This window comes from Aquipuribacter hungaricus (assembly GCF_037860755.1).
In the GTDB taxonomy this organism is placed as follows: domain Bacteria; phylum Actinomycetota; class Actinomycetes; order Actinomycetales; family JBBAYJ01; genus Aquipuribacter; species Aquipuribacter hungaricus.
The window spans coordinates 1-49,666 of sequence record NZ_JBBEOI010000006.1; the positions used below are offsets into that span (position 1 = coordinate 1).

At 72.0% G+C, this 49,666-nt stretch carries 50 protein-coding genes; 21 read left to right on the forward strand and 29 right to left on the reverse strand.

Translation table 11 applies throughout. The features are described 5' to 3' along the window. Positions 1 to 1,062: 1,062 nt before the first annotated feature. The 9 genes from WCS02_RS02355 to WCS02_RS02395 all read right to left on the reverse strand — a co-directional run bounded on the left by WCS02_RS02355 (position 1,063) and on the right by WCS02_RS02395 (position 11,000). Entirely contained in the window at positions 1,063 to 2,376 is a 1,314-nt protein-coding gene (locus WCS02_RS02355; protein ID WP_340289194.1) for a phophatidylserine decarboxylase associated domain-containing protein, read from the reverse strand. A 203-nt stretch (positions 2,377 to 2,579) separates the two neighbouring features. Beyond that, a complete protein-coding gene (locus WCS02_RS02360; RefSeq protein ID WP_340289197.1) occupies positions 2,580 to 4,055 on the reverse strand; it encodes a phospholipase D-like domain-containing protein in 1,476 nt (491 codons plus the stop codon). A 219-nt stretch (positions 4,056 to 4,274) separates the two neighbouring features. Further along, positions 4,275 to 5,753: a metallophosphoesterase family protein gene (locus tag WCS02_RS02365; protein ID WP_340289200.1), complete on the reverse strand. Its 1,479-nt coding sequence runs from the start codon at positions 5,751 to 5,753 to the stop codon at positions 4,275 to 4,277. A 17-nt stretch (positions 5,754 to 5,770) separates the two neighbouring features. Then, positions 5,771 to 6,730 carry an urease accessory protein UreD gene (locus tag WCS02_RS02370; protein ID WP_340289203.1) on the reverse strand — a complete coding sequence of 320 codons (960 nt, stop codon included), beginning with the start codon at positions 6,728 to 6,730 and terminating at the stop codon, positions 5,771 to 5,773. Then, positions 6,727 to 7,362, reverse strand: a complete 636-nt coding sequence (ureG, locus tag WCS02_RS02375; RefSeq protein ID WP_340289322.1) for an urease accessory protein UreG — start codon at positions 7,360 to 7,362, stop codon at positions 6,727 to 6,729. The genes WCS02_RS02370 and ureG overlap by 4 nt, the downstream gene beginning before the upstream one ends. A gap of 194 nt (positions 7,363 to 7,556) precedes the next feature. Then, on the reverse strand, positions 7,557 to 8,375 hold the full coding sequence (locus WCS02_RS02380; RefSeq protein WP_340289205.1) for an urease accessory protein UreF: 819 nt from the start codon (positions 8,373 to 8,375) through the stop codon (positions 7,557 to 7,559). A gap of 25 nt (positions 8,376 to 8,400) precedes the next feature. Continuing rightward, positions 8,401 to 10,128 (reverse strand): urease subunit alpha, encoded by a 1,728-nt coding sequence (ureC, locus tag WCS02_RS02385; RefSeq protein WP_340289208.1) that lies wholly within the window; start codon positions 10,126 to 10,128, stop codon positions 8,401 to 8,403. Further along, positions 10,125 to 10,556, reverse strand: coding sequence for an urease subunit beta (gene ureB / locus WCS02_RS21225; protein ID WP_340289211.1), 432 nt, complete (start codon positions 10,554 to 10,556; stop codon positions 10,125 to 10,127). Before ureB ends, ureC begins: the two co-directional genes overlap by 4 nt. 141 nt (positions 10,557 to 10,697) lie before the next feature. Next, the gene (locus tag WCS02_RS02395) at positions 10,698 to 11,000 is read right to left on the reverse strand and encodes an urease subunit gamma (protein WP_340289325.1); all 303 of its coding nucleotides are present in this window, start codon (positions 10,998 to 11,000) and stop codon (positions 10,698 to 10,700) included. A 475-nt stretch (positions 11,001 to 11,475) separates the two neighbouring features. On the opposite strand from WCS02_RS02395, the gene WCS02_RS02400 reads away from it, so the two are divergent. Next, positions 11,476 to 12,558: an urea transporter gene (locus WCS02_RS02400; protein ID WP_340289214.1), complete on the forward strand. Its 1,083-nt coding sequence runs from the start codon at positions 11,476 to 11,478 to the stop codon at positions 12,556 to 12,558. Between the two features lie 218 nt (positions 12,559 to 12,776). Next, a complete protein-coding gene (locus WCS02_RS02405) occupies positions 12,777 to 13,109 on the forward strand; it encodes a cupin domain-containing protein (protein WP_340289328.1) in 333 nt (110 codons plus the stop codon). 403 nt (positions 13,110 to 13,512) lie between these two features. Here the strand turns inward: WCS02_RS02405 and WCS02_RS02410 are convergent, their stop codons facing one another. From WCS02_RS02410 to WCS02_RS02430, 5 genes are all read right to left on the reverse strand, one after another. Further along, complete coding sequence (locus WCS02_RS02410; protein WP_340289217.1) at positions 13,513 to 14,052, reverse strand: nucleoside deaminase; 540 nt, start codon at positions 14,050 to 14,052, stop codon at positions 13,513 to 13,515. Positions 14,053 to 14,110: 58 nt separating this feature from the next. After that, positions 14,111 to 14,494, reverse strand: coding sequence for a VOC family protein (locus tag WCS02_RS02415; RefSeq protein ID WP_340289330.1), 384 nt, complete (start codon positions 14,492 to 14,494; stop codon positions 14,111 to 14,113). A 142-nt stretch (positions 14,495 to 14,636) separates the two neighbouring features. Next, positions 14,637 to 15,407: a PepSY domain-containing protein gene (locus WCS02_RS02420; RefSeq protein WP_340289220.1), complete on the reverse strand. Its 771-nt coding sequence runs from the start codon at positions 15,405 to 15,407 to the stop codon at positions 14,637 to 14,639. Between the two features lie 475 nt (positions 15,408 to 15,882). Next, positions 15,883 to 16,224: a TraR/DksA family transcriptional regulator gene (locus WCS02_RS02425; protein ID WP_340289223.1), complete on the reverse strand. Its 342-nt coding sequence runs from the start codon at positions 16,222 to 16,224 to the stop codon at positions 15,883 to 15,885. 90 nt (positions 16,225 to 16,314) lie between these two features. Beyond that, positions 16,315 to 16,491 (reverse strand): hypothetical protein, encoded by a 177-nt coding sequence (locus WCS02_RS02430; protein WP_340289226.1) that lies wholly within the window; start codon positions 16,489 to 16,491, stop codon positions 16,315 to 16,317. Positions 16,492 to 16,652: 161 nt separating this feature from the next. Here WCS02_RS02430 and WCS02_RS02435 point away from each other — a divergent pair, with 161 nt between their 5' ends. Next, positions 16,653 to 17,078: a DUF1622 domain-containing protein gene (locus WCS02_RS02435; protein ID WP_340289229.1), complete on the forward strand. Its 426-nt coding sequence runs from the start codon at positions 16,653 to 16,655 to the stop codon at positions 17,076 to 17,078. Between the two features lie 546 nt (positions 17,079 to 17,624). On the opposite strand, the gene WCS02_RS02440 is transcribed toward WCS02_RS02435, so the two are convergent. From WCS02_RS02440 to WCS02_RS02455, 4 genes are all read right to left on the reverse strand, one after another. After that, positions 17,625 to 17,756 carry a hypothetical protein gene (locus WCS02_RS02440; RefSeq protein ID WP_340289232.1) on the reverse strand — a complete coding sequence of 44 codons (132 nt, stop codon included), beginning with the start codon at positions 17,754 to 17,756 and terminating at the stop codon, positions 17,625 to 17,627. Positions 17,757 to 17,869: 113 nt separating this feature from the next. Then, on the reverse strand, positions 17,870 to 19,189 hold the full coding sequence (locus tag WCS02_RS02445) for a diguanylate cyclase domain-containing protein (RefSeq protein WP_340289235.1): 1,320 nt from the start codon (positions 19,187 to 19,189) through the stop codon (positions 17,870 to 17,872). 566 nt (positions 19,190 to 19,755) lie between these two features. Then, the gene (locus WCS02_RS02450) at positions 19,756 to 20,418 is read right to left on the reverse strand and encodes a response regulator (RefSeq protein WP_340289238.1); all 663 of its coding nucleotides are present in this window, start codon (positions 20,416 to 20,418) and stop codon (positions 19,756 to 19,758) included. Beyond that, complete coding sequence (locus tag WCS02_RS02455) at positions 20,415 to 21,641, reverse strand: sensor histidine kinase (protein ID WP_340289241.1); 1,227 nt, start codon at positions 21,639 to 21,641, stop codon at positions 20,415 to 20,417. Before WCS02_RS02455 ends, WCS02_RS02450 begins: the two co-directional genes overlap by 4 nt. A gap of 317 nt (positions 21,642 to 21,958) precedes the next feature. Here WCS02_RS02455 and WCS02_RS02460 point away from each other — a divergent pair, with 317 nt between their 5' ends. Further along, positions 21,959 to 22,903, forward strand: coding sequence for an SMP-30/gluconolactonase/LRE family protein (locus WCS02_RS02460; protein ID WP_340289244.1), 945 nt, complete (start codon positions 21,959 to 21,961; stop codon positions 22,901 to 22,903). 222 nt (positions 22,904 to 23,125) lie between these two features. On the opposite strand, the gene WCS02_RS02465 is transcribed toward WCS02_RS02460, so the two are convergent. The 6 genes from WCS02_RS02465 to WCS02_RS02490 all read right to left on the reverse strand — a co-directional run bounded on the left by WCS02_RS02465 (position 23,126) and on the right by WCS02_RS02490 (position 28,667). Continuing rightward, a complete protein-coding gene (locus WCS02_RS02465; RefSeq protein WP_340289247.1) occupies positions 23,126 to 23,887 on the reverse strand; it encodes an alpha/beta fold hydrolase in 762 nt (253 codons plus the stop codon). A 167-nt stretch (positions 23,888 to 24,054) separates the two neighbouring features. Beyond that, positions 24,055 to 24,339, reverse strand: a complete 285-nt coding sequence (locus tag WCS02_RS02470) for a hypothetical protein (RefSeq protein WP_340289250.1) — start codon at positions 24,337 to 24,339, stop codon at positions 24,055 to 24,057. Positions 24,340 to 24,713: 374 nt separating this feature from the next. Then, entirely contained in the window at positions 24,714 to 25,172 is a 459-nt protein-coding gene (locus WCS02_RS02475) for a hypothetical protein (RefSeq protein WP_340289253.1), read from the reverse strand. Between the two features lie 182 nt (positions 25,173 to 25,354). Further along, a complete protein-coding gene (locus WCS02_RS02480; protein ID WP_340289256.1) occupies positions 25,355 to 26,449 on the reverse strand; it encodes a hypothetical protein in 1,095 nt (364 codons plus the stop codon). Positions 26,450 to 26,565: 116 nt separating this feature from the next. Then, positions 26,566 to 27,048, reverse strand: a complete 483-nt coding sequence (locus tag WCS02_RS02485; RefSeq protein WP_340289259.1) for a hypothetical protein — start codon at positions 27,046 to 27,048, stop codon at positions 26,566 to 26,568. A 236-nt stretch (positions 27,049 to 27,284) separates the two neighbouring features. After that, the gene (locus tag WCS02_RS02490; RefSeq protein WP_340289262.1) at positions 27,285 to 28,667 is read right to left on the reverse strand and encodes an MFS transporter; all 1,383 of its coding nucleotides are present in this window, start codon (positions 28,665 to 28,667) and stop codon (positions 27,285 to 27,287) included. 329 nt (positions 28,668 to 28,996) lie between these two features. Between WCS02_RS02490 and WCS02_RS02495 the strand changes: the two genes are divergently transcribed. Continuing rightward, positions 28,997 to 29,449: an Lrp/AsnC family transcriptional regulator gene (locus WCS02_RS02495; protein ID WP_340289265.1), complete on the forward strand. Its 453-nt coding sequence runs from the start codon at positions 28,997 to 28,999 to the stop codon at positions 29,447 to 29,449. Positions 29,450 to 29,678: 229 nt separating this feature from the next. Here WCS02_RS02495 and WCS02_RS02500 read toward each other — a convergent pair whose 3' ends face one another. Beyond that, positions 29,679 to 30,830, reverse strand: coding sequence for an ROK family protein (locus WCS02_RS02500; protein ID WP_340289268.1), 1,152 nt, complete (start codon positions 30,828 to 30,830; stop codon positions 29,679 to 29,681). A 185-nt stretch (positions 30,831 to 31,015) separates the two neighbouring features. Between WCS02_RS02500 and WCS02_RS02505 the strand changes: the two genes are divergently transcribed. The 8 genes from WCS02_RS02505 (at position 31,016) to WCS02_RS02540 (ending at position 39,503) form a co-directional block, all read left to right on the forward strand. Continuing rightward, positions 31,016 to 32,254, forward strand: a complete 1,239-nt coding sequence (locus WCS02_RS02505) for an ABC transporter substrate-binding protein (RefSeq protein ID WP_340289271.1) — start codon at positions 31,016 to 31,018, stop codon at positions 32,252 to 32,254. After that, entirely contained in the window at positions 32,254 to 33,195 is a 942-nt protein-coding gene (locus WCS02_RS02510; protein ID WP_340289274.1) for a carbohydrate ABC transporter permease, read from the forward strand. The genes WCS02_RS02505 and WCS02_RS02510 overlap by 1 nt, the downstream gene beginning before the upstream one ends. Beyond that, on the forward strand, positions 33,192 to 34,124 hold the full coding sequence (locus WCS02_RS02515) for a carbohydrate ABC transporter permease (RefSeq protein ID WP_340289277.1): 933 nt from the start codon (positions 33,192 to 33,194) through the stop codon (positions 34,122 to 34,124). The genes WCS02_RS02510 and WCS02_RS02515 overlap by 4 nt, the downstream gene beginning before the upstream one ends. Continuing rightward, a complete protein-coding gene (locus WCS02_RS02520) occupies positions 34,121 to 36,307 on the forward strand; it encodes an alpha-galactosidase (protein WP_340289280.1) in 2,187 nt (728 codons plus the stop codon). Before WCS02_RS02515 ends, WCS02_RS02520 begins: the two co-directional genes overlap by 4 nt. 203 nt (positions 36,308 to 36,510) lie before the next feature. Beyond that, positions 36,511 to 37,146 (forward strand): LysE family translocator, encoded by a 636-nt coding sequence (locus tag WCS02_RS02525; RefSeq protein WP_340289283.1) that lies wholly within the window; start codon positions 36,511 to 36,513, stop codon positions 37,144 to 37,146. Positions 37,147 to 37,516: 370 nt separating this feature from the next. After that, positions 37,517 to 38,158, forward strand: a complete 642-nt coding sequence (locus WCS02_RS02530) for a recombinase family protein (protein ID WP_340289286.1) — start codon at positions 37,517 to 37,519, stop codon at positions 38,156 to 38,158. A 113-nt stretch (positions 38,159 to 38,271) separates the two neighbouring features. Further along, positions 38,272 to 38,658, forward strand: coding sequence for a hypothetical protein (locus tag WCS02_RS02535; protein WP_340289289.1), 387 nt, complete (start codon positions 38,272 to 38,274; stop codon positions 38,656 to 38,658). 443 nt (positions 38,659 to 39,101) lie between these two features. Then, the gene (locus WCS02_RS02540) at positions 39,102 to 39,503 is read left to right on the forward strand and encodes an STAS domain-containing protein (RefSeq protein WP_340289292.1); all 402 of its coding nucleotides are present in this window, start codon (positions 39,102 to 39,104) and stop codon (positions 39,501 to 39,503) included. Positions 39,504 to 39,708: 205 nt separating this feature from the next. On the opposite strand, the gene WCS02_RS02545 is transcribed toward WCS02_RS02540, so the two are convergent. Then, positions 39,709 to 41,010 carry a GGDEF domain-containing protein gene (locus WCS02_RS02545; RefSeq protein ID WP_340289295.1) on the reverse strand — a complete coding sequence of 434 codons (1,302 nt, stop codon included), beginning with the start codon at positions 41,008 to 41,010 and terminating at the stop codon, positions 39,709 to 39,711. 454 nt (positions 41,011 to 41,464) lie between these two features. Here WCS02_RS02545 and WCS02_RS02550 point away from each other — a divergent pair, with 454 nt between their 5' ends. The 5 genes from WCS02_RS02550 (at position 41,465) to WCS02_RS02570 (ending at position 46,393) form a co-directional block, all read left to right on the forward strand. After that, on the forward strand, positions 41,465 to 42,571 hold the full coding sequence (locus WCS02_RS02550) for an EAL and HDOD domain-containing protein (protein WP_340289298.1): 1,107 nt from the start codon (positions 41,465 to 41,467) through the stop codon (positions 42,569 to 42,571). 229 nt (positions 42,572 to 42,800) lie between these two features. Further along, positions 42,801 to 42,974 (forward strand): DUF1059 domain-containing protein, encoded by a 174-nt coding sequence (locus tag WCS02_RS02555; protein WP_340289300.1) that lies wholly within the window; start codon positions 42,801 to 42,803, stop codon positions 42,972 to 42,974. Between the two features lie 155 nt (positions 42,975 to 43,129). Further along, positions 43,130 to 44,101, forward strand: a complete 972-nt coding sequence (locus WCS02_RS02560) for an EAL domain-containing protein (protein ID WP_340289302.1) — start codon at positions 43,130 to 43,132, stop codon at positions 44,099 to 44,101. 198 nt (positions 44,102 to 44,299) lie between these two features. Further along, positions 44,300 to 44,569, forward strand: a complete 270-nt coding sequence (locus WCS02_RS02565) for a hypothetical protein (protein WP_340289304.1) — start codon at positions 44,300 to 44,302, stop codon at positions 44,567 to 44,569. Between the two features lie 192 nt (positions 44,570 to 44,761). Next, positions 44,762 to 46,393, forward strand: coding sequence for a methyl-accepting chemotaxis protein (locus WCS02_RS02570; protein ID WP_340289306.1), 1,632 nt, complete (start codon positions 44,762 to 44,764; stop codon positions 46,391 to 46,393). A 272-nt stretch (positions 46,394 to 46,665) separates the two neighbouring features. Here the strand turns inward: WCS02_RS02570 and WCS02_RS02575 are convergent, their stop codons facing one another. Beyond that, the gene (locus WCS02_RS02575) at positions 46,666 to 47,316 is read right to left on the reverse strand and encodes a TetR/AcrR family transcriptional regulator (protein ID WP_340289308.1); all 651 of its coding nucleotides are present in this window, start codon (positions 47,314 to 47,316) and stop codon (positions 46,666 to 46,668) included. Here WCS02_RS02575 and WCS02_RS02580 point away from each other — a divergent pair. The 3 genes from WCS02_RS02580 to WCS02_RS02590 all read left to right on the forward strand — a co-directional run bounded on the left by WCS02_RS02580 (position 47,315) and on the right by WCS02_RS02590 (position 48,503). Further along, on the forward strand, positions 47,315 to 47,998 hold the full coding sequence (locus WCS02_RS02580; protein ID WP_340289311.1) for a DUF998 domain-containing protein: 684 nt from the start codon (positions 47,315 to 47,317) through the stop codon (positions 47,996 to 47,998). The genes WCS02_RS02575 and WCS02_RS02580 overlap by 2 nt on opposite strands. Next, positions 47,991 to 48,179 carry a DUF5708 family protein gene (locus WCS02_RS02585; RefSeq protein WP_340289314.1) on the forward strand — a complete coding sequence of 63 codons (189 nt, stop codon included), beginning with the start codon at positions 47,991 to 47,993 and terminating at the stop codon, positions 48,177 to 48,179. Before WCS02_RS02580 ends, WCS02_RS02585 begins: the two co-directional genes overlap by 8 nt. A 120-nt stretch (positions 48,180 to 48,299) precedes the next feature. Further along, positions 48,300 to 48,503, forward strand: a complete 204-nt coding sequence (locus tag WCS02_RS02590) for a glyoxalase superfamily protein (RefSeq protein ID WP_340289332.1) — start codon at positions 48,300 to 48,302, stop codon at positions 48,501 to 48,503. 142 nt (positions 48,504 to 48,645) lie between these two features. Here WCS02_RS02590 and WCS02_RS02595 read toward each other — a convergent pair whose 3' ends face one another. Continuing rightward, on the reverse strand, positions 48,646 to 49,170 hold the full coding sequence (locus WCS02_RS02595) for a nuclear transport factor 2 family protein (RefSeq protein WP_340289316.1): 525 nt from the start codon (positions 49,168 to 49,170) through the stop codon (positions 48,646 to 48,648). A gap of 103 nt (positions 49,171 to 49,273) precedes the next feature. Then, on the reverse strand, positions 49,274 to 49,603 hold the full coding sequence (locus WCS02_RS02600) for a hypothetical protein (protein ID WP_340289319.1): 330 nt from the start codon (positions 49,601 to 49,603) through the stop codon (positions 49,274 to 49,276). Positions 49,604 to 49,666: the final 63 nt, after the last annotated feature.

The following is a 49,666-nucleotide window of genomic DNA, read 5'->3' on the forward strand; positions in this document are numbered from 1 at the left end:
GTCCATGCGACTCTCCGTACGGTCCGGGCCTGACGCACGAGCAGGCAGGCAGCAGGTCGAATGAGCCAGGTGAGCCACGACGGTCCCATGTCTCACGCACCGCGGCCCCGGCGTCCCGAAACGGGGGCCCCGTTCGCGCGGTCGTAGGTCGCACCGGCCGAGCAGGGCTCAGGCCCTCAGCGCTGTTACGTCGTCAAGCTCGACGTCGTGGGCCAGCCCGTCGGTCTTGGCTCGCGTCCCTGCCGCCGAGCGGTGCTCGTAGGGGCGCCCTAGCACGACCGCGACGTCGCTGATCGATCGACGCTGGCACCGCCACCAGTCGCTCTGCAGCTCACGGCGGTGCCCACCGCCCCGTAGCGGCCAGCAGGTCGGTGAGCGCAGTGCGGAACGCCCGTTCCCCGTGCGCGCCGCGTAGGCGCGGAAGGCGGACCTGCCAGCGCAAGCCCTCACTGCGGCTGAAGTCGGCCGTCTGCCTGACCCTGATATGTCGAGACTCCCGCTGGCCTCCATCCGCATGAGCGCGAGAAGCGGGGACGAACAGCTCGAGCAGCGGGACGCTGGGCGCGGGCGTCGATGGCCGAGTTTAACGCTCCTATCCACGCATCACACTGGGTGGCCGGCAACCCATAGTCGAGGCCGCACAGTCAACGACTGTGGTCGGCCGGGTCCGTCTCGTCGGCAGACAGCGCCTCGAGGCGCTGGAGGTCGAAGGGATGCAGTTCGGACTGCCCGCGCAGGGCGTCGAGCAGAAGTGAGTTCCGTAGAGTGGATATTACTTTCTGCCTCGTGAAAAACAAGAGAGCACTTCGGGTTCTCGTGTGACCCGTCTCACACGACGGGGCAACAGGTTGGTGTTCCGCGGTCAAGCAGCCGCGCTGCAGGTACCGATCCCGTACAGGGTGGTCGGGCGCGCCCGTCGCTGCTCACCACCGGCTGCGCGTCGTCCTGCGCGACCGGGGCCACCAGGCCGTCGGCGGCGTGCCCTCGAGTCAGGTCGAGGGGGGACCGTCCTCGACCGGTCCAGCGGGGCCGAAGACCCTGACCCGGGGTATCAGCTCCGCCTCAGGACGTCGCCGTGCTGATGCCGTCCGGGGTCCCTTGTGCTGAGCTCCTAGCGCGGGGGGCGCTGGCGGCGGTCGCGATGCGGGAGCAGACGCGCACCAGCGGGGTGCTGGCGGACTCGTCGCGGGGGATGGCCTGGTGGGCGATGTCGGCGATGGCGCCGGGACGGAAGACCAGGCACATGGTCGAGCCGCCAAACTGGAAGTAGCCGATCTCGTCGCCCTTGGTGACGTGGGCGCCGGGGGTGACGGCTTGGTCGATGACGCAGGAGGAGACGTCGGCCATCCCGACGAAGACGACGGCCAGGAGCCCAAGCGCCGGGTGGTCGGCGCGGATGAGGACGACGGCGCGGGCGGCGACGTGGGCCATGTAGCCCTGGCTGGCCTGGGGGACGGCGGCATCCGCTCCTTCGGTGTCGGCGTCGGAGTAGTAGGTCCCGCCGATCGTGTATGCCCGTTCGATGGTGCCGGAGACGGGGGCGTGCCAGCGGTGGTAGTCGGTGGCGCTGAGGTAGGCCTGGTAGACGGTGCCCCCGACGAGCTCGTCGACCGCGGGATCGCCGGCGAGCATGTCCTGCAGGGAGTACGGCTGGCTCTTGAGCCAGAACTGGTCCTGCCGCTGGACGTCGCGGGCGAGGGCGTAGGGCGTGGACTCGCAGGGGCTGACGACGACGCCGTCGTCCTCGGGCGCGGCGACGGGCCGCTGACCCTCGCGGAAGCGTCGGGTGAAGAAGTCGTTCCAGGACGTGAAGCCCCAGTGCTCGTCCTGGGGGTCGTGCTGGTACTGCTCGATGCCGATCGTGCTCGCCGCGGAGTCCGACATCCAGCCGGCGTCGGAGGTGTTGAGGACGGACAGGGAGGCGGGGCTGTCCAGGTGCTCGCACCAGGCGGTGAGGACCTTGGCGAGCATCGCGTTCACGGTCGGGTTGCGGTACGCCTGCAGCCCGGAGGGGGTGGCGGTGGTCTGGTCCAGCAGGGCCTGCACGGGCGTCATCACCATCGAGTCCCGGCTGTACTCCGGGGCCAAGGACAGGACGGCGTTGAGCAGCCGGAGCAGCTCGGGCAGGTCCCGCAGGTGCCGGGGGCGGTGCTGCTCGTCGTCGGGGACCTCGAGGATCATCCGCTCCAGCTGCATCCGCACCAGGGCGTCGTGGTCGAGCAGCTCCCGGAACTCGCCGATCACCGGGTGCCAAGGCACCTCCCCAGCCTCGGCGACCTCCCGGCGGAGGTCCTCGACCCACGCCTGCACGCTCTGGGCGTCGGGCAGCCAACCCCCGTGGCGCCGGGCGTCGGTGCCCGAACCCAGGTTCGTCATACCGACAACGTAGGAGCACGGTGGCCACGCCGCCCGACTGCGCCGCTAGGACCGGGATCCCCCCTGGCACCGGGACCAGACCCCGGCGTCTGGGCTCGACCTGCCCGGGGGCGCCTAGATGACCGGTCAACACGCCTTCCGTCCGGCCGGCGTAATGATTGGGTGCGACCGCGGGGGAGCGGCTGGGGGGCCGGCTGTCCGGGTCATTGCACCGCCGAGGTGAGCCGGGCCAGGCCGTCGACGACGCGGTGGCCAAAGCCGGTGCGCGACCACTCGGTGAGGGTCAGCTCCCGGCTGGCCGCCCGGTACTCGTCCTCCACCGCCCGCATCTGCTCGGTGAGGTCGCGCCCGCACGAGACCAGCGACAGCTCGAGGTCGAGTGCGAAGGAGCGGATGTCCATGTTGGAGGAGCCGACCACGGTGACCAGCTCGTCCACGCTCATGTGCTTGGCGTGCAGGATCGCCGGACCCGGGTACAGCCAGATGCGCACCCCGGCCTCCAGCAGGGCCCGGTAGTAGGAGTGCTGGGCGTGGAAGACGAAGAACTGGTCGCCGATCGCCCCGACGAACAGCTCCACGGCGACCCCGCGTCGGGCTGCGGTGGTGATCGCGACCAGCAGCGACTCGTCGGGCACGAAGTAGGGGCTGGTGATGCTGAGCCGGCGCTGGGCGTAGTAGATGAGGGTGTTGAACAGCACCAGGTTGTTCTCCACCTCGAAGCCCGGGCCGCTGGGCGCTACCTGGCACAACAGGTCCCCGGCGTCGCGGGCGGTGTCACGCTCCCGGGAGGTGCCCAGCAGCTCGTCGGTCTCGGAGTACCAGTCGGTGACGAACAGGGCGTCGACCTCGTGGACCACCGGGCCCTGCACGCGGGCGAGCAGGTCGCGCCACCGCAGCCCCCGACGGCGGTTGCCGCGCTTCTGGTAGCCGGGGTCGATGAGGTTGAGCGACCCCACCAGGGCGACCTCGCCGTCGGCGACGAGCAGCTTGCGGTGGTTGCGCAGGTCCGGGCGCTGGTAGCGGCCCCGCAGGGGCTGCACGGGCAGCATGAGGTGCCACTGCACCCCGATCCGGTCCAGCTCCTTCTTCGTGGCCCTGTACCCGGGGTAGCCGCGGCAGCCGAGGTGGTCCAGCAGCACCCGGACGGTCACCCCGCGGGCGACCGCGTCGGCTAAGGCGGCGAAGAACGGGGCGGTGGTCTCGTCCAGGGACAGGATGTAGAACTCCACGTGCACGTACCGGCGCGCCCCCTGCACGGCCTCGACCAGGGCGGTGAGCTGCTGCTCGAAGTGCGGCAGCAGGTGGGCGTCGTTGTCCTCCAGCAGGGGCATCGCGCCCACGGCCTGGTTCAGGCGCACCACCGAGGGCCACCACGGCGGGGCATGGTGGTCCTCGCTGAGCGGCCCGACGTCGCGGGTGGCCTCCACGATGCGCTGGTCGATGCTGGCCTGCTTCTCCCGGCGCGCCCGGGGCAGCTTGGGGCTGCCGATCACCGCGAAGAGCACCGCCCCTGCCACCGGCAGGACCACGATCAGCAGGATCCACGCCAGCGCCGAGGACGGACGCCGATCACGCGGCACCACCACCAGAGCCAGCAGGAACAGGGCGACCTCCAGGTACAGGAGGACCCCGGAGGCGGACAGCCCCAGCACCCCCAGGCGTGACCAGTCGACGCCCACGACCACCCCTCCCTCTCCGCCGCTCTCGCCCCGCGGCCCGTCCCGCTGTTCGTCCCGCCGCCCGGTCGCGGTGGGCCAGCCTCGGCGCCGTCGGTGGTGCGGGCACGACGCTATCGACATGACGCTGTGATTCCCTGACCCCGCCCGTGCCCGTGCCGGTGCCATCCCGTGGTCACTGTCGCCGGGGGATGGGCGGGTCAGTCCTGCGCCCGCTCCGGCTCAGTCCCCGGCCGCAGCAGCCTCGTCCTCGGCGTAGGAGGAGGCGTCGTGCCGCTCGAGGGTGACCGAGCGCTGGCCGGGGCCGCTGAGCGTGACGTCGTCGACGGCCAGCAGCTCGCCCTCGCCGGCGTCGAAGTGCAGCACCGACATGGTCAGCGGCAGTGCCTGCCCGGAGTCGAAGGCGCGCAGCCCCGCACCCCCGGACGAGCCTTGGGTCAGCTCCAGGGTCCCCTCGACCACCTGAGAGCGGCGCTGGTGCACGTGCCCGTCCAGGACCAGGGGCACCACCCCGTGCAGGGGCCCGGCCATCCTGGGCTCGTGCACCACCGCCAGGTGCACCGGGCGCCCGGCAGCGGCCGAGGCCTGCACCGCCTCGGCCAGTGCCGCTCCGGCACCGGCCAGCTCCTGCTCGGAGCCGGTGTCGACCTGCAGCTGCTTGACCGGGGTGAACTCGGGGTCACCGGTGCCGGCGATCCGCAGCCCCGCGACCTCGGTGATCGCACCGTCGTCCAGGACGGTCACCCCGGGCAGGGTGACCATGTACTCCTGGGTGCGGTTCGAGTCGTGGTTGCCGCGCACCCACACGTAGGGCACCCCGAAGCCGCTCTTCGCCGTGTGCAGGGGGTTCTCGGCCGGGGTGCCCAGGTCGGTGGAGTCCCCGCTGTCGATGATCGCAGCGACGTCGAAGCGCTCGACCAGGGTGCTCATCACCTCGTAGGCGGCGGGGTTGTTGTGGATGTCGGAGACGAACAGCACCCGCACCGCGTCGCTGGGCGGGTCATCCTCCGGCTCCGAGAGCACGGTGTACAGCTGGGCGATGTCCCCGGTCAGCTCGCCGAGCCGGCGCGCGTGGGCCTCGGCGGCGTCACCGGTGTCCGCGACAGCGCTGATGACCGCCGGGGCCCTGGTGAGCAGCCCGGTGAAGGTCGGCTCGGTGACGGCCCCGGTGCGGAACGTCGCGGTGGCCACGACGGCGCAGATCCCCAGCGCGACCGCCGCCGCGCCCGCTCCCACGGCCACGGGCCGCCACCGGCGGAAGACCAGCGCGCACGCCCCGACCGCTGCGAGGAGCCCGACCAGAGCGCACCGCACCGCCAGATCTTCTACCGCGGTGCGCAGGTCCGCGGTGACCTGTTCCCGCGCCTGCCCGCTGGTCAGCCCCTGCTCGACGAAAGCGCCCACCTCGCCGGCTCGGACGTCCTCCACCCGCGCCCGCAGCCCCAGCGGCCCCGCGTGGGTGGGCAGGTCGATCCGCCCCAGCGGGGCCAGGTCCACCTCGGTGCCGCCGCCGGGCGAGAGGACGACGTGCAGCTGCGCGGTCAGCGGCCCCACGTCGGCGTCGACGCCGCCGAACCCGACGACCGCGGTACCCGCAGCAGCGACCCCGAGCAGCGCGGCGCAGACGACCCGCCCGGCGCGGGTGGTCCATGGCCGCGTCCGGGTCCGGTCCGGGGTTCGGGTAGGTGCGGTGGGCGGCATGCTGTTCTCCTCCGGGTTCATCCCTTGCGCAGGTCCGGGGCCGGGACCCCGATCAGGCGGCGGCGGGCGGCGTCCCAGGTGGTGCGCACCGCGGCGGCCACGGCGGCCGAGGTCATGCCGAGGACGCGCACCGAGGCCCCGCAGCCAGCGGGCAGCTCGCTGGCGCCGGCGAGGACGTCGTGAGCGCCCGCCAGGGCGGCGGCGAGCAGGTTGCAGAGCTCGTCGGCGGGCGCCTGCTGGGTGATGACGTGGACGGTGGCGTGCACCTGGTAGGGGCCGAGGCGGGCGGGGGAGCCGGGGTGGGCGATCGGTGGGGTCAGGTGCAGGGTGTCGGCGAAGAGCAGCCGCCCGTCGGGGTCGCGGGCGTGGACCTCGCTCCAGTACAGGTCGTAGGCGTGGGCCTCCCCGGAGGCGACCCGCCCGGGCAGCAGGGTCTCGGCGAGGATGACGGTGGCCCCGGGGTCGACGGTGACGGTGGTGCGCCCGTAGAAGCGCGAGCCGGCAAAGGGGATGACCGGGTCGGGCAGGTACTCCAGCACCGCCCCGGGCCCGGCGTGCAGGTGCACCACCTGGGTGGCGATGTCCTGCGGCATCCGGAAGACCTTGGTGGCGGACTGGCTGGTGACGTGGACCGCCGCGCCGGGCGCGGCGCGCACGTCGATGCGGTACCGGTCGCCGTGGACCATGCCCTCCCCGGACTGCAGCAGGTACAAGAACGCCATGTCCGGGCGGGCGGGGTCGACGTGGATGGGACGGAACAAGAACAGCGGGGTGCGCTGGTAGTGGCGGACCGCCCGGGTCACCCCGCCCACCGGGGAGAGGTCGACCTCCAGCAGGCCGACCTTGCCCGCCCGCCTGCCCGCGCGCTCGGGCAGGGCCAGGGCGGCGACCTCGGCGGGCAGGTCGGGCGGGGTGTACCAGGTCACGTCGTCCCGGTGCCCGGTCCGGGGGCGCCACGCCGGTGCGGGCAGGCTCACCTCGCCCCGGTCGCGGCCGGCTGGGGCATCGCGGCGTAGATGTGGTCCAGGACCTCGCTTAGCCCGGTGCCGGAGAAGCAGTCGGTGAGCACGAAGGGGCGGCCCTCTCGTACCGCGGCCGCGTCGCGCTGCATGACGACGAGGTCGGCGTGCACGTACGGGGCGATGTCGATCTTGTTGATGACGAGCAGGTCGGAGGTGGTCACCCCGGGGCCCCGCTTGCGGGGGATCTTGTCGCCCTCGCCGACGTCGATGACGAAGATGAAGTAGTCGGCCAGGGCGGGGCTGTAGGTCAGGGTCAGGTTGTCCCCGCCGGACTCCAGCAGCACCAGGTCCGCGTCGGGGAAGCGGGTGGTCAGCTCCTCGACCGCGTCGAGGTTCATCGTGGGGTCGTCGCGCACCGCGCTGTGCGGGCAGGACCCGGTCTCGACCCCGACGACGCGCTCGGGGTCGAGCACCCCGGCCAGGGTGGCGCGCACGTGCTGGGCGTCCTCGGTCGTGAAGATGTCGTTGGTGACCACGACCGGGCGGTGCCCGTCGGCGACCAGCATCGGGACCAGGGCCTCGATCAGGGCGGTCTTGCCCGAGCCGACCGGGCCGCCCACCCCGATGCGGGGCACCGGTCCGCCCAGGCGGGCGAGCTCGGTGGCGGGGGCCCAGTCCACGGCCAGCTGCCCGTGAGAGTGCCCGTGAGAGTGCCCTTGGTCGTTTCCGTGGGTGTGGGCGGTCATCGTGGTGCCTCCGTCGGTTCGGGTGGGCGGGGTCGCTGAGTCGATGGGCGGGTTGGTGGGCGCGGTCAGGGTGGCGGGGTGCTCGGCCGTCGGGGTCAGCTGGAGAACAGGCGCAGCTCGGCGCGCTCGTGCCGCATCGCCATCACGTCGACCAGCGGGGTGCAGCTGCGGATGTCGTCGACGCTGGCGGTCGTGGCGGTGACGGTGGCGGACTCCAGCAGGGGTCCCAGCCGGTGCAGGACCAGCTGAGCGACGCGGTGGTCGGTGACCGACAGACGCACCGCGGCCGCCAGCCACCCGGACGCGAAGGTGTACAGCTCCCCGGCGACCGCGTGGGCCAGTGGGACGCCCAGGACGGCGCTGACCAGCCCGAGCGCGACCGCGGCGTTGCCCGGGTGGGTGCCCGCGCGCACCTCCGCGCAGTAGCCGGTCACCGCAGGGGAGTCGAACGCCGCCGCGGCGGTGGTCAGCAGCTGGCGCCCGGTGCGGGCCGAGGACTGCCGGGCTTCGCGGGCCAGCTTCACCGCGCTCAGGCGGGCATCCACGGCGCCCACCGCTGCCAGGCCCGCCGCCAGCTCGACCGGGACGGTACCGGTGACGGAGCCAGGAGAGGCGGTACCGGTGGTAACGGTGCCGGTGGGGGCGGCGCGGTGGGCGCAGGCCAGCGCCGCCGCGTCGGCCGGGGCGGTGCCGTGGCGGATCTGGTCGCCCAGCAGCGCCAGGAGCTCCTTAGGAGGGCTGGACCTGGTGATGATCCCGGCCTGGACGAAAGCCTCGAGCCCGTAGGAGAGGGTGTAGCGCCCGCTGGGGAACGCCGAGTCGTTGAGCTGCAGGCTCGCCAGGAACCCCACCAGGCCGTCCGCCCCACCCGGCGCGCACGGGGACCCGAACGCCCGGGCGTCGGTCGGCGTCACCAGGTCACCACGGTCGTCTCCGCGCTCAGACGATGTTGTACAGCTGCGACATCGGTACCGAGTCGGCCGGCTCGACGTCGACCAGCTCCCCGTCGACGTAGACCTGGTAGGTCTCGGGGTCCACGCGGATGTCGGGGGTGGCGTCGTTGCGGACCATCGCCGCCTTGCCCAGGGTGCGGCACCCGCGCACCGGCTCCACCCACCGCTCCAGGCCCAGGCGCTCCGGGACACCGGCGTCGATGGAGGCCTGGGACACGAACGTCATCGAGGTGCGCCCCACCGCCTTGCCGATGGTGCCGAAGCTGGGGCGCAGGAGCACCGGCTCGGGGGTGGGGATGGAGGCGTTGGGGTCGCCCATGACCGACCAGGCCACGAACCCGCCCTTGAGGACGTACTTGGGCTTGACCCCGAAGGTGTTCGTCGGCCACAGCACGATGTCGGCAACCTTGCCCGTCTCCAGGGACCCGACCAGGTGGGCGATGCCGTGGGTCAGCGCCGGGTTGATTGTGTACTTGGCCAGGTAGCGCAAGATCCGTTCGTTGTCGTGCTCGCCGGACCCGCCCGGGTCCCCGGGCAGCTTCCCGCGCTGGCGCTTCATCTTGTCCGCGGTGCGCCAGGTGGTGGTCACGGTGTCGCCGATGCGTCCCATCGCCTGGGAGTCCGAGGACATCATCGAGATCACCCCCATGTCCTGCAGCACGTCCTCGGCGGCCTCGGTCTCCCCGCGGATACGGGACTGGGCGAAGGCGACGTCCTCGGGGTTCTGCGGGTTCAGGTGGTGGGTGACCATGGTCATGTAGAAGAGGTTGTCGGTGGTGTCGGTGGTGTACGGCCGGGTCGGGTTCGTCGAGGACGGCAGCACGTTGGGCAGGGCGGCGATGGCCATCACGTCCGGGGCGTGCCCACCGCCGGCGCCCTCGGTGTGGTAGCTGTGGATCACCCGCCCGTCGATGGCGTCGACGGTGTCGGCCAGGTACCCGGACTCGTTAAGGGAGTCGGTGTGGATGGCGACCTGCACGTCGTGGGCGTCGGCCACCGACAGGGCGCAGTCGATGACCGCCGGGGTCGCCCCGTAGTCCTCGTGGACCTTCAACCCGCACGCACCGGCCGTGAGCTGCTCGACCAGGGTCGCCGGTGCTGAGGAGTTGCCCTTGGCGAGCAGGCCCACGTTGACCGGCAGCGTGGCGGTCGCCTCCAGCATCCGGGCGATGTTCCACGGGCCCGGGGTGGCGGTCACGCCCTTGGAGCCGTCCGCAGGGCCGGTGCCGCCGCCTATCAAGGTGGTCACACCGGCGGAGAGGGCGTGAGGGACCTGCGCGGGGGTCACGAAGTGCACGTGGGGGTCGATGGCGCCGGCGGTGGCGACCAGGCCCTCACCGCTGATCGCCTCGGTGCCGGCACCGACGACCAGGTTCGGGTGGACCCCGTCCTGGACGTAGGGGTTACCGGCCTTACCGATACCGGCGATCCGTCCGTCCTTGATGCCGATGTCGGCCTTGACGATCCCCAGCACCGGGTCCATCACCACCACCGCGGTGATCACCGTGTCCAGCACACCGTCGGCGTTGCGCAGCCCCGGCACCTGGCCCATCCCGTCGCGCAGGGTCTTCCCCCCGCCGTAGATGGTCTCCTCCCCGGGCACCAGCAGGCTGGCCTGCACCTGGGCGATCAGGTTGGTGTCGGCCAGCCGGAAACGGTCCCCGGTGGTCGGCCCGTACAGCGCGGCGTAGGTGCGCCGCGGGATCGAGGTCACCGCTCGCCCCCGGGCACCCGGCGGGCCACGACGTCGGCGCGTTCCTCGCGCCAGGACTCCATCCCGGCGAACCCGTGGTGGGCGGCCCGCTCCAGGGCCAGCTCGATGGTCCACCGGGCGGTAACCGCCCCGTCGACCAGGCCCGCGAAGCCGAGAACCCGGCGCATCCCGGCGAACTCCACCAGCTCCACGTCCTTCTCGTCACCAGGTTCGAAGCGGATCGCCTGACCGGCCGGGACGTTCAGCCGCATCCCGAGCGAGGCGGGCCGGTCGAAGTCCAGGACCCGGTTGACCTCGAAGAAGTGGTAGTGCGAGCCCACCTGCACCGGTCGGTCACCGGTGTTGCGCACCCGCATCGGCGCGGTGCGCCGCCCGACGTTGATCTCCACGTCTTCCTGCGACAACAGCCACTCACCAGGAACGGGCACGAGAACCTCCACACCAGGACCCCGCAGGGGCACCTGACAACGACGACGGACAGGACCGAGCAGGAACGGGCAGCGCCACCACCGGCCGCGCGGACGCGCGAAGAGACGCCCGCCCTGCCGCGGGCCGGAGCGGGGGAACGGTCACGAGATCGGGTCCGGCACCGAGACCAGCTGGGTGCCGGTAGCGAAGGTGGCCTCGACCTGGACCAGGGTGACCATGTCGGGCACCTCGGGCATCACCTGCTCGCGGGACAGCACCTGCTTGCCGATCTCGATGGTGTCGGCCACCGAGTGCCCGTCACGGGCCGACTCCAGCAGTGCCTCGCAGATCAGCGCGATAGCCTCAGGGAAGTTGAGCTTCACCCCCCGGTCGAGACGCCGGCGCGCCAGGTCCGCGACCTGGTAGATCACCAGCTTCTCGGTCTCCCGCGGCGTCAGCATCATCGAGGAGATCCACGTCTCCGTGCCCGGCGCCGACGCCGAGTGCATCGCGCCACCGGAGCCCGGGCGTACCGGCGCGGCTGCACCGTCACCGTGGTCGCTGCCCTGGTCCTCTCGGCGCGGCTCGTCGCCTGCTGGGTCGCTGTCCTCCGGCTCGGGCATCCCCGCCTCCTCCTACCATCTGCTCACGACGGGGACGATCGTCAGCTGCGCAGCTGGCGGGGTCACCGGCACCCGATATGTCTCGGTACGTCAGCAACTACCCCACCAAGGCGGGTCAAACCTCGTCGGGCGGGTATTTCCGCCAGGGCGCCCGGCTCAGCCGGGACCGCCAGGGCGGGCTCAAGGACCCCCGAGCCCGTCTGGGCGGGGATGGCGCGGACCATGGCGGTGACACCCCACCAGCCGGGTCCGCGAAGACCGGCGCGGCGACCACCATCACGGTGCGTTCTTCCGTCGTGAGCGGAAGGCTCTGGTGATGAGCCAGGCCACGATCCTCGGACGCGCGGCGCGCGGTTGGACGCGGGCGGCCTCGGCCACCCCGATGGTCGGCGTGGTGGACGTCCTGCTGCGAGGCCTCGGACAGGTCATGCTGCAGAACAACCCCGCCACCGGGCTGGTCCTCGCCGCCGGGGTCCTCGTCGGTGACCCGCTCCTGGCGGTTGCCGGCCTGGTAGGGCTGGGCAGCAGCACCTTGGCCGCCCACCTGCTCGGCGCCGAGCACGGCCTGATCCGGGACGGCCAGTTCGGGTTCAACGGTGTCCTCGTGGGGATCGCCCTGGCGGCGAACCTGCGCCCTGACAGCTTGCTGGTCCTCTACGTCATCGCTGCGGGTGCCTCGTCCACGCTCGTGCTGCTGGCTCTGGGCCACCTCCTCGGCCGGTACCAGGTGCCGGTGCTGACCGCCCCCTTCGTGCTCGTCACCTGGGCCGGCCTGCTCGCCGCCGACCGGCTCGACCACCTGGACCCCGACGGTCCCGGCGTGCCGGCCCCCTCGCGGGCGGGCACCTTCGAGGGCTCGTTCGCGGGCTCGTTCGAGGCGTTGCTGCGGGGCATCAGCCAGGTGGTGCTGCAGGACAGCTGGGCGACGGGGCTGCTTCTCCTCTTCGGGGTCCTCCTCAGCTCCCGCATCTCGGCGCTGTTCGCTGTCGTGGGCTCCACGGTCGGCGCGGCTACCGCGCTGGCCCTGGGCGGTCAGGACCCCTCGGTCGTCCACGGGGTGTTCGGCTTCAACGCCGTGCTGAGCGCCATCGCCGTGGGCGGGCTGTTCTTCGTGCTCACCTGGTGCTCGGCGCTCCTCGCCGTGCTGGCGGCCGCAGGGGCAGCGGCGCTGACGGCGGGGATGGCGGCGGTGCTGGCCCCGTCCGGGGAACCGGCGCTGACAGCGCCCTTCGTCCTGGTGACCTGGCTGTGCGTGCTGGCCGGACGCGCCGTCCCCGCGCTGCGCCCGGTCGCGCTGGCGGACGTCATTACCGCGGAGCAGGTCCGCCGCGACCACCGGACCGGCGGCGGCACCCCGCCGACGCCACCCGGGTCCGACCCTCCGCCTGTGACCCGGTGACCTGCCCCGGGGCCACCCGGGTCCGCTGCCTGCAGCGCCCCACTGCGGCTAGTCCAGCGAGGCCGTCAGCAGCAGGTGCTGCCAACCATCCGGCGCCCTCTGACCACCTCCGCGCGACGTGCGAGACGTCACGTATCAGGCGACGCCGGGGACCGCCAGATCGATGGACGCGGTCAAAAGCCACCAGGGACGGTGGAAATCCCGGTGGGAGGGTTCGAATAAACAAGTCGTCTCTCACCGCCTTGGCCCGCCAGCAGCTCGACATCGCGCGGAGGGCTTCCAGCGGGCGCAGCGCAGACACCGTCTACGGCGGCCACGAGCACGTCCTGCGCCAGACCCTGATCGCCCTCGCCGCCGGCCGCAGCCTCGACGAGCACGAGAACCCCGGCGAGGCGACCGTCCACATCCTGCACGGACGCGTCCGCCTCAATGCCGGGGAGCACTTCTGGGAAGGCTCCCCAGGAGACCTCCTCATCGTGCCCGCTGCACGCCACAGCCTCGAGGCACTCGAAGACTCCGCTGTCCTGCTCACCGTCGCCAAGACAGCCTGACCCGGGCCAGCGCCAGCTCTGCCCCGGCCGCCCCGCAGTCCGAGAGCGACCCTCCTCGCCCTCCTCGAGGTCCGCGCCCCGCGACACCGGGCTAGGAGGCTGGTGGCGTGCGGGCCAGGGGTGGCCCAGCGGTACGGTCTTGGGGGCGTCCGGTGTCTCGGTGGGCTCTCGGGGAACGGCCCGAAGACGTCGCCCCCGGGTGCCAGTCAGGCGAGGGGTGGCCGTGGTGGTCTGGCGCGGTACGTTTCGGCGGAGGCATGGCCGATGGGCCCAGCCGCGGTGGTCCTGTCGCGGGTGCTACGCACGGTAAGCAGGCTTTCGGCTGCGCCCGGACAGCGCCACAGGCGTCACTCGGAGGCGGCGAAGGGCTGCACGGGCGATGGGCTGCACGGGCGATGGGCTGTCAGCCTGGGCTCGCCCCTGGCCCCGGTGCGCTGGCTCCCTGTGCTGGGGGCTGCTGGTGGAACTGCAGGTGCAGCCGGTGCATCTGCTCGGCCAGTTCTGGGACCGGTCCGTCGACGGGTACGCCGGGCGCCACGTCGCCGGCCGGGATCGGCCGGACGGGTCCGGTGGGGAGTCCGAGGTCGGCGAGCCAGCCGGCGTGCTGCTGGGCCGAGTGCACGTACACGATGCGCCCGAGCCCGACCCAGCCGTGCGCGGCCGCGCACATCGGGCAGTGCTCCCCGGAGGTGTAGACCGTGGCCTGCGTCCGGTCCTCCTCGCTCAGGTGCTCAGCGGCCCAGCGGGCCAGCGCGAACTCCGGGTGCCGGGTCGGGTCCGCGGTGGACAGCACCTGGTTGCGTTCCTCGACCAGGCGGGACCCGTCCGCGTCGACCAGCACCGAGCCGAACGGTTCGTCGCCGGCTGCCAGGGCCTGCCCGGCCAGCTCGACGCAGCGCCGCAGATGGCCCCGCTCCGCGTCCGTCAGGTCTAGACCGTCCATGCCCTGCTTCCTTCGACCCTGACCGTGGGTTGCTGAGGGCCGCTGCGGGGCGGTGTGGCTAGGTGCTGGTGAAGAACTCCAGGGCGTTGCCGTCGGGGTCGGTGAAGCTCAGCGCCGTGCCGTAGGCGGCGTCCTGGACCCCGCTGTGCGCGACCCCGACCCGGTCCAGGTGCTCGGCCCACGCGGTGACGTCGTCGCGGGTGGCGCAGGCCAGCCCGACGTGGTCCAGGCCGGGGACGGTGGCGTCGAAGCGCCCCCCGCCGGCCTGGTCGTGCTGGGTCAGCCCGAGGCCCTGGCCGCCGGGCAGGGTGAACACCCGTCGGGTGAACGGGCCGTCGGTCATGGTTACGGCCGGTGCCATCTGCAGCACCTTCTCGTAGAAGGCGACGCTCACCGCCAGGTCGGTGACGGTGAGAGCGACGTGATGGATGCCGGAGAACATCGGCACAGCACCTCCAGAGGGGTTAGTCGGGACAGGCGGGTCATCATCCGAGCAGCACCAGACGTCGACGGTGGGTCAGCACCCGGTGCCCGGTGCCGAGGCTCCGGCCGGAGCGTAGATCAGTGGCTGCCGGTCGGCGGGGTCAGCCGACGTCGGGGCCGGTGGCCACCACGGCGCCGGTCGCGGCGTCGACGAGCACGGTGGTCCCGTCGTCGTCGCCGAAGTCGACCTGCCACACGACGGTGTCCCGGTCGATGGTGTCGATCTCCACGGCGGTCAGGTCACCGGCGCCCTGGGCCTGCCCGGCCGCGGTGGCGACCGCGTCCTCTAGGCCCACCTGGGCGCCCTGGAGCTTGGCCACGTCGTCGTCGGGTGTGGGGTCCTCGTCGTTGGACAGCACCGAGCTGCCGTCCTGGGCGATGTCGAGGGTGAACTGGCGACCGTCGGGGCTGGCGACCCTGGCCTTCCACAGCCGCTGGCCGCCCTCCACCTCGTCCTCCAGGTCGAACACCCGCCCGTCCTGCACCGCGCCCTGCGCCGCGGTGACCGCCGCCAGCGCGGCCTGCGTCTCCACCGGGCCACCGCCACGAACCCCGGCGCCACCGCTGCCGGTGGCGGTCGGGGCGGTGCCCGACGCGCTCGGGGTCCCCGACGGGGTCTGAGACGAGGTCCCCGACGAGGTGGGGGACGGGAAGGACCCGGCGGGGTCGGACGGCCCGCTGGTGTCCTGCGCCACGGCAGCGCCGGTGTCCACGTCGTCGAAACCGCTGCCGTCGTCGCTGTCGGTGCTACCGCAGCCGCCCGCCGCCACGGCGAGCATCCCGCTGAGGAGCACCGCAGCCGACCGGCGACCAGCCCCGTCCGGGCGCACGGTGCCCGCCCACCGCGGGCTGGTCCTACGAGTGATCGACATGACGGCTCCTTCTACGTGAGCAGGTGCTGGCACCGCCGTCCGTGCGGTCCCGATGGGCTACGGGTGCAGCGGTGGCGCGACGGGTGGGTAAGGGACAATGCGCACGTACCCGGGCCTGGTGGTCTGACACCCGGGGACGCAAGCCGGGACTGCCTCCCACGTCGGCATCGCCTCGAGCAGGGTCCTCCGACGACCCGGGCCACCCGCGCCCGACCGCATCGCCCGCTACGGGTGCCCAGACGTCAGGTCGGGTTCGCCGTTGACCTCTGGCCCGCGCCGGGTAGTCCCCACCTGCGTGCGAGCCCCCGGGGCACCGCTGCCGGGCAGCTCGCAGGACGACCCGAGGCTGGTGACGTGGACGCCGTACTCCAGCGAGAACCAGGCAGGGGCACCCCGAGGATGCCCGCTGCGACGACGGCAGGTCGCTCAGGCCTGGTGCCCGCCTCCGTGGCGGGGAGCCGGCACGCCGGACGCCTCAGCGCGCGGCCCGGTCGGCGCAGTCGACGCAGGTGGTGGTCCAGCAGCGCAGCTCGAGCCGTTGCGCCGAGATCGGGCGGTCGCAGCCGGTGCAGATGCCGTAGCGGCCCTCGCCCAGCCGGGCCAGCGCGGTCCGCACGTCCTGCAGGTCGCGCTGGGCTCTGGCGCGGCGGGCGGACCGGACTGCGTCGAGGTCGGCGCCGGAGAGGGCCTGCAGCTGCCGGCTGCGCGTCTCCTCCAGGTCGGTGAGGTGCCGGAACAGGTCGGTGTCCGGGGTCGAGCGGGTGTCCAGGATCTGGGGGGTGAGCGGGGTCTGGGGGGTGAGCGGTGTCGTGGTCATGGTCGGTCCTTCGTGACGGCCCGCCCCGGGCTGCCGGGGGAGCAGGTATTGCCAGCAACCCCGGAGGGTTGCTGGACGGTGGTCGTCAGATCAGGACCGGGCGGGCGGGGCGCGGTCGATGCTGCGACGCAGCACGTCCAGACCACGGGTGCCGCGGGCGGTCTCGCTCAGCTCGACGGCGAGCAGGGCCGCACCCGAAGGCACGTGCGACGGCATGTGGGAGTGACCGGCGACCGCCGGCTGCACGATGTCCCCACGTCCCCACACGATCCGGACCATAACAGCGTCCGCGCTGGGCACGAGAACGGCATCCTGTCGGGTATCGCGCACTGTGCCGCGCGTTGTCCCGCCGCCTGGTGGGAGCGATTCCCGCAGCCCCCAGGGGGCACGACGGCAGGTCAGGACAGCACGCGAGGACAGGAGACGGCATGAGGGCATGGGCGGGCATCGACGGATGGGCCCGGGCGGGTGCGGCTGCCGGCGAGGGCTTCCCTGCCTCTGTGCTGGCAGAGGACGTGCTGCGCCGCTACGTCGACCTGCTGGTCCGGCTGGTCGAGGCCACCGGCGCGCTGATCATCTTCGTGGGGGCGGCGATCGCTGCCGTCGCGTTCGTCCGGACGCTGTTCAGCCGGCACTGCAACGGGGAGTTCGTCCCCATCAGGCTCAGGCTAGGCCGCTACCTGGCGCTGGGGCTGGAGTTCCAGCTCGCCAGCGACGTCCTGAGCACCGCGATCGCACCGACGTTCGAGGAGATCGGCAAGCTCGCCGCGGTCGCGACGATCAGGACCCTGCTGAACTACTTCCTGGGCAAGGAGATCGAGAAGGAACGCTCCGAGCTCGGCAGCACCCCATGACCGGGCTCCTGCACGGTGCTGCCGTCCTCTGCTGCGCGGCCGGCCTGCTCGCCGGCGCGTGCGTGCTCGCCAAGGCAAGGGACGCGCGGCAGGCGCTGGCCGTCCTGCTGGACTTTCTCCTGGCGGCCGGGCTGCTCAGGCTCACCGCCACCGCCACCTGGACCGCCCTGGCGACCACGGCCCTGATCGTCCTCATCCGGAAGGGTGTCATGACGGTGGGGTTCGGTGGGGTTCGGTCGGGCGCGGTCGGGCGCGGTCGGGCGCGGTCGGACCCGCCGGCACCGCCGGCACCGCCGGCACCGCGCGGAAGCCGGGGAGTTCCTCGCCCCCCGCGTCGACCGGTGCGGGCTCAGGCTCCGCGGCGTTCGGCGGGGGCGTAGCACGCCCCCGGCGTCGGTAGCCCGTCCGCGCACGTGAGCAGGGGGCGACGGTGAGGGGCCAGCAGGGGGCACCCCGTTCAGTCACCGCGCCGCGTCGTCGCAGCGGTAGACCGAACCAGGTCGCGACCGCCAGGTGGAACACCCCGACGGTGACTGGTATCGACAGTCATCTGGGGAAGAGCAGGTCGGTGATGAGGAGGACCACCGCGGTGAGTGCCACCGCGAGCAGGACGAGTGCGGTGACCGCCCGGGTGGCGGTGCGGACCAGCCGGGCCTTGCCGTACGGCTTGCCCCGCACCTGGTGGTGGGTGCTCTGCCCGGTCAGGCAGATCAGGGCGAGGGCAGTGGCACAAGAAGGCGGTGGAGCGTGCTGCCCCCCGCTGGGGGGTGGTCTGACCCGGTGATGCTGGTCTAGGGGCTGGTGGGTGCTGGCACGGGACGATGCAGGTCACGGTCGGCGGGTTCGGCAGCTGCGCGCCCGGCCGGCCCCTGCAGCCGTCCAGGACGGGATGCCGCCTCGCCCCGGCTGTTCGTTCCCGGGCTGCGGGCGGTGAGCTTGTGCAGGTACATGGCCTGGTCGGCTCGCCGCAGCAGGGTGCTCAGGGTGTCCCCGTCACGGTGGTCGGCTGCGCCGACGCTGCAGCTCATCGCCAGCGCGCCGAGGCCGGCGACGGCGTAGGGCGCTGCCAGGGCGGCTTGTACGGCGGCGGCCACACCGGTCACGTCCTGGCCGTCATGACTGTGGGTGGTGGTGCTGCGGTGGAGCAGCACGGCGAACTCGTCACCGCCGAGGCGGGCGGGGGTGTCGTGCGGCCCGGCGAGGGCGGTGAGCCGGTGCGCGACCTGGCGCAGCACCTCGTCGCCGACGGCGTGGCCGTGCACGTCGTTGACGGCCTTGAAACTGTCGCAGTCGACGAACAGCACGCCGACCGTGCCTCTGTCTTGTTCCTGCAGGTGCAGCGCCCGCCCGGCCCGTTCCAGGAAGAGGCGCCGGTTCGCCAGCCCGGTCAGCGGGTCGTGGCCGACCTCGTGCGCCAGGGTCGCCCTGGCAGCGAGCAGCTGCAGCAGCTGCCGGTGCGCGACCCCGGCCTGCAGGCCCACCGTGGTCGCGACCAGCAGCAGCACCCCGGCACGGAACCCCACGCTGGACAGCAGCTCCTGCGGGCCCGCGCCCGGCAGGCCGTGCAGGTGCACGGCTGCCGTCTCGCGGAGCAGCAGCGCGGCGACGGCGACGGCCCACACCACCAGCGCCCACCGCAGCCGTCCCACCAGCGCCGCTTCCAGCACCGGCACGACCAGCAGCACCCACACCGCCGAGGCCGGTTCGAAGGCGAACAGCAGCACCACCACCACCACGACAGTGGTGTCCGCGCCCAGCAGCGCCAGGTCCCGCCGGGCAGGACGCGGCGACGCCGCCTGAAGAACGGCGGTGGAAGGCAGGGCGGAACCGGGCGAGGCAGCGTGGGACGAGGCAACCTGGGGCAGTGCGGGGTGGGGCGGGGTGGCGCGGGGCCGCTGCCGCTCGAGCAGCACGGCGCTGAGGTTGATGAGCACCGTCACAGCAGCCAGTCCGCTCCCGAGCAGCAGCAGCGGCCACGGCACCTGCACCGCGGGCCCAGGCACGTAGACGGCGAACTGCACGAAGCAGAACACCGCGGCACCCCACCGCACCCACCGCCACAGCGCCGCGACCCGACCGGCCGCCTGTACCTCGTCCAGCTGCTTCTCCACCCTGTTCCCTTCGGCAGCAACCACCTCGCACCTCAACCCCAGAACAGGAGACGTCGCGCCGCGTCATGGCCCCGCGCACCACAGCAGCGCCCGCGATGCCCGCAGCCGCCTCCGGGCGTCCCTCCCCCCCGGGGGGGGCAGGCTTACGCGAGCCCACTTTGCGGCCTGGAGCAGGTCCTCGCCGAAGGCGAGCAGCGTGGGCGAGACGCCGGCTGGTGATCTTGTGCTCGACAGTGCCTCGCCGTGGCGCAGGCAGGGTCGGCGTCGATGCCCTGGTCCCGCAGCGCTCAGCCGGCCGCGGCCACGCCCGGTCCTCCGACAGCCCTTCGCCGGGCGTCCTGGGCTCGGGCAATATCGTGGCTTGCTCTGGGTGGTGCGAGCCTCTCGCACAGGCGTGAGCCGTTGACGGTCAGCAACCCGGGGAGAGGCATCGAGGCATCGAGGCCGGCGTCGCGCGGGAGCGGAACTACCTGGACAAGAATCCGGCGCGAACGATCTGTCAATGCCTCGGACTCAGTGTTGGCTTATAGCACTGACTGCTACGCCCCTCCTGGGGCTGCGGACGGCTAGTCGGGTCGTGCGGTTCGGACGATGTGGTGTTCGAGGGCGTGCGCGACGGCGCCGGCTCGGCTGTCCACGCGGAGCTTGGCGTAGATGTGGCTGAGGTGGGACTTGATGGTCGCCTCGCTGAGGAAGAGGTGGTTGGCCATGTCGCGGTTCGACCTTCCCTGGGCGAGGAGTCCGAGGATCTCGATCTCGCGGGGGGACAGGGCGGGCGCAGGGGCGCTGGCGCGTTCGGCGAGCCGGGCGGCGACGGTGGGTGCGAGGGTCATCCGTCCGTGGGCGACGTGCCGGACGGCGTGGAACAGCTCCGCTGGTGGTGCGTCCTTGAGCAGGAACCCGCGGGCGCCGGCCTGCAGGGCGGCGAGGATGTCGGCCTCGGTCTCGTAGGCGGTGAGCACCAGCACCTGCGGGGGGTCGGGGAGCTGGCGCAGCGCGGCGGTGGCAGTGGCGCCGCCGGGTCCGACGCCCAGCGCCAGGTCCATCAGCACGATGTCCGGGTTGGTGGCGGTGACCACCCGCTCAGCGCTGGTGGCGCTGTCGGCTTCGCCGACCACGCTCAGGTCGGGTTGGCCGTCCAGCAGCGCGCGCAACCCGGCCCGCACGACGGGGTGGTCGTCGACCAGGACGATCCGCAGTGGCATGGCGCTGGGGTCGGCGCGGGTCATCCCGGCCACCTGGCCAGCGCGCCGGGCGCCGAGGGGGACAGCGGCAGGGTGGCGGCGAGGGCGGTGCCGTGGCCGGGGGTGCTCTCCACCACCAGCTGACCGCCCAGCCCCTCGATCCGGTCTCGGATCGCCCACAGTCCCAGGCCCCGCCCGTCCCGGTGTCGCTCCTCTCGGCGCCGCTCGTAAGGACCCCGGTCGTCTCGGCCCCGGTCGTCCTGGCCCTGCCCGTGCCGGCTCGGGGGCCGGCTGGTCGGGGGCGGAAGCCCGCGGCCGTCGTCGCGCACGTCCAGGCTGACCGAGTCGTCCAGGTAGGACACCGTCACGACGGCCCGGGTCGCGTCGGCGTGCTCGACGACGTTGGCGAGTGCACCGCGGGCGGTGCGCAGCAGCGCCGTGGCGACCTGCTGCGGCAGCGGCAGCACTGTGCCCGATGTCTGTACCGACACCGCCAGCCCCGACTGCCCGGTGACCTCACCGGCCAGCTGCTGCAGCACATCGGTCAGGGAGGAGTCCGGCGGGGTGTCGGGGCCCAGGTCGTGCACGACGCGGCGGACCTCGCTCAGCCCGTTGCGCGCGGTGGTCGCGGCTTGCTGCACGTGCTGCCGGGCGGCGGTGGGCCGGAGCGACCAGTCCTGCTCGCTGGCCTGCAGCAGCAGGTTGATGCTGGACAGGTCCTGCGCGACGCTGTCGTGGATCTCTCGGGACAGCCGGTGCCGCTCGGCCAGGGCGCCCTGCCGGCGCTGCGCCGCGGCCAGCTCGTCCTGGGCGCGGTGCAGGTCCTGCAGCACCGCCTGCTGTGCCGCGGCGTGGCGTTCCAGGGCGCGGTAGGCCCCCACCGCCAGCACCGCCAGGCACGCCGGGCCGACCACCAGGGTGGGGTCCAGGGGGTCCGACAACCGCAGCCAGGTCCCCGACACCGCGGTGACCAGCGCCACGACGACCGCGACCGCGGCCCGGTAGGGCAGCACCCGCAGCGCGGCGAACCCCAGCGCCACAGCGCACCAGCCGAAGCTCGGGGCCGCCACCACCAGACCCAGCCACACCAGGCAGACCGCCGCGAGCCAGGCGTCGCGGCGCGTCGGCGGCACCGCCCGCCCGGCCAGGTACACCCCGGCGAACACCAGCGCGGCGACCAGCACCCACGCCGTGCTCCCGGTCAGCGGGTGCCGGGTCAGGTAGCGGGCCGCGGACGCCGCCGCCAGCACCACCAGCACCAGTTCCACCGCTCGGTCCACCCCGGCGGGACCAGGCAGCCACCCTGACGTCCCCGCAGCACCGTGGTCCACCAGCGACATGGTCCGGCCACCGCCAGCGCCACGGCAAGATCGTGCGGTCATCCCTTCGGCTGAACCGGCAGTACAACCTCCAGCCAGCAGAACCCGTCCAGATGGCCCATGCCCGCGCCACGCCGCGCAGGCAGGCTCAGTGGCATGCAGCGACGGCGACCTCCTGGCACCCGACCAGCGGCTGTCGCGCCCGTCACCGCGGTCGTCGCTACGACCCCCAGCGCCGTTCCGCCCACCTCGCCCAAGGAGAACCTGTGACCCGTCTCGTCCCTCGCGCCGCCGCCGCTGCCGCCGCCGTCCTCGTGCTCGGCGCCCTGCCGGTCGCTGCGGCGACCGCAGCGCCCAGCGGCGAGAGCGGCCCGGCCCGCACCTCGACGTACCTGCTGCCCGGGGACCGGGTGTTCCCGGAGGGCATCACCGTCCAGGGCGGCTTCTTCTACGTCAGCAGCACCACCGACGGCACGATCTTCCGCGGGAGCCTGAAGGGGTCGACCGCGGAGGTGTTCCTGCCCGGCGGGCAGGACGGCCGCACGACCGCCCGCGGCCTGGCCGCCACCGAGGAGCTGCTGCTGGTCGCCGGCGGCCCCACCGGCACCCTGTTCGTGTACGACCGGCACAGCGGGGACCTCCTCGGCTCGTTCGGCGCGGCGGGCGGGTTCGTCAACGACGTGCGCGTGGCCCGCAACGGCGACGTGTTCGCCACCGACTCCACCAACGACGTGGTGTACCGGGTCACCACCGACGACCTGCGGTCCGGGTCCGGCCGGCTCAAGGTGTTCTCACCCGGCAGCGTCGACGACCCGCAGGGCATGTTCAACGCCAACGGCATCGCGATCAGCCAGAACGGCCGGTACCTCGTGGTGGTGCAGACCGACACCGGCCGGCTGTTCCGCATCTCCACCCAGGACCGCTCCGTCCAGGAGATCGACCTCGACGGCGCCACGGTCGGCAACGGCGATGGCATCGTGCTGCAGGGCCGCACCCTCTACGTGGTGCAGAACACCACCGGCACCGTCAGCGAGGTGCAGCTGTCCGCCCAGCTCACCCGCGGCCGGCTGGTGCAGACCGTGAGCGACCCGTCCTTCGCGTTCCCCACCACCGCAGCGCTCACCCGCGGCCGGCTGCTGGTCGTCAACAGCCAGTTCAACCAGCGCAACAACCCGCAGCCCTTCACCGTCTCCTCGCTGCAGCGCCCATAGCCCAGCCCGCCGGGCGGCCCTAAACCCTGCCCTACGACGGGATGGCACGCGGGCGTGGGACGACGTGACGCTTCTCGTGTCAGTGCCATGAAAGCGGTGGCAGCACGCGGACTCATGCTGAACCAGTCGGCGACCCCGCGCCTTGCGGCTGCAGGTCACTGCTCACCCAGGTAGACGCCCAGCCGGGTGACGAGCACGCGTCTACAGGCGCGCGCAGCATTGTCAGCTCGTCAGCGTCGGGAGGACGAAGTCGCAGAAGCGTTCGAGGTGCTTGCTGTGCACGCGGTGCCCGGCCTCGGCGACGAGGACGAGGGTGGCGGAGGGCAGCCGGTCCGCGACTCGTTGCTGCCGGGCGGTTGAGACGTGACTGGTCCTGCCGCCGCCCACGAGCAGCGTGGGGGCCGCGACGTGCGGCAGCGCGGCCCACCAAGCAGGGTCGGGGGTGCGGAGCACCTCGGTCAGGACCGGTCTGACCATGCGGACGTCGAAGCGGCGGGCCCGGCTGAGCAGCAGCAGCGACTGGCCGGTCAGTGCTGCCCGTTGCCGGCGGGTGCGCAGCGCTGAGTCCTGCATGGACGCCGGCGGTGGGGAGGCGTCCTCGACGACGAGGCGCCGGACCCGGTGCGGGGAGTGCTGGGCGAGCAGCATCGCCACGTGCCCGCCCAGGGAGTGCCCGAGCAGGTCGACCTGCTGCAGGCCGCGGTCGTCCAGGAAAGCGAGCACGTCGTCGCGCATTGCGGCACAGGTGTAGGAGCCCGGCCGTGAGCTTCCGCCGTGGCCGCGCAGGTCCAGCGCGATCGTGCGGCGACCTTGTCCGGCCAGGCGTGCGGCGACCTGGTCCCAGGTGGCGGCCGTGCTGCACATGCCATGCAGCGCCACGACCGGCACGTCCTCGTGGGCGTCGACTGCTGTCTCCCGCCAGGCCAGCCTCACTCCGGAAAGCGCCACCACGCCGACACGCTGCTTCAAGGGGTTGGTCGACACCTGCTGGACGCTACCGGCGGGCCCACCCGGAGCCCTGCCTGCAGCACCCCGGTGAAGGGTGGCTGCCGTGGCGGTGGCTTGGTGGTCGCCCCGGGTGTCCGGGGCGGGTGCCGGGGTGGGTCTGTCCATCCCCGGGCACCCACCGTGAAGCTCGCGTCGGCGGTGTCTCAGCCGAGCTTGCGGGAGCCGAAGAGCAGCACCTCGCGCTCGAGGTCGTAGTAGGCCTCGTCGCTGGCCGAGAGCCAGTCGAAGAGGTTGTCGGCGTCGTCGACGGTAACGCTGAGGACGACCTCGCTGGCGCCGTTGTCCAGGACAAGCTGGAACAGGTAGCTGCCGGGCTCCCCGGGCCCAGACGGGGAGAAGTTCGGCTGCCAGGCGGTGACCTTGCGGGTCTTGATGACGCTCTTGCCGAGGTCGCTGGCGCCCGGGCCCTGCTCAGTTGACGTAGTCATGCCGCGGTCCTACCCACGCGCCCGGCGCTCAGACCGCGACTGCGCACTTACGCAGGCCGGTGGGTCGATCGGCCTGATGTCGCTACGTGCGGGTTGGCGTTGACCTATCGTTGTAACCCGGCAGCAGGCGGTAGGTAATGAGGTCAGGAAAACGAATGCGCCGACCCGGGCCGGGCCCGTACGACGACCTGGATCAGGTCGAGCATGCTGGCCGTCATGGCGCGCAGCCCGTCGCGACGAGCCCTCACCGACCGGACCGGGAGTCCGCATCCGTCGTGGGCGGGATGCGCACTCAGGGCTCGGGCGGGCCGAGGACATGGTTCTCGCAAGACCACCGTGTACGCCTCCCGGAGGTCTTGGGCGGGCTCACGCTGCTAGCGGTGCTCCTGTTGCTCTTCTGACGCGGCCCTGTCGTCGTCTTTCTTTGAAGAACGGTGAGGCCTGATCCCGAGGGGGGTCCCCTCTCGTCGGGTCTCGCGCCGATGGAGGAGCGGCTGAGCATCCGGCCAAGACGTGCCCTCGACCCGCACCGTGTCCAGGCCAGCAGGGACGTGGACCGCGCCCGGGCGGTCGTGCTGTGCCCAGGCGGGTAGACGGAAGCTGACCGCCTCGCCGCGACGCAGGGGGTGCAGCACCCCGTCGGCGAGCAGGTCGGCCCAGTCGAAGAAGGCGTCGTGCCAGGCGACGTCGTCGGTGTGCACGACCGCCGAGGCGGGCACGAGCGCGTGCAGTTGTTCCACGAGGGTGCTCTTGCCTGCGCCGCCTCTGCCGTCGACGGCCACGATCCGCGGTCCGGTCGTCGGCGTGCCGGCCGCCCGGTGCAGCCGCTCCACCAGCTCGCTGACCGGTGTCAGTTGCCCGGTATGAACTGCCAGGGCCCCGCCGCGGGCTCACCGGGCTCCAGCGGCAGCTCGACCGTCTCCACCGGCCCATGGTCCGTCAGGGAAGGCGAGCCGCTGCGGCGCCGCGCGCCAGCGGGCGGCCGCGGGCACCTGCGGGACGACCGGACCGGGGGTCAGGTGCGACGGCCTCTGCCGGACAGGCGTTCCTGGGCCTGGAACAGGTAGGAGTAGGCGCTGGCGGGGTCGGCCTGGCGACGCAGCCCGAGCAGTGCGCCCGCGGCGGTGATGCCGGCGGCGGGGAGGTTGCCCGCGGCGAGGCTGACGGCGCTGCCGGCGATCCCCAGACCGAAGGTGGCCAGCGGCCGCCGCCATGAGGTGCGTGCGAGGCGACGGAGCTGGTCGGCGGTGTCGGCGAGAGCCTCGCGGCGGTCGGTGAGGGCCTGGTCGCGGGTGTCCTGGTCGAGGTCAGCGAGGTCGCGCACGAGGTGGCGGAGGTCGCGGGCGTAGGCGCGGTGGGCGGCGCCGTGCTGGCGGCGGAAGTCCAGGACCTCGTCCAGCGGCACCGGTGCCAGGTCGAGCGTGACCTGTTCGAGGTCGAGGGCCACGACGTGGCCTGCGGTCGGCAGGGCGTCGAAGCTGAGGGCGTCCTGCAGGGCGTGGACGTGGCGTGGTCGGGTGCTGGCCGGTTGCAGGGCGTAGCCGGCCCTCTCGGCGGGCAGTCGCAGGAGTTGGGGCAGGGCGACGAGGATGAACGAGCGCACCACGGGGTGCATCGGGACGGAGACGCCGTCGGTGCTGTGCCGGGCGAGTCCTCGGTCGCGGAGCTGTGCGAGCACCACTTCGGTGAGGCCGGCGTCGGCTGTGCCGCCGAGCCTGGAGTAGGACAGCTCGGCGAAGGCGCCGTGGCGCTCGAGGTCGTCGAAGGCCCCGGCGGTGAGCAGGTCGTCGAGCAGCTCGGTGAGGGCCTCGGCGGTGGACTGGTCGACCAGCGTCTCAGGGCTCAGCCGGTGCAGCAGTCCTTGGTCGGCCAGCGGTTGGGCCAGCGTCGGGTCGGTCTCTAGCGGCCGGTCGCGCATGTAGTCCGGGACGAGGACGGCCACCCCGTCGAAGAACAGCAGCAGGGTTTTGATCCAGTCACCGGTGGCAGGGCCCCAGTACGGCTCGTGGTGGTACGCCACCTCGCGCAGCGCCGCCCCGGTGGGCCCCGAGGGGTCCTGCGCGGGTTCAGCGGGCTGGGCGGGCTCTGGGGTGGGCGCGGGTTCCCTCACGACGCCATCCTGCCGTCGGCTCGCTCAGACCGGGCTCTGTACCTGCGGTGGGATGAGAGAGAGGCGGGCGTGAATCGAAGGTGGCGGGGTCTTTCAGACTCAGGAGCGACCAAGCGTCAGGGGAGTTCGGCGCGGCGGCGGAAATCGGTGACCGCACGGTGGCTCCGCCAGGCGGTGACGGCGGCGGCGGGGAGGGCAGCGGGGTAGAAGACCCAGAAGTCGGCCGCGACGGCGAGGCCGAGCGTGGCGAGACCGACGACGAGGGCCGGCGCGAGCCACGCCGAGGTCCACGGGCTGCAGCTGGTGCGGCCCCACCGGACCACGACGCCTATCGACACCACGGCCAGGACGCCGCCGGCCAGTCCGAGGAGGGCACCCACCATGACCGAGGCGGTGAGCACGGTGACGAGGTTCTCGTCCACGACGGGACTTGCCCCGGGCTCGAGCAGCACAGCCCCGAGGCCCGCGGCGAGCAGGACGCACGGGGCCAAGAGGGCGCCGGCGAGGAGACCCTCGAGCAGGCCCCTGCCGACCAGGTGCAGGCCAGCCTCGCCGCGACGCTCGTCGCGGTACCGGTGACCGACGCCTGGGGGACCCACGCCGACGAACCTATCCGCGGGAGGCTGCCCCAGACGGCCGTCCCGGGGCAGCTTCCGACCTGCACCTGGTGCCGCGCAGCCCGCCGGTCCTGAAGAGGGAGCCGTGCAGCCATCACCTCGGTGAGCCACCTGAACAGGGGCACGTGCCGCACGCGCTGCAGTCAGGTATGCCACGGGAGTGGGGTGGCCGTAGCACGGACGGCCAGGTCAGCCCGTCCCGGGACCCGCGTCCGCGGTCACTGTGTGGGAAGTGACTCCCCGGCCAGGGCGCGGTCGAGGGCGTCGGGCGGGGGCTGGCGCCGCTGCAGGGTCAGGCTGGCGGCGGCGGCGGCGACGGCGAGTGCGCCCGCGAGCAGCCAGGCGGAGGTGTAGTCCCCGGACGCGGAGCGCAGCGCGCCGCTGACGGCGGCTGCGGCGCTGGCGCCGATCATGTGGGCGGCGAAGACCCAGCCGAAGATGATGCTGCCGCGGTCGGCGCCGAACGCCTCTCGGCACAGCACGACAGTGGGCGGGACGGTCGCGACCCAGTCCAGGCCGAACAGCGCGACGACGACGAGCAGCGGCGGGTCGACGTTCGGGCCGAGCAGGGCGGGCACTGCGAGCAGCGCGAGGCCGCGCAGGCCGTAGTAGAGGGCGAGGAGCTTGCGCGGGTCCATGCGGTCGGTGAGCCAGCCGGAGCCGATGGTGCCGACGATGTCGAAGATCCCGACGACGGCGAGCAGTCCGGCGGCCGTGGTGGCGCCCATGCCGTGGTCGTGGGCGGCGGGCACGAAGTGGCTGCTGATGATGCCGTTGGTGGTCCAGCCGCAGACAAAGAACGTCCCGGCGAGCAGTAGGAACGGCCGGGTCCAGAACGCCTCGCGCAGGACGGTGACGGCGTGCCCGACCGCCGCGCGGGCGGTCGGTGGCGCCTGCTCCTGTCCGGCGGCCTCGGCGGCTTCGGCGGGCTGGCCGCCGTAGGGCAGCAGGCCGACGTCTTCGGGCCGGTCGCGCAGCACGGCCACGACGACGGGCAGGAGCAGCGCGCAGGTTCCCGCGACGGCGAAGGACGCGGCGCGCCACCCGAAGGCGTCGACGAGGGCTGCGAGCAGTGGCAGGAAGATCAGCTGCCCGGTCGTCCAGGCGGCGCCGAGGACGCCGACGACCAGGCCGCGGCGGGCCACGAACCAGCGGTTCGCGACGATCGCGCCGAAGACCAGCGCGACCGAGCCGGTCGCTGCGCCGATGAGCAGCCCCCACAGCACCGACAGCTGCCACGGGGCGGTCATGACCGTGGTGAGCAGGCAGCCGGCCGCGATGAGGAGCAGCGCGCCGGCGGCGGTGCGGCGGATGCCGACCCGTTCGAGCAGGGCTGCTGCGAAGGGTGCGGCGACGCCGTAGACGAGCAGGTTGAGCGACACAGCGATGGAGGTGTCGGTCCGTGACCAGCCCAGGTCGTCCTCGATAGGCACCAGCAGCACGCCGAGGCTGGAGCGGAACGCCGCCGAGGCGAGCAGGACAAGGAACGTCACCGCGACCACGAGCCACGCGCGGTGCAGCCGCCGCCAGCTCCCACCCGGGCGGGGGGTGTTTCCCGCGGCGGCGACCGCGGCCGCCGCCGGCGTCCCCATATCGGTCATGCCCTGCGCCCTGGACGGTCGCGGTGACGCGGAAGCAGGTGCTGGTGCAGCACCCGACCCGCACCGTGCGGTCCGGGTCTGCGCTGATGCCCATCTGGCCGGCGCGGCCGCGCTTGGTGCCCTGGGACGCCGTGAACGCGGTCGCGGCCGCGCCGCCGCCGGCGCGGGGTGGCGGAGGACACGTCCACCTGGGCAGACGGGCGGGCAGTCGGCACGGCAGGGCCTCCGGGAGACGTGCTGTCTGGGTCACAGCAAGGCTAGGACGATCCAGGCGGGAGGTTCTCTCAACCTTGACCGCCTGCCGCTCCTGTCGTGGAAGGATTGCGAGCGTGGACACGACCGACCGGCAGATTCTTACCGAGCTGCAGCGTGACGGGCGCCTGACCGTCACCGAGCTTGCCGATCGGGTCCGGCTGAGCCTGTCCCCGTGCCACCGCCGGCTGCGCGCACTGGAGCAGTCGGGTGTGATCACCGGCTACCGCGCCGTCCTGGACCCCACGAGGCTCGGGCTGCGCTTCGAGGCCCTCGTGTTCGTGACGTTGGCCGTCGGCACCCGGGACCGGCTCGCTGAGTTCGACCACGCCCTCGCGCACGTCCCGGACGTCGTCCGGGCCCAGCGGCTGTTCGGTGACCCGGACTATCTGCTCACCGTCCTCGTGCGAGACCAGGACGCCTTCCAGCAGCTGTACGACGAACACCTCGCCGCTCTACCGGGCGTGCAGCGCCTGACCTCGACGCTGGTGATGAAGGACATCGTCACGGACCGACCCCTGCCAATCTGAGGCACCGCCCACCCTGCCCAGCACCAGAACCCAGACCGGCAGACCGACTGGACACGGACCCGTGGCCTCGTTCTCGACCCTCACACCGGCCCCAGGTCCGGGCGTCGTCGACATCCGGTCGCCGTTCGGCCACCGGGGCAGGCCGGGGGGTCTCGCCGGCCGACGACGCGAAGCGAAGCGCGACGGCCTCCCTCACCATCAGCCGCGGCAAGGCCAGGACACGGCAGCCTCAGGTAGTGGGGGACACGTACCGCTTGATGGCGACAGCGGCCGCCCCGCGGGCCCAGCGGGAGCCGGGGGAGTGCTGGAAGACGATGTCGACGTCTGCGGCGTGGGGGTCGCGGAGCCTGGCGACCTCGCGGTGGACCCGGTGCTGGAGGAGCTCCGCCAGGGCCAGTCCTTCCCCGGAGACGGCCACGACCGGGACCATCGTGATATTGGCGACCATGGCGATCAGCCGTCCGAGGCCCACCGCGACGTGCTCGGCGATGGCGTCCACGGCCGGGTGCTGGCCGGCGAGGACGAGGTCGAGGACGTCCTCAGCATCCACGGGACGTCCCACGGCGATGCTGACCTGGTTCCGGATGCTGGCATCGGAGAGCACTGCGGCCGCACACCCGCGGTGCCCCAGGTCGCAGACGGGGCCGTGCATGCCCAGCGGCAGGTGACCGACCAGACCTACGCCCGTGTCGGGTCCGGTGACGACGCGCCTGTCGTAAACCAGGCCGAGCCCGACACCGGTCCCGACCGTGACGACCGCGAAGGTCGGGTGCCGGGACCCGACCCCGAACCAGCTCTCGGCGGTGGTCAGCGCGACGATGTCGTTCGCCAGGGTGACCGGCAGGCCGGTCCGGTCCTCGAGCATGCGGCCGAACGGGACGTCGTTCCAGCCGAGGAACGGCGCCCGGACGACGATCCCGTGCCCGTCGACCGTGCCGCCGACGGCCACCCCGACACCCGCCACCGGCGGGGCTGACCGTCGCAGGCGCTCGACCAGCCGTAGGGCGGTGTCCGCCACCGCCTCGGGGGAGGTGTCCGGCAGCGGCGCGTCCACCGCGTCGACCGCGTCGGCCCGGAGGGTGGTCAGGGTGGCCCAGGCGTGCGTCCCCGCCACACGGAGACCTACCAGCTGCACGGCGTCGGTGGCCACGTGCAGCGGCCGTCCGGGGCGGCCCTCCGTCGTCTCGTACGGCCCGCCGCCCTCGACCAGGACGCCCGCGTCGAGCAGCGGCCGGCTCAGGCGGGTGACGCTGCCCGCGGACATCTCCAGCCGCCGGGCGACGTCGCTGCGGGACAGCGGTCCGTGCAGCAGCACCTCCAGTGCGAGACCGCGCGACGGTTCGCTCAGTCCGTGCCAGCCGCCAAGGTCCACGAAAGACATCTTCCCTGGCCTACGCCGGCGGTGCGAGTTGCCACGTGGAAGCCCGATGGCCCGCAGTGGGGATCTGACCCACCACGCCGCCACCTCTCTTGCCAGTGGCGGTTCCGTCGCAATAGTCTCCCGTGACACCGCGAACCTCCCGTGGTGCAGGGCGACCGATGGGATCAACGATGATCTTCAGACGGGTGGCTGCGTTGACGGCCCTCACGATGCTGACGGCGGCCGGACTGGCCGGGTGCTCCTCCAGCTCTCAGACAGAGCTGCTGTTCTTCCAGTTCAAGCCGGAGGCCGTGGCCTTCTTCGAGCAGGCGGCGGCGGACTTCGAGGCCGAGAACCCGGACATCCGCGTCGTCGTGGACAACGTCCCGGACCCGGAGACCGCGCTGCGGACCAGGCTCGTCAAGGGGGACGTCCCGGACGTCCTCACCCTCAACGCCAACGGCACGTTCGGCGAGCTCGCCTCGGCCGGGATCTTCGCCGACTTCGCCGACGCCCCGGTGATGCAGACCGTGACCCCGAGCTACGCCGAGGTCATCGCCGACCTCGGGGCCTCGGCGCCGGGCGCGGTCAACGGGGTCCCGTTCGCGGCCAACGCCAGCGGCGTCCTCTACAACGAGGAGATCTTCGCCGCGAACGGCGTCGAGGTGCCCCAGACCTGGGACGAGCTCATCGCCGCCGCGCAGACGTTCGAGGCCGCGGGGATCACCCCGTTCTACGGGATGCTCGCCGACGCCTGGACCGCGCAGTCCCCGCTCGCACCCCTGACGGCCCAGACCGCCCCGGACGACTTCTTCGCAGCGCGCTTCGCCGGTGACACCACCTTCGAGCAGGGCTGGGAGGAGGCCGCGCTCAAGCTGGCCGAGCTGTACGAGTACACCCAGGACGACCCGGGTGCCTTCGGCTACCAGGAAGGCACCCGTGCCTTCGCCGAGGGCGAGTCAGCGATGCTGCTGCTCGGCAGCTACGCCGTCCCGCAGATCCGCACCTTCGAGCCCGAGTTCACCATCAGCAGCTTCGCCCTGCCCGCCACCGACGACCCCGCCGAGACGACCCTGGTCTCGGGTGTCGACGTCGTCTTCACCATCGGCGCCGACACCCCCCACCGGGAGGAGGCGATGCGGTTCATCGAGTTCCTCATGGAACCGGACCGGGTCGCGGCGTACGCGGAGGAGCAGGTGGCCGTCCCGTGCGTGGAGGGCATCGAGAACGACGACCCGGCACTAGCCGGCGTCCAGTCCTACATCGACGAAGGGCGCATCGTGGGGTTCACCGACCACCAGTTCATCCCGGCAGTCCCGCTGACCCAGCTGCTGCAGGAGTACCTCGCGACCGGCGACACCCGGGAGTTCCTCGTCGACCTCGACACCGCCTGGGACCAGGTCGCGCAGCGCCGGACCTGGGGCCTCGGGGCGGTGCAGGGCTGATGGCCACCACCACCAGCACCGCAGCCCGGCGGGCCGCCCCGTCCCGCCGCTCCACGGCGCGCCGTCCCGGCGGGGAGCGGCTGCAGCCAGCCTTCCTGTGGATGGTGCTGCCGGCGTTCGTCCTGTTCTTCGTCTTCCACACCGTCCCCGTCCTGCAGGGCATCTTCTACAGCTTCACCGACTCACCCGGGTACGGGGAGTGGAACTGGGTGGGTCTGTCGAACTATGTCGCCCTGCTCAGCGACGCGCGCATCGGCTCCGCCTACCTCTTCACGCTCCAGTTCGCCTTCGTCACCACGATCCTGGTGAACGCGCTGGCGCTGGGGCTGGCGGTCGGCCTCAACGGCAAGATCAAGTTCAAGAACACCCTGCGGGGCGTCTACTTCATCCCCAACATCCTCGCCATCCTGGTCGTCGGGTACGTCTTCAACTACCTGTTCTCCAGCTCGATCCCCGCCATCGCGCGGGCGCTGGGCGCAGAGGGACGGCTGTCGACGTCCATCCTCGCCGACCCCCAGCTGGCGTGGATCGGCATCGTCATCCTGGCCGTCTGGCAGGCGACGGCGTTCAACATCATCATCTACCTGGCCGGGCTGCAGACGGTCCCGGGCGAGCTGTACGAGGCTGCGTCGCTGGACGGCGCGGGCCGGTGGCGGCAGTTCCGCAGCATCACGTTCCCGCTCATCGCCGGGTTCTTCACCATCAACATGGTGCTGTCGCTGAAGAGCTTCCTGCAGGTCTTCGACCACATCGTCGCCATGACCAACGGCGGTCCCGGCACGGCCACGGAATCGGTCGGCCTGGTCATCTACCGCGGCGGGTTCCAGGGCGGGGAGTACGGCTACCAGATCGCTAACGCCGTCATCTTCATGATCGTCATCATCGTGTTCGCCATCGTCCAGCTCCGGGTCCTGCAGCGTAACGAGGTGTCCCCGTCATGAGCGCAACCAGCATCACCGTCCCGACGTCGCGACAGGGGGGCCTCGGACCCGACGGCCCCGACCTGCCAGGGCGACCGAGCCGCCGCCGGCGCCCCCGCGACGAGTCAGACGAGGGGGGGAGGATCAACTGGTGGCTGACCGTCCTGCTCATGGTCCTGGCGCTCACCATCGTCGTCCCGCTGTACTTCACCGTCGTCACGGCGCTCAAGACACCCGACCAGCTCGGTGGCAGCGGGTTCGGGCTGCCGACCGAGGTCCGGCTGCAGAACTTCGCCGACGCCTGGACCCTGACGAACTTCCCGCGCACGGCCCTGAACAGCGCCCTCATCACCGTCGGCGCGGTCGTCCTCACGCTGCTGACCAACTCCATGGTCGCGTACGCCATCGCCCGCAACATGCACCGGCGGCTGTTCAAGGTGCTCTTCTACTACTTCGTCTCCGCGCTCTTCGTCCCGTTCCCCATCCTCATGCTCCCCGTCGCCAAGCAGACAGCGGCGCTGGGGCTGGACAACCAGCTCGGGCTGGTCCTGCTCTACGTCGTGTACGGGCTGTCGTTCAACGTCTTCATCTTCGTCGCCTACATCCACTCCATCCCGCGCGAGCTGGAGGAGGCGGCCGTCGTCGACGGGGCCAGCACCTGGACGGTGTTCTGGCGGATCATCTTCCCGCTGCTGGCCCCGATGAACGCCACCGTCGGGATCCTCACGTGCCTGTGGGCGTGGAACGACTTCCTGCTCCCGCTGGTCATCGTCTCCGACCCTGCCGGGGCCACGCTGCCGCTGGTGCAGTACGTCTTCCAGAGCCAGTTCAGCGCGAACTACACGGTCGCCTTCGCCTCCTACCTCATGGCGATGGCTCCGCTGCTGCTCGTGTACGTCTTCGCGCAGCGGTGGGTCATCTCCGGCGTGACCCGGGGTGCCATCAAGTGACCGACACGACGAAGGAGGACGTCGCCCACCTGCGGCGGGCCGGCACCAGCCTGCTGCTGCGCCTGCCCGCCGACGAGCTCCCGACCGTCCTGCACTGGGGGCCCGACCTGGGCGAGGCGACCCCCGGGGCGCACGAGCTGCTCACCGCGGTAGCGGTGCCGCTGACAGACAGCCAGCTCACGACCATGGAGCGCGTCTCCGTCCTGCCGCAGCACTCCACCGGGTGGATGGGGGTCCCGGGCCTGACGGGCAGCCGCGCCGGACGCGCCTGGTCCCTGGTGCTCGGCCCCGTCACCCACCAGGTCCAGGACGCCGGCACCGACTCGTGGCCCGACGGGCCGGAGGGCACCGCCCGGGTGCTCAGCACCGGCGTCGACGCGCCCGGCGGCCTGCGGGTCACCAGCGAGGTGCACCTCGGGCCGACCGGCCTGGTCCGGGCCCGGGCGCGCGTGACGAACCTTCACGGCGAGCCCTACGAGGTCGGCGCCCTCACGGTCAGCCTCCCGGTGCCCCCCCAGGCAGAAGAGCTGCTCGACCTCACCGGCCGGCACACCCACGAGCGGCACCCCCAGCGCCACCCGTTCCCCGTCGGTGCCTGGGTGCGGGAGGCGCGCGGGGGGCGGCCAGGGCTCGACGCGGCCACCATGCTCTGCGCCGGCGTGGGCGGCTTCGCCTTCCGCTCCGGGCAGGTGTGGGGCGTGCACCTGGAGTGGAGCGGCAACCAGCGCCTCGTCGCCGAGCGGACCGTCACCGGCTGGCGCCTCCTGGGCGGCGGCGAGCTGCTGCTGCCCGGTGAGGTCCGGCTCGAGCGTGACGAGACGTACACCAGCCCCTGGCTGTGCGCGTCCTGGGGTGACGGGCTGGACGTCCTGTCCTCCCGCGTCCACCGCCACCTGCGACGGCGACCCCACCACCCCCGACGACCCCGGCCGGTCCTGCTCAACACCTGGGAGGCCGTCTACTTCGACCACGACACCGACAAGCTGCTGCGCCTCGCGGAGAACGCCGCCGCCGTCGGGGTGGAGCGCTTCGTCCTGGACGACGGCTGGTTCCGCGGCCGCCGCGACGACCGCGCCGGCCTCGGTGACTGGGTGGTCGACCCCGACGTGTGGCCCGACGGGCTGACCCCCCTCGCCGGCCGCGTCCACGAGCTCGGGATGGAGTTCGGCCTCTGGTTCGAGCCCGAGATGGTCAACCTGGACTCCGACCTCGCCCGAGCCCACCCCGACTGGCTCCTCGGAACCCCGCACGGACCCGGGTCCCCGTCGCGCTACCAGCACGTCCTGGACCTCGGCCGGCCCGAGGCCTACGAGCACGTCCGCCACCAGATGTCGCAGGTGATCGGCAGGTACGGCGTGGACTACATCAAGTGGGACCACAACCGCCCCCTGGTGGACGCCGGTCACCAGCCGGACGGGCAGCCCGCGGTCCGCGAGCAGACCCTCGCCGTCTACCGGCTGATGCGCGCGCTCAAGGACGCCCACCCCGGCCTGGAGATCGAGTCCTGCGCGGCCGGCGGGGGGCGGATCGACCTCGGCGTCCTCGAGGTCGCCGACCGGGTCTGGGTGTCGGACTGCATCGACCCGCACGAACGGCACCGGATGGTCCGCTGGACCGGCCTGATCACCCCGCCGGAGCTCATGGGCACCCACATCGGCTCACCCGTGGACCACACCACCGGCAGGACCCACACCCTCCCGTTCCGGGCCGCGACCGCCCTCTGGGGCCACCTCGGCATCGAGTGGGACATCGCCGACCTGGGCGCGGACGACCTCGCCGAGCTCACCGCCTGGGTGCAGCTCCACAAACGCCACCGGCAGCTGCTGCACACCGGCGACGTCGTCCACGCCGACACACACGCCACCGAGATATCGCTGGAGGGCGTGGTCGCCGAGGACGGCTCCGAGGCCCTCTTCCAGGTGAGCCTCCTCGAGCACCCGCTCACCTGGCCGCTGCAGCGGCTCCGCCTGCCCGGGCTGGACCCTCACCGCTCCTACCGCGTCACGATCGCCCAGCCGCGCGAAAGCAGACCAGCAGAGAGCCGGCTGCCTGCCTGGACCCGTGACGGCGCCGTGCTCACCGGAGCCATGCTGCACGGGCTGGGGCTCGCCGCGCCCATGCTGCGGCTCCACGAAGCCCTGCTGATCCACGTCTCAGCCGAACCACTCCCGACAGGCCCATGACGGGTGGGCGTACCGGCTGGTGTCAAGCCGGTTGAGGCAGGTGGGCGTCAGCTGGTCTGTATGAGGGCCCCCCTGCCTGGGCTTGCGACCTGCAGGGATAGGTGGCGCAGTCTCACTGCGTCGCCATGTGGCCAACAGCCGGCGCGGCCGCCTTTCCGCGATCTTGTCCGTGAGGGTGGTGGCCCCCCGACTAACGTCGGCGTGTGTCGCTGTCCAGTCTGTCGGCCTTCGTCGTCGTCGCTCTCGTCGTCGTGGCCGTTCCCGGGCCCAGCGTGCTGTTCGTGGTTGGCCGGGCCCTGACACTGGGCCGACGTGGCGCCCTGACCACCGCGCTGGGCAACGCCATAGGAACGCTCGTCCAGGTCATCGCGGTCGCAGTCGGAATTGGCGCCCTGGTCGAGCGTTCCGTCCTGGCGTTCACCGTGCTGAAGTTCGCCGGTGCCGCTTACCTGGTGTTCCTGGGCGTGCAGGCCTTCCGGCACCGTCGCGCCTTCGCCGTCGAGACCACCGTCGCAGCCGGACCCACCCGGGTCGGGCGAGTGCTGCGCGAGGGGTTCCTGGTCGGTCTCACCAACCCTAAGACGACGGTCTTCTTCGCGGCGGCCCTGCCGCCGTTCGTCGATCCCGCCGTTGGCTCGGTGCCGCTGCAGATGCTGCTTCTGGGGGTCGTCTTCTTGGGCATCGCCTTAGTGACGGACAGCATCTGGGCGACCGGCGCGGGCGCGGCCCGCGGTTGGCTGGCCCGGTCGCCGCGGCGGATCGAAGGTATCGGCGCCGTGAGCGGCCTGGTGATGATCGGCCTCGGTGTCCGGGTGGCGCTCACGGGCCGACCGAGCTGACGGTCGCACGCGTCACCTGGAGCCGCGCCGATAGCGCACTCGCGTCGATGAGGGCGTCACCCGGGTGCCCATCACTGATGCGGCCGTTCGCCCACGACGACAATCAACGGGGGGAACGGCCAGCGGCACGCGATCACGGGGGAGTCGCACCCGATGCCGGGCGCTCAAGTCCGTGGCCCGGTGGCCCGGTGGCCCTGCCGGTGTCGCATCCCGGTAGCGGGGAACGCAAGCGGGGCGTCTTGAAGGGCGGTCCGTAGACGATCGTCTGTGAGACACCCCGGGCGAGTCCTCCCACAGACCTCCGATCGAGTCTCGTGACCCGTGTCCGTAGACTATGCAACGGCAGGGACGTTCGCGTTACGGTCTGAGGGTGTCGTTGGTCGGGTACGCGAGGGTGTCGACGCGGGACCAGCATCCCGACGCGCAGACCGACGCCCTGGCCGCGGCCGGCTGCGAGAAGGTCTTCGTCGACCACGCCTCGGGGACCCTGGCCGCGCGGACCGCGCTGGGCGAGGCGCTGGGGTACCTGCGGGCCGGGGACACGCTGGTCATCACCAAGCTGGACCGGCTGGGCCGGTCGGTGCGCAACCTCAAGCAGCTGTCCGATGAGCTGCAGGCCCGGCAGGTCGGGCTGCGGGCGCTGTCGCAGGGCATCGACACCACGACGCCGGGTGGTCGGCTGTTCTTCCACATGCTCGCCGCGATCGCGGAGTTCGAGCACGACCTGATCGTGGAGCGGACCGTCGACGGTCTGGCCGCGGCCCGGGCCCGGGGCCGCAAGGGCGGGCCGAAGTTCAAGATGACGCCCAACAAGATCGCCCAGGCCCGGGCGATGTACGACGGCGGGAAGCACACCGTGCAGGAGATCGCCGACACCTTCGGGGTGTCCCGGCCCACGATCTACCGCCACCTAGGATCGGCCCCACGGCCGTCCGCCGGTCCTGTGATGGGGTTCTCGGGACCGGCGGGCGCGCCGTCGACCGCACCCCCCGCCGCGCCTCGGGGGGCCTAGGGGGGCCATCCCGGGGACGTCCCTGGTGTGCACGGCGTCTGACCCTGGTCTGAGCGCCGGGTGCTGAGGCGGGCCAGGCAGGGTTGGGTTGGGTCAGCGGAGGGTGGGCACCGATGCCAGAGGACGCCCCCGACGGGCTACGCCAGCAGGCGCGGGCTGCGGCGATCGTGGCGCCGGGTCTGGCGGCCCTGGCCTGGCTGGAGGACACGCTCGCGGGCAGGTTCGAGGCCGCGTGGGGCGGGCTGGACCCGGAGTTCCGGCTGGCGCTCGTGCAGCAGTGGCTGTCCTCGGACCCTGGTGTGCTCGGGCTGGTCGAGGAGGACCGTGACGCCCTGGCCGGTCAGCTCGCCTCGGCCAGGCCCAGCCACTGGTTGTGGCGCGCCCACGGGCAGAAGGTGCTGCGCCGCGACGTCGAGCGTCTGTGGTCAGAGGTCTGCGCGGGGTCCGGTACGGGGTCGGGGCCAGACCGCGCCCCATCGCCCCGGACCTGCAGGCCGTGATCGTCTTCGACCCCAGCACCCTGCCCGCCGGCGGGACAGCGGTGCACCACCCACCGGCCGGTACAGGCAGGCAGACATACCCGATCGTGGTGCGGCTGGTGGGTGGTCGCCACGTCGTCCGCGGGGTCGGCACGGGCCTGCTGCGGCCGGGCTGGCCCCCCGCCCACGAACAGGTGCTCCACCGGGAGGACGAAAAGGCCTGACGGCGGATGCTCGGTGCCGCCCCGGTGTGCCTCCTGCCTCGGTGTGCCTCCCGCCGGTAACGAGGGCTCCGCTGTCCACGGCCCAACTGTGTGAACCGTGCCGAAAGGCCGTTCACCGTTGAACTAGGACCGGGTACGGTTCCGGTCCCCGGGGGAGAGGACCCGGGCGCGGCAGCCCTCAGGAGACGTCCGACCGGCCGCCGCCACCCACCCGCCCGTCCGTCAGTCGAGGAGGCTCGCATGGCCAGCGGTACGCAGACCGACCAGCTCACCACCCCCATCGACCCCGGCCCGGTCGTCCTGTCCGTGCGCGTCGACCGGCCCTCGCCGCCCGGCGGCGGGGACCACGTCCGGGTGCACGTGGCCGGCGAGCTGGACCTGGCCACCGCGGGCGTGCTGAGCCGGGCTCTCCTCGACCTGATCCAGGAAGGCTGGCGACGGCTGGACGTCGAGCTCGCGGGCGTCAGGTTCTGCGACGGCGCCGGGCTGGGTGCGCTGCAGTCCGGCGGACAGCGGCTGCGCGCCGCGGGCGGCACCCTGACCGTGCACGACCCGTGCTGGTCGCTCCGCTTCCTGCTGGACCTGTTCGAGCTGGACCAGCAGCTGCAGCCGCGTGGACCGGCGAGGCCAGACCACGCCTGAGAGGTCCGCACCTGCTCGGTGCTGGTCGCGAAAGTCGGCCCGACGACGAGTGAGTGAAACGCGGATTTCGACCTGACTTGTGAGACGACCGGCGCTCAGGCGGTGTCGAGGCCGGTGACCGTCTCACGGTGGGCGTCTTAAAACCTTGGTAGTGAGACTGCGCTCGAGCCGGCTGGGTACGTCCGGTGGGGGAGGATGTTCGTGGTCATGCCCGTCGTGGTTCGGCTGCCGGGCCCTCGTTCCTCGGCGCCGTCATGCTGCGGGGGTCGAGGGCGAAGGACACGCGGCCTCGTCCCGTGTGCTTGACGTCGTAGAGGGCTGCGTCCGCTTGTTCGAGAAGGCTGTGGAGCTGGTCGCCGTCTCTGGGGTAGCTCGCCAGCCCTACAGAGGTCGTGATGCGCAGCGGCAGTTCCAGGCCGGGAGCCTCGATCGCCAGCTCAGCGGTCGCGGCGCGTAGGCGCTCACCCGCCTCGGCCACCGCGGCCCGCCCGGCCTGGGGGAACAGGACGACGAACTCGTCGCCACCGAAGCGACCCACGAGGTCGCTGTCACGAACGGCGCTCGTGAGTGCTTTGGCCGTGGCTTTCAGCACCTCGTCGCCCAGCAGGTGGCCATGCGTGTCGTTGACCGTCTTGAAGTGGTCGATGTCGACGACGGCGACACCCATGGGCTGATTGGACGACCTGCTGAGGGCGAGCTCTCGCTCGGCGCGGTCGCGCCACCCCGACGAAGAAGCGACTCCCGTCTTGGGGTCACGTGCCAGGGCGGTGACGAGTTGGCGGTGCTGGAGGCCGCGCTGCAAGAGCATCGCGATGGGCACACCCGCCGCCACCAGGAAAGGGTCCATCGACCCTGCCACTCCGATGAGGGTTCCGAGCGCGCACTGCGCCAGGGCGCCGCGCCAGTCGAAAGCCAGCTCCCGGAACGGTCGCCAGCCGACCCCACCGTGTGCGGAGACCACCGACCCCAGAAGGAACGACTCGGCGAGGTGCATGACGGCGAAACCGGCGAGGGCAGCAACGAGGAGACCGCCCTGGTACGCGCCAAGCGGCGAGGCCGCGTAGGTCTGGATCACCACAGCGGCTCCCGTCGAGGACAGCACCACCATGGAGATGTTGAAGACCACCCGGTGCAGCGGGATCCGGACACGGTCAGACGTGCTGAAGGCGTCACGGACGGAGACCAGGAGGGAGAGCGCGACCGCAAGCGCCACAACACCCGGCAACGGCGCCGCGACGACAGCGGCGAACACCCAGACGCTGTCGGTGCTGACCGTGATCTCGACCCGGTCCGTGCGCGCGCGCGATTCCGTCCTCCCGATGCCCACGTTGATCACCTCGGTGACCGCGCAGGCCATCGCGAGGACGCTCACCAGGAGCCAGCCGGTCTCGTCCGAAGTGGTCCCCACCGCGACCACTGCCATCACGGCTGCGGCAATGATCGTGAGTACGGTCGCCCGGGCCGCGCGCGGGAGCCCCCAGAACTCCCAGGAACGGATGGTGGTCACATCCCGCCTTATCGGCTCACGGCCCCGGCGCACCACGGGAACAGGGCGCGTCTCACCCGGGCGGGCTAGGGCCTCCAGACCGACACACGAGTCGAGGGATGAGACGCGTCGCCCGAGTAGGGGAGGGGCGTCCCGCACAGCGCCCGTTCCCGGTGACGAGGTGCGGGCGGGGCTACTGAGACGGGTCGCTCCGCCTCGACCGAGTCAGGCCGGCGACCTGGGGCGCTGTTAGTGGGGGCCCGTCATCCGGGGTACCGCTGGCGTTTTCGCGTAGTCCGACGCTTAAGAGTGTTTTGCTCACTGTCGATGGGGTCGCGTGATGTCAGTTGCCACTCCTGGGGCTCCCGCGGCGCAGCTTCGTGCTGTGCGAGTTGGTCGTCAGGCCATACACCGCGCCGGAGGTGGGGGTGTTGCCGGGTACGAGCTGCTGTTCCGGCAGTCGTCGGTCGACACTTTGGTCGATGAGGCCGCGCACGAGGCCGCGACCGCTCAGGTCATCAGCGCCGTGTTCGGTGAGTTCGGGGTCGCGAACCTTGCCGGGGACCTGCCGTTGTTCGTCAACACCACGCGGGCCTTCCTTGTGGGTGATATCCCGCTTCCCGACGACCCCGAACGGCTGGTCATCGAGGTCCTGGAACATGTGTTGCTCGATGCCGAGGTCCTCGCCGGCATCGTCGCCTTGAAGCGGGCGGGCTACCGGATCGCCGCCGATGACTGGGACGGCACCAGGTCCCGTGATGGGCTGCTGCCGTTGTGCGACGTCGTGAAGATCGACCTGTCGGCCGTTGGACATGCCGCGCTGCCGGGTCTCATCGCCGATGCTCGGAGGCTTTCCCCGGGTGTCAGCGTCTGTGTCGAACGAGTCGAGACCGCCGAGGACGCCGGGCTGGCCGAGGCTGCCGGGGCCGTGCTGCTGCAGGGCTTCTACCTTGATCGGCCACAGACTCGCACGACCCGCACCCTGACCGCATCTGAGGTGACGTGCCTGCGGTTGCTGGGTGCCCTGGCCAGTGAGGCGGACACCGGTGAGCTCGTCCGGCTGGTCAGTTCTGATCCTGGTTTGGCGATGCAGGTGCTCCGCATGGCGGCCAGTCCTGCAGGCGTCGGCCGGCCGGTGGCCTCGGTGAGTCAGGCCGTGGTCCTGCTGGGCCCCCGCAAGCTCGGTTCCTGGCTGGTGCTCGTGCTCTTAGGTGGTGCCTCGCGCGCATCCCGCGAGCACGTCGTCGCTGTCTTGGCTCGAGCTGGGGCCTGCGCTCTGCTGAGCCCGAGCAGCCGTGACGCTGCGTTCACGGCCGGGCTGCTGTCGGCGGCGCTTGAGCTGCTGGGAGGTGAGCCCGCTGACGTCATGAGGGACAGCGGCGCCGACCCGGCGATAGCCGACGCCGTCCTACGCGGGGGCGGGCCCGTAGGAGCCGCCCTTCAGGCAGTGATAGCCCACGAGCGCAACGACCCCGCGGCTGCCCTGAGCACAACTCATGACCCGTACACCGTGTCCCGTGCAGTTCTGCAGGCCGTTGTTGGCGCGAGGGCCGTCGCCGAAGCCATGAGCGACGAGCGGTGAGCCGGACCGCCAACGGGGCGCTCGTGGTGCGCGAACGGCGGGCCCGCTCGGTTGTTATCGGCCGAGTGCACCGGACGCCGGTGAGCTGTGCGGCGTTCGCCTGCACCGCGGTTGGCGAACAACTCCCGTGCGAAGCCAGCATCCGGTTGGCCCACTGAAGATAAAGAAGCAGCACCTGTTGCCGATGAATCGCAGCGGCGATACGGCTCGACAGAAGAGGGAGTGAAACGTGAAGCGTTTCCGTTGTGGTGATGTGATTCCCGGATGCACGGCGCAGTTCGCCGGCACCGAAGAGGATATCCTCGCGCAGGTTGGGGCGCACGCCCGGCGCGACCATGGGGTGGCCGACGTGGGGCCGGAGCTGGTCGTCAGCGTCCGGGCGGCGCTGCAGGACGTTCACTAGGGATGTCCACTGAGCGGCGCGCGTCGGCGGCGCACGGTGCCCCCGGGCTGGGGGTGCCTGCACAGGCCGGCCGGCCGGTGCCGGTGCCGGTGCCGGCACCGGCACCGGCGGAGGCGGTTCGCGGGGTACGTGAGGACCCGGCCGCGTTGAGTCTGGTGGCGCAGCCGATCGTGGACCTCGCCACGGGTGAGGTGGCCGGGTATGAGGCGTTGGCCCGGCTGCCCGCGGCGTGGGGTGTCGCGCCGGACGTCTTCTTCGCCGAGGCCCACCGGGTGGGGTGTTCCGCGCAGGTGCAGGCGTTGGTGTGCGCGGCGGTGGTGGACCTGCTGCCGTCTCTGCCGGTGGACACGTTCCTCACCTGCAACGTGGACCCCAGCGACCTGGCCACCGAGGAGGCCATCGCCCCGCTGCTGGAGCAGCACTCGTTGTCGCGGCTGGTGGTGGAGGTCACCGAGCACGCTTGGCCTGAGGACCCGGCCCCGGTCGACGCGGCCTTGCGGCGGCTGCGTGCCAAGGGGGCGTTGGTCGCGGCCGACGACGTCGGGGCGGGCTATGCCGGGCTGAACCAGCTGATGCGGTTGCGGCCGGACCTGGTCAAGGTCGACCGCGCCTTGGTGGAGAACCTGGGCACCGACCCGGCCGCGGAGCTGCTGGTCAAGGTGCTCGGTGAGCTGTGCAGCCACCTGGATGCATGGGTAGTCGTGGAGGGCGTGGAGACCCAGACCCAGCTGGCGGCACTGGCCCGCCTCGGGGTCCCGCTCGGGCAGGGCTGGCTGCTCGGGCGACCTGCGCCGCCCTGGGCGCCCTCGGCGGCCGTCGACCTGGTCCGTCGCCGGGCGGCGATGGCGGTCGTGGAGGAGACCATCACCCCGCTGCTGGACACGAGCACCGTGCCGCACGTGCGTGACGCCGTCGGCCGGTGGTGGCTGCTGGCCGCCGAGGGCGCGCAGCCCGCGATGACCATGGCCCCGTCGACGTCGGTCGTCGAGGCTGCGGCCCGCGCGGTGGCCCGCCCGCCGGATCAGCGCTGGACCCCCGTGCTGGTGACCTCCCGTACCGGTGACGTCATCGGCCACGTCAACGTCGAGGCCCTTGTGCTGGCCCTGACCCGCACCGCCCGCCCCTGACCAGGCCGCTTCCGTCAGGGCGGCCTCCGCTGACATGCGGTCCCTGCGTCGGGCACGCGGGCTGTCGGTCGATGCTGCGGTGCCGCTCAAGGGTGTCCTGGCCCGTGACGACATCGGGTGCGGCCCACTGCCTGCTAGAGGGCATCAGCCAAACCCCGCGCCCGGGGTCGAAGTCACCCGAAGGACGAGGAAACCACGATGAGCAGCGAACACGCCGGCTCCAGCACCCGTGACGGGATCGCTCTGCTGATGGCCGCGATGCGTGACGACCCCGTGGCAGTCGCGCTGCTGCTGGAGGACTGGAGTGCGAGGCAGACCCGGGACGTCGCGGTGTTCTGCGCCTACCTCGCTGCCGGGCACCTCAAGGCGGCAGAGACCCAGCACTCCCAACCGGGACTGTACGACGCGGCCCTGCACGACGTCGCCCTGCAACTCGCCGCCACCGGCCGCACCACCCTGACCGAGTAATCCTCCCGCAGCCCCCTCAACTTTGCGGCGGCTGCGCCGATCAAGACGTGGCTGCTCCGGCTCCCGTTACGGAGCGATACACCCTCGAACGGTCACCCTCATCACCGTCACTGCCACACGTCGACCTGTCGGTCGATCGTCCTTTTCGTCCCAACCTCACCGCGCCCCCGCGCCCCCTGTTCAGGAGTCCTTATGAGCATCACCGCCGCCGACCGTCACGAGGGTCTTGCTGTCGAGCGGTCCCGCCGTCGCGGATCCCGCCTGCTGAGCTGGTCGTTGCCGGTGAAGATCGGCGCGCAGGTCGCGGTGACCGGGCTGGCGTTCGGGGTGATCCTGGTCAGCAACACGGTCATCAACGCGCAGCGGACCGAGGCCAACGCCGCCCAGCGGCAGGCCACCTCGGTGGTGGAGCACGTCCTGGGGCTGGAGGTCGCCAGCCAAGAGGTCAGCCAGGCCGTTCTGCTAAGCGTGGTCGACCCGGCTGCTTCCGCGTCGCGGTACGAAGAGGCACTGGCCCACCACACCGAGGCTGTTGAGGCGACGATGTCCGACGGTGAGGCCGCGCAGAACGAGCAGCTGGACACTCAGCTCGCGGGTCTGGCTGAGCAGGACGAGGCCTTCTTGGTCGAGGCCGACCGGTTCGTCGCCCTCGCCGGCAGCGAGCCCGCTGCCGCCGCCGCCGAGGTCGACACCATCAGCGTGTCACAGCAGGCCTACACCGACTACCTGGGTGAGCTGGAGTCCACCTTGAAGGAACGTGAGGCCGCCGCCACGCAGGCCGCCACCGCCGCCGGAGCGCTGGCCGCAACCGTGCTGTGGATCTCCTCAACCGTCGGGCTGCTGCTGGCCGGGGTGGCGGCGTTCGTGCTGTACCGCACCACCGGCCCGGCCCTGCTGAGCACCGTCCGCGCGCTGGAGACCCTCGCCGCCGGTGACCTACGGGTCAACGCCGAGCTCGGCCGCACCGACGAGGTCGGCCGGATCGGCACCGCCGTCGACGCCCTCGCGGTGAGCCTGCGCACCTCGCTGGGTCAGGTACAGGCCGGCGCCGGGCAGCTGTTCTCCTCCGCCGAGCAGCTCAACTCCGGTGCGAGCGAGGTCGCCGCCGCCGCGGACGAGTCCAGCCAGCAGGCCAACGTCGTGGCCGCGGCCGCGGAGCAGGTCACCCGCAACGTGCAGACCGTCGCCGCGGGTGTGGAGGAGATGGGCCAGTCCATCCGCGAGATCGCCCACAACGCCCAAGAGGCCGCTCACGTGGCCGGAGACGCCGTCACCGTGGCCGGTGACGCGAACACCATCGTCACCCGCCTCAGCGAGTCCAGCCAGCTCATCGGCGAGGTCGTCCGCGTCATCACCACCATCGCCGAGCAGACCAACCTGCTGGCCCTCAACGCCACCATCGAGGCCGCCCGCGCCGGAGAGGCCGGCAAGGGCTTCGCCGTGGTCGCCACCGAAGTCAAGGAACTCGCCTCCCAGACCAGCAAGGCCACCGACGACATCGGCAAGCGGGTCGCGGCGATCCAGGCCGACTCCGGTGACGTCGTCGGCGCCATCGACACCATCCAGACCACGATCGGGCGCATCCACGACATCCAGACCACCATCGCCTCCGCGGTGGAGGAACAGACCGCCGTCACCGCCGAGATGGGCCGCTCCCTGGCCGAAGCCGCCGCCGGCTCCGCCGAGATCGGCGCCGGCATCACCGCCGTCGCTGCCGCTGCCGAACAGTCCTCCGCCCAGGCCCAGACCAGCGCGGAGTACACCCGCGGCCTGACCAGCCTCAGCCAGGAACTGAACAGCACCGTGGCCCGGTTCACCCTGTGACCCTTCGGCGGGCCCGGGTCGTCGACCTCGACGAGGTCCCCGGTCAGGCGCACATCGCAGCCACGACAGCCGACACCTAACCTAGGTGCACAACGGGGCCCGGGTGCCGGGCCGCGGCCGGGACGACTCCTTTAGGTTAACCGGCAGTGCATCCCCGGCAGGCGGTCGTCATGCGGGTCAAGACCTCGATCTCTCCCGGGTGGGCGCCAGCGGGTCGCCATCGTGACCATGGTCCGACCGCCGCGGCGGGTACATGCTGAGGTTCAGTGGCCTCAGGATGTGGCGAGTTGGGCGACGTGACGCCGGACGATGCCGTCGGCGCGGGCTGCCGGCATTCGTGCGGGTTCAGCGGCACGGGCGATGGCGAGACCGTCGAGGACGGCGAGCAGGTGTGCGGCCTCGAGATCGGCCTCACGGTCGGGGAACAGCTTCTCGATCCATCTGCGCAGGAACTGCTCGGTCTCTGACCATCCGGTGGCGAAGGCGTGGGCGACAGGACCCTGCTGGGTGGCCTTCGCGGCGTACCACAGCCAGACGACCGAGGGCGCGACGTCGTCGTCTGCGGCGTTGGCCAGGAGCAGGCAGAAGGCGAGGAAGGCAGCCGTCGCACCCTGCTGGTCCATGGCCTCGCGGGTGCGCTGCTCGGCCCGGGTCTTGAACTGCGTCGTCACGTGGTCGGCGGCCGCGACTAGCAGTGCGTCCTTGGTGCGGAAGTGGTGCTGGACCGCCCCGATCGACACCCCCGCCTCAGTGGCCACCCGCCGTACGGACAGGCCGTCGAGTCCGTCGCGGACCAGCACTCGCACGACCGCGTCCATCACCAGCCGTTCACCACGCTCGCGGCGGGACGGCTTGTCCCCGGGACCCCGGCCCACTATCTTCACCGCCATACGCTCGTATGGCGAGCCTGGGAGGGTGGTCATGGATCGACGGTACGCCGGGGCCATCGCCTGGGTGCTGAGCGCCGTGGTGCTGCCCGTGCAGCTGGTGGTGGCGCTGCGGTGGCCGGAGGGCTACTCGGTGACCGCCAACGCCATCAGCGATCTCGGTGTCACCGAGTGCGGGCAGTTCGACGAGGGCGGCGGCGAGCAGCGACGTCCGGTCTGCTCCCCGTGGCACGGGCTCTTCAACACCGCCCTGGTCGTCTCCGGGCTGCTGGTCGCACTCGGTGCCGCCCTGCTGCACCGCTGGTGGCCCGGGCGGTCCGGACACGCAGGCACCACCCTCCTGGTGATCGCCGGGGGGCTCGTCGCTGTCGTCGGCCTGGCGCCGTGGGACACCCACCCCGCCCTCCACGACATGGCCGCACTCGGACAGGCCGCCGCCCAGTGGCTGGCCATGGGCCTGCTCGCCGCAGCGGCCGGCGCCGGCGCGTTCCGCCGCGTCACCATGGGTGCACTCGTGCTCTCGGTAGCCGGGTTCGCCGCGTTCGTGGCCGGGATCGAGGGTGCTGAGGTGCCCATCGTGGGGTTGGGCGGAGCCGAGCGGCTCTCCTTCGACACCCTCACCCTCTGGACGGCCGGTGCCGGTGTCTTCGTGCTCGCCCGAAGACACGGCCACGTCCCAGACCCGGCACCACGACCGATCGGAGCGCGAGATGCCTGAACAGTCCCGACCACGCCTGGCCATCGGTATTGGTGTCGGCCTCGTCGTACTCGGCGCGGTGCTGGCCCTGGCGTTCGCCGACGTGGAGACCCCTGTGATCGGGCTACGCCAAGCCGGCGTGGTCCTGATCGTCATCGGCGCCATCGACATCGTCGCGGTGCTCGCAGCCCGGAAGCGCTGAAGAAGCCCTCCCACTCACGGTCGACCCGGCCCCGCGCGATTCAGCCTGGCGCACCAGTCGACTCGACCCATTGACCTCCCTGCTTACGTCAGAACCTGACGAGACGACACGGTCCTCGACCTGTCAGAGCATCACGGCGACGGCACACCGGGTTCGGTCGTCTGGGTCCCGGTGGACGACCTCCCGGTTCTCCATGCCGAGCTCGGGCAACGTCGGCACGCTGGCCTGCGACCCGGGATCGACCGCAGGGCACCGGGTGGCCCGACCATGGACGTCACCGACCCGTTCGGCAACGTGCTGCGCCTCTGCCAAGCCAACCGCTGAGACAACGAGCGGCCGCCGTGTGACGTGTTCCGGGCGACGATCGCCCTGCGGGACGCCGGCACGAGCTACGTGGAGGTCCGCAGCACCGCCCGGCTGGTCGCCGAAAGGCGGTCCCCACCTGCCGACCTGACAGCTGCGGTTGTCAGTCGGACACTCTCGGGGTGTCCAGGTCGGGCGCCGGGACTCGAGCCCCGCCATGACCATCAAGAGGCGCCAGATCGAAGGGGCGACGGACCGTGCGCGAGGCGATCCGCCACACCCCGTCACGGCGCTGGTAGTGGTCTTCGTACACCCCTCCACCGACTACCCAGCGACCGTCAGGCAGTTGGACGGTGACCACCACGTCGCACCGCCCCACCGCCTGGTCCAGGTCATCCGTGTCCCGGTCCACGACGTGGTTGGTGGTGGCGTGCTGCATCCTCGAGAACGTGGCCCACTGCCCCCGCACCGCGGCGAGGATCGCCTCAAGGCCATGGAAGCGGTGCTCCTCGTCGTCTTCGAGGTCGTCACCGGCTGCGTCCCACAGCGCCCCGTCCGTCCACACGCCGGCGAAGCGCTCCAGGTCCTCCTGGTCTGCTCCGATGCAGTAGTCAGCTGCCAGTCGATGCAGGGCCAGCTGCGTCTCCACCTGCTCCAGTCGGGCTGCCAAGTCCTCGATCGTCACCACGCGGCCACGCTAGGCGCCTGGTCTCGCGGCGGGCGTGCGCGAGACGCCCGAGTGGCGGGAGCAGTCCCACCAGCCGATCGGATATCGGTGCTGGTCTCGTCGCTCACCCGATAGTCGCGCTCTGATCGAGCAGGTCGATGGTCGTGATGCGTTGGTTGTCGGTCCCGTAGCCGGCGACGGTTGCCGGCTCACCCTCGCCGTCGAACGTTCCGAGGACCCACCCGTCCACGACGACCAGGGGCACCACCTGGCCGCCGACCAGCCGCAGGTCGACGCGGACAGCGTCACCGGCTGACCCTACGAAGATCCCGGTGCTCACTCCTCGGGTGACGGAGGAGACAGAGAACGCCTGATCGGTGATGTCACCTTGCGAGCAGGCAGCGCCCCTCTCCCCGGCGCTCGGGGAGTCACCGAGGCGTGTGAGCGCCGGCACCTGAGAGTGGGAGCGTGGTCTGGCCCCAGGGTGGCGGTCTGATTTGGCCCCACCTGCGGGGGC

Bases quoted from the DNA above. Each gene is read 5' to 3' on its own strand.
- WCS02_RS02355 (WP_340289194.1), bottom strand. From the start codon at position 2,376: ATGACGAACCTGGGTTCGGGCACCGACGCCCGGCGCCACGGGGGTTGG.
- WCS02_RS02365 (WP_340289200.1), bottom strand. From the start codon at position 5,753: ATGCCGCCCACCGCACCTACCCGAACCCCGGACCGGACCCGGACGCGG.
- WCS02_RS02395 (WP_340289325.1), bottom strand. From the start codon at position 11,000: ATGATGCTGACGCCGCGGGAGACCGAGAAGCTGGTGATCTACCAGGTC.
- WCS02_RS02400 (WP_340289214.1), top strand. From the start codon at position 11,476: ATGAGCCAGGCCACGATCCTCGGACGCGCGGCGCGCGGTTGGACGCGG.
- WCS02_RS02410 (WP_340289217.1), bottom strand. From the start codon at position 14,052: ATGGACGGTCTAGACCTGACGGACGCGGAGCGGGGCCATCTGCGGCGC.
- WCS02_RS02415 (WP_340289330.1), bottom strand. From the start codon at position 14,494: ATGTTCTCCGGCATCCATCACGTCGCTCTCACCGTCACCGACCTGGCG.
- WCS02_RS02420 (WP_340289220.1), bottom strand. From the start codon at position 15,407: ATGTCGATCACTCGTAGGACCAGCCCGCGGTGGGCGGGCACCGTGCGC.
- WCS02_RS02425 (WP_340289223.1), bottom strand. From the start codon at position 16,224: ATGACCACGACACCGCTCACCCCCCAGACCCCGCTCACCCCCCAGATC.
- WCS02_RS02435 (WP_340289229.1), top strand. From the start codon at position 16,653: ATGAGGGCATGGGCGGGCATCGACGGATGGGCCCGGGCGGGTGCGGCT.
- WCS02_RS02450 (WP_340289238.1), bottom strand. From the start codon at position 20,418: ATGACCCGCGCCGACCCCAGCGCCATGCCACTGCGGATCGTCCTGGTC.
- WCS02_RS02470 (WP_340289250.1), bottom strand. From the start codon at position 24,339: ATGACTACGTCAACTGAGCAGGGCCCGGGCGCCAGCGACCTCGGCAAG.
- WCS02_RS02490 (WP_340289262.1), bottom strand. From the start codon at position 28,667: ATGACCGATATGGGGACGCCGGCGGCGGCCGCGGTCGCCGCCGCGGGA.
- WCS02_RS02500 (WP_340289268.1), bottom strand. From the start codon at position 30,830: ATGTCTTTCGTGGACCTTGGCGGCTGGCACGGACTGAGCGAACCGTCG.
- WCS02_RS02510 (WP_340289274.1), top strand. From the start codon at position 32,254: ATGGCCACCACCACCAGCACCGCAGCCCGGCGGGCCGCCCCGTCCCGC.
- WCS02_RS02515 (WP_340289277.1), top strand. From the start codon at position 33,192: ATGAGCGCAACCAGCATCACCGTCCCGACGTCGCGACAGGGGGGCCTC.
- WCS02_RS02535 (WP_340289289.1), top strand. From the start codon at position 38,272: ATGCCAGAGGACGCCCCCGACGGGCTACGCCAGCAGGCGCGGGCTGCG.
- WCS02_RS02540 (WP_340289292.1), top strand. From the start codon at position 39,102: ATGGCCAGCGGTACGCAGACCGACCAGCTCACCACCCCCATCGACCCC.
- WCS02_RS02565 (WP_340289304.1), top strand. From the start codon at position 44,300: ATGAGCAGCGAACACGCCGGCTCCAGCACCCGTGACGGGATCGCTCTG.
- WCS02_RS02570 (WP_340289306.1), top strand. From the start codon at position 44,762: ATGAGCATCACCGCCGCCGACCGTCACGAGGGTCTTGCTGTCGAGCGG.
- WCS02_RS02580 (WP_340289311.1), top strand. From the start codon at position 47,315: ATGGATCGACGGTACGCCGGGGCCATCGCCTGGGTGCTGAGCGCCGTG.
- WCS02_RS02575 (WP_340289308.1), bottom strand. From the start codon at position 47,316: ATGACCACCCTCCCAGGCTCGCCATACGAGCGTATGGCGGTGAAGATA.
- WCS02_RS02585 (WP_340289314.1), top strand. From the start codon at position 47,991: ATGCCTGAACAGTCCCGACCACGCCTGGCCATCGGTATTGGTGTCGGC.